Below are 54115 nucleotides of genomic sequence, written 5' to 3'. Positions count from 1 at the left end.
AGCCAGCCGCCAAGCCGTGAGTCGTTAATCCTATGTTCATCCTGACCTTTCAATGTAAGCCGATGCCTGGTCGGCTAGCGAGAACATGAAATGTCTGGATCAGTATTTTCACTTGCAAAAAATCCTTATGTTTTTTATAGGTCAGGACTTGTCGGTTCTGGCCTTGTTTTGTTCGCGGAACAAAGATGTCGGTCGAAGTTTTCGGCGTTTCTTGAACCCTGTCGCTCAACCCTGCTCGTCGTAACGGGAGCTGTATGTCGATACCACGCTTGAAGTCTTATTTATCCATCGTCGCCACGGTATTGGTGCTGGGGCAGGCCGTGCCTGCGCAAGCGGCCGAACTGCCTGACTTCACCCAGTTGGTGGAGCAGGCTTCGCCTGCCGTGGTGAACATCAGCACCACACAGAAGCTGCCGGATCGTAAAGTCTCCAACCAGCAGATGCCCGACCTGGAAGGTCTGCCGCCGATGCTGCGCGAATTCTTCGAGCGTGGCATGCCGCAGCAGCGTGCTCCCCGTAGCGGCGGTGGCAAGCGCGAGGCCCAATCCTTGGGTTCGGGTTTCATCATTTCGTCGGACGGCTACATCCTGACCAACAATCACGTGATCGCTGACGCTGACGAAATCCTCGTGCGTCTGGCTGATCGCAGCGAACTGAAGGCCAAGTTGGTGGGCACCGACCCGCGTTCGGATGTGGCTTTGCTCAAGATCGACGGCAAGGACTTACCGGTATTGAAGCTGGGTAAATCCCAGGACCTGAAGGCCGGCCAGTGGGTAGTGGCGATCGGTTCTCCGTTTGGCTTTGACCATACGGTGACCCAAGGCATTGTGAGTGCCATCGGTCGCAGCCTGCCCAACGAAAACTACGTGCCGTTCATCCAGACCGACGTGCCGATCAACCCGGGTAACTCCGGTGGTCCGCTGTTCAACCTGGCCGGTGAAGTGGTAGGGATCAACTCGCAGATCTACACCCGCTCCGGTGGATTCATGGGCGTGTCCTTCGCCATCCCGATCGATGTGGCCATGGATGTTTCCAATCAGCTGAAAAACGGCGGCAAAGTCAGCCGTGGCTGGCTGGGGGTGGTGATTCAGGAAGTGAACAAAGATCTGGCTGAGTCTTTCGGTCTCGACAAGCCGGCGGGTGCGCTGGTTGCACAGATCCAGGACGATGGCCCGGCTGCCAAGGGTGGCCTGCAGGTGGGTGACGTGATTCTGAGCATGAACGGTCAGCCGATCATCATGTCAGCCGACCTGCCACATTTGGTCGGTGCGCTGAAGGCGGGCAGCAAGGCCAAGCTGGAAGTCATTCGTGAAGGCAAGCGTCAGACTGTTGAGTTGACGGTCGGTGCGATCCCGGAAGAAGGCGCAACGCTGGATGCTTTGGGTAATACCAAACCGGGCGCCGAGCGCAGCAGCAACCGTCTCGGCATTGCAGTTGCGGAACTGACCGATGAGCAGAAGAAAACCTTCGACCTCAAGAGCGGTGTCGTGATCAAGGAAGTTCAGGATGGTCCTGCTGCGCTGATCGGCTTGCAGCCAGGCGACGTGATTACCCACCTGAACAACCAGGCGATCAACTCCACCAAGGAATTTACCGATATCGCCAAGGCGCTGCCGAAGAATCGTACCGTGTCGATGCGGGTTCTGCGTGAAGGGCGTGCCAGCTTCATCACTTTCAAACTGGCCGAATAACCCGCCAGAGCAATAAAAAGCCCCGCTTTCGTTAAACGAAGGCGGGGCTTTTTTGTGGGGGCCTGTTTTAGCTCATCATCCCTTTCACCAGCCGCTCCTGTTCGATCAACTCACGCTGTCGCGCGTCGATGCGTGAAGACAGGGGGAAGTTGCTGCCGGCGCGACGCTTGGCAAAATCCAGTTGCTGGATAGCCTGCTGAAAATCGCCGACCAATGCAAAGTACTCGGCCCGGGCCTGGTGCAAGCCAATGATGTTGCCCGACAAACCACGGGTTTCGGCAACCTGATACCACACATCCGGATCGTCCGGACGGGACTTCAGCAACCCATCCAGTGCTTTTTCCGCATCGGCCGTCCGGTTCTGTTTCAGCAACAGGTCGACCCTCACCTGGTTCAGCGGATAGTTGCCGGGGTATTGGGTCAACATGCGGTCCGTGCGTTGCTGGGCATCGGGCAAGCGGCTGTTGTCCATGTCCAGCTGGATCTGCGCCAGATTGTAGGTAATGTCGTTGGGCGACTTGGCCAGTAACGGTGCCAGGTTTTCCCGAGCCTCCTTGAATTGGCTGCCCTTGATCTGAGCGATGGCCAAGCCATAGCGCGCCACGTCGTTTTTTGGATTTTCATCCAGCTGTGCCTGGAAACGCTTGGCGGCCAGGCCCGGTGTGTCTTCGTATTGGAGTTGCACCCGTGCACGAATCAACTGATAGCGCAGGCTGTCTTCCTTACCGCCAAGTTTGGCCTGTTCGGCACGGTTACGGGTGTCGGCGATCCGTGACTCGGTCACCGGGTGCGTCAACAGGAACTCAGGCGGCTTGGCGTCGAAACGGTATTGGCGCATCAAGCGTTCGAACATGGTCGGCATGGAGCGGGGGTCGTACCCGGCTTTTTCCAGATTGAGGATACCGATGCGGTCGGCTTCCTGTTCGTTCTGGCGAGAAAACCGGCGCTGTTCCTGGATCGCCGCAGCCTGGGAGCCGGCAATCGCAGCAATGCCTGCATCGCCGGCGCCGGCGGCTGCGGCGATAATGCCACCGAGCAGCGCCGCCATCATCGGGATCTGCATGCGTGATTGCGCTTCCACGCCCCGAGCGAAGTGACGCTGGGATAAATGCGCCAGTTCGTGAGCAAGTACCGAGGCGTACTCGCCTTCGGTCTGGGCATTGAGGAACAAACCGCCGTTGACGCCGACAATGCCGCCAGGAGCGGCGAAGGCGTTCAACTGTGGGCTGTTGATCAGGATGAACTCCAGGCGCCGGTCATTGACCTGGCTGGTCTCAACCAGCTTGTATACGCTGGTTTCGACATAGTCCTTGAGCTGCGGGTCGTTGAGTTGCGAGACCTGGCCGCGCAGATAGGCCAGCCACGCCCGGCCCAGCTGGAATTCCTGTTGTGGCGAGACAATGGCAGAACTGGCGTCGCCAAGTGACGGCAGGTCGTCAGCGAAGCCTGGAGAGGCCAGCAGGCAAGCCAGCGTCAGCAGGGTGGGGCGCAAAAAAGTCATGCACAAAGCCTTTCGACAAAGAGGTTACTGTAGCCGGACACTGAGCTTCGGACCAGATATTCTATGCCCCCCACCCGCGTGCCCGGAGTAAACCATGACCGACGCTGTAGCCTTTGATGCCGAGCTCGATGCCAGCGGCCTCAATTGTCCCTTGCCTTTGCTCAAGGCCAAACTGGAACTCAATCGCCTGGCCAGCGGTGCAATCCTCAAGGTGACCGCCACCGACGCGGGTTCCCAGCGTGATTTCCGTACCTTCGCCAAGCTGGCCGGCCACACTCTCTTGCATGAAGAAGACGCTGCCGGTGTGTACCGATACTGGTTGCGCAAAGCCTGAACCGTTCGCCCCTACCACCCGAGGTTGATTGATGTTCAAAGTGTTACGAGACTGGATTCAGCGCTACTTCTCCGATGAGGAAGCCGTGGTGCTGGCGGTCCTGTTGTTTCTGGCCTTTACCGCCGTGCTCACCCTGGGGGGCATGCTCGCGCCGGTGCTGGCGGGCATGGTGCTGGCTTACCTGATGCAAGGCCTGGTCACTACCCTGGAACGCCTTCGCTTGCCGGGCGGGGCGGCCGTGGGGCTGGTGTTCGCCTTGTTCATGGGCTTGTTGGTGGTGTTCATCGTGGTGGTGCTGCCGTTGTTGTGGCACCAGTTGATTACCCTGTTCAACGAATTGCCGGGCATGCTCGCCAAGTGGCAATCCCTGTTGCTGCTGTTGCCGGAGCGCTATCCGCACCTGGTGTCGGATGAGCAGGTGCTGCAGGCCATTGAAGTGGCGCGCGGCGAGATCGGAAAATTCGGGCAATGGGCATTGACCCTCTCCCTGTCCAGCCTGCCACTGTTGGTCAACATCATGATCTACCTGGTGCTGGTGCCGATCCTGGTGTTTTTCTTCCTCAAGGATCGCGCGATGATCGGTCGCTGGGTGCGGGGGTACCTGCCGCGTGAGCGTGCGCTGATCACCCGGGTGGCGGAGGAGATGAATCGGCAGATCGCCAATTACATCCGCGGCAAGGTCATCGAAATCTTCATCTGTGGTGGTGTGACCTACATTGGCTTCGTCGCGCTCGGGCTCAACTATGCCGCGTTGCTGGCCCTGCTGGTGGGGGTGTCGGTAGTGGTGCCCTACGTCGGCGCGGTGGTGGTGACCGTGCCCGTGATGTTGATTGCCTTGTTCCAGTGGGGCTGGAGCGATCAGTTCATTTACCTGATGGCGGTCTACGGCATTATCCAGACGCTTGATGGCAACGTGCTGGTGCCTTTGCTGTTCTCGGAAGCCGTCAACCTGCACCCGGTGGCGATCATCTGCGCGGTACTGTTATTTGGTGGGTTGTGGGGGTTCTGGGGTGTGTTCTTCGCGATTCCCTTGGCGACGCTCTTCAAGGCGGTGCTGGATGCCTGGCCACGGCAGGAGCCAGTCGTCGCCCCTCTGTTGTAGCTGCACGATATGTGTAGTGAGCGGGACAAGCCCGCTCACTACAAAAGCCTGTCAATACAAACCTTGATATCAGGCCTTGTTCAATGCCTGCGCCGCTGCCAAAACCGCCTCCACGTGGCCCGGCACTTTCACGCCGCGCCACTCCTGGCGCAGCACGCCGTTCCGATCGATCAGGAACGTGCTGCGGTCCACGCCCAGGTATTCCTTGCCGTAGAGCTTTTTCAGCTTGATCACATCAAACAACTGGCAAACAGCTTCGTCCTTGTCGCTGATCAGCTCGAAGGGAAACGCCTGCTTGCCCTTGAAGTTTTCGTGGGACTTCACGCTGTCGCGCGATACGCCGAACACTTCGGTGTTGGCCGCCTTGAATGCGCTGTACTGGTCACGAAACCCCTGGCCTTCAGTGGTGCAGCCCGGTGTGCTGTCCTTCGGATAGAAGTAGATCACCACCTGTTTACCCTTCAGCGCGGCAAGGCTGAAGGTCTGGCCGCTGGTGGCCTGGGCTTCGAAATCTGCTACGGATTGGTCGATCACAACCGTCATGAGGGCTTCCTTACATTGGGTTCTGTGGGCGCCACGGTTCGATCAGCGCATCGAGATTCAGCGCATCGGCGAAGTCCAGGAACTGGTCGCGCAGCCAACTGATCTGCACGCCGGCCGGCAAGGTCACGGTGAACGTGGCGTTGAGCATGGTGCCGCCGGTTTGTGGCGCCTGATAGGTATCGCAGGTCAGGTTTTCCAGCTCTACATTGTGGTCAATGAAGAACTGGCACAGTTCGTTGACGATGTCCGAGCGGTAAGCCGAACTGACATACGCCACGTAGGGCAGGGCCTGGGGGCGATTCTCCAGAGCGGCACTGCGCACCACGTTGACGGTGAAAGCGTGCTTTTTGGCCAGACCCGGCAAGCCGGTTTCCAGACGTGCCAGGGCATCCCAGGTGCCGGAAATCTGCAGGACCAGCGCGCTGCACTCGCCATGGCGGGTGAGGCGGGAAGTCACCACGGCGCAGCGGTTCTCATGGCTGGCGCGGCACAGGACGTTGGTCAGCTCCATGGGGTTGGCGCCGAGGGCACTGATAACAAGGAATTGTTCGCGAACTGTGGGGGTGGACATGCAGCCTTCCTAAAGCGATGAGCGGTCGATACTGTGTGGGCCGTATCGATCAAAGGGTGAAGGGTAGCGAAAACCGTCGCCAAGGGCTAGGAGGTGGCGTTTTCATTGCGTGAGCGGTTGGAGGCAACACCGCGTCAAGCCGCGCTTTGGCCCAATGATGGCATTGCCCGTCGTTTAGTTGATCCAGAACGCATCCTCACGCGGTACTTCGCTTGTACAAGCATCTTGGCGCCAGTACCATTACGGCTCTCTTTTTCCGGCAGGAGCGGTTGCATGATTGCGGGCAGTATGGTGGCACTGGTCACACCCATGGATGCACAAGGTCATCTCGACTGGGACAGCCTTGGCAAACTGGTGGACTTCCACCTGCAAGAAGGCACCAACGCCATCGTGGCGGTCGGCACCACCGGTGAGTCGGCCACCCTTGATGTGGATGAGCACATTCAGGTCATCGAATTCGTGGTCAAGCGTGTTGCGGGCCGCATTGCCGTGATCGCCGGTACCGGCGCCAACTCGACACGCGAAGCCATCGAGCTGACCAGCAACGCCAAAAAGGCCGGTGCAGACGCCTGTCTGCTGGTGACCCCGTACTACAACAAGCCGACCCAGGAAGGTTTGTACCAGCACTTCCGTGCCATTGCCGAAGCCGTCGACATCCCGCAGATCCTCTATAACGTTCCAGGCCGTACCGCATGCGACATGCAGGCCGCGACCGTGATCCGCCTGTCCACCGTGCCGAACATCATCGGCATCAAGGAAGCCACCGGCGACCTGCAGCGCGCCAAGGACATCCTGGCCGGCGTGAGCAGCGACTTCCTGGTGTACTCCGGTGACGACGCCACTGCCGTCGAGTTGATCCTGCTGGGTGGCAAGGGCAACATCTCCGTGACCGCCAACGTGGCGCCGCGTGCCATGAGCGAAATGTGCGCCGCCGCCATCGCCGGTGATGCCGCCACCGCCCGCGCGATCCACGAGAAGCTGATGCCGCTCAACAAGACACTGTTTATCGAATCCAACCCTATTCCCGTGAAATGGGCGCTGTTCGAGATGGGCCTGATGCCGGACGGTATCCGTCTGCCGCTCACCCGTCTGAGCGAAACCTGTCACGAACCGCTGCGACAGGCCCTGCGCCAGTCCGGCGTCCTGGTTTAATTGAGGAAGCACTACGCATGAAGCGATTGGCCGGACTGTCCGCACTTGCCTTGATTATCTCCAGCACCAGTGGCTGCGGTTGGATCTGGGGCCCGGAAGGTTACTTCCGTGACCGCGGCAGCGATTACCTGGAAGCACAAGCAACCAAACCGATGCAACTGCCGCCGAACGTCAATGTCGCCAAGCGCCTTGACCCGTTGCTGCCGATTCCGCGCAACGTGGCTGACGACACCACCAAGGGTGAGTACGTGGTGCCACGTCCACAGCCGATCTCGGCCGTGGCGGATGCCAGCGATTACAGCCTGCAGAAGAGTGGCGACTCCCGCTGGATCGTGGCTCAGCGCCCACCTGCCGAAGTCTGGCCAGTGGCGGTGCAATTCTTCCAGGACAACGGTTTCCGTCTTGATGAACAGCGCCCGCAGACCGGTGAATTCACCACCGCCTGGCAGCACAGCAGTGAACTGTCCGCCACCATGGCCAAGCGCCTGCAGGCCGGCGGTGTAGCCGCCGACAGCGAAGCCCGCGTGCGCGTGCGTATCGAGCCGGGTGTGCAGCGCAACACCAGTGAGGTCTACGTGGTCAGCGCCGAGCGTCCAGCCGGCAGCACCGCCAACGTCGACTTCACCAACCGCTCGGTCAATACCGGAGTCGATTCGGCACTGGTTGACGAGATGCTGGCCAGCATGAGCCGTATCTCCGAGAAGGGCGGTTCGGTTTCCCTGCTCGCTGCACGTGATTACGACACGCCGAGCCGGGTCAGCCTCACCGAGGACGGCAGCGGCAACGTGGTGCTGAACCTGGGCGAAGATCTGGACCGTGCTTGGGCCAGTGTCGGCCGCGCATTGGAACAGGGGCCATGGCGCGTCGAAGACATCAACCGCAGCCTGGGTCTCTACTACATCAACGTGGCTGAAAAGGCCGAGCGCAAGGACGACGAGCCTGGTTTCTTCGGCAAATTGTTCGGCAGCCAGCCGACCAAGGAAGAGATCGAGACCCGTGCCGAGCGTTATCAGGTACGTCTGAGCAAAGTTGGCGACAACGTGCAAGTCACCGTCGAGAAGAACATCAATACCGTTGCGCCGGCTGAAACCGCGCGCAAAGTGTTGGGCGTGATTCAGGACAATCTGGGCTGATCCGATGCGTTTTGCCGTTCTCGGCAGCGGTAGTCAAGGGAACGGCACGCTGGTCGCCCACGACGATACGCTCGTGCTGGTGGATTGTGGTTTCTCGCTGAAAGAAACCGAGCGGCGCCTGTTGCGCCTTGGCGTTCATCCCGCGCAGTTGAGCGCGATTCTGGTGACCCACGAACATGCCGATCATGTGCATGGCGTGGGTTTGCTGTCTCGACGCTACAATGTGCCGGTGTACTTGAGCCGCGGTACTTTGCGCGGAATGCGCAAACCTCTGGAGCCCACAGGTTTCCTGACCGGTGGCGAGACGTTACGGATCGGCACGTTGAGCATTGACGTGATTGCGGTGGCGCACGACGCCCAGGAACCGACTCAGTATGTGTTCAGTGACGGAGAGCGGCGTTTTGGCGTTCTCACCGACCTGGGCTCCTACTGCTCCAAGGTGCTGGACGGTTACCGGGATCTCGATGCCCTGATGATCGAGTCCAACCACTGCCGGGATTTATTGGCGCGTGGTCATTACCCGTACTTTCTCAAGCAGCGGGTGGGTGGCGACCTGGGACATTTGAACAACCACCAGGCGGCGTACCTGGTGTATGAGTTGGGCTGGCAAGACCTGCAACACCTGGTCCTGGCCCACCTGAGCAGCAAGAACAACCTGCCGCAGCTGGCCCGGCAATGTTTTGTCGACACCCTCGGGTGCGACCCGGACTGGCTGCAACTGGCCGATCAAGATTCAGGGCTCGACTGGCGACACATCGCCTAGCCCACCCTTTAGCAAGCGGAGCCCATCATGGAAAAACGTGAAGAACTCTACCGCGGTAAAGCCAAGTCGGTGTACAAGACCGACGACGCCAACCGCCTGATCCTGCTGTTTCGCAACGACACCTCGGCGTTCGACGGCAAGCGCATCGAACAGCTCGATCGCAAGGGCATGGTGAACAACAAGTTCAACGCCTTCATCATGCAGAAACTCGAAGCGGCCGGTATCCCGACCCAATTCGACAAGCTGCTGGGCGACAACGAGTGCCTGGTCAAGAAACTGGACATGATCCCGGTGGAATGCGTCGTGCGTAACTACGCCGCGGGCAGCCTGGTCAAGCGTCTTGGCGTGGAAGAGGGGCTCAAGCTCAACCCTTACACCTTCGAACTGTTCCTGAAGGACGACGCCAAGGGCGATCCGTTCATCAACGAATCCCACGTTGTGGCGTTCGGCTGGGGCACCGCTGAGCAACTGGCGCGCATGAAGGAGTTGTCCCTCAAGGTCAACGACGTGCTGAGCAAGCTGTTCGACGACGCCGGCCTGTTGCTGGTGGACTTCAAGCTTGAATTCGGCGTGTTCCACGACGGCTCCATCGTCCTGGGCGACGAATTCAGCCCGGACGGCTGCCGTCTGTGGGACAAGGACACCAAGAAGAAGATGGACAAGGACCGCTTCCGCCAGGGCCTCGGTGACGTCATCGAAGCCTACGAAGAAGTCGCCAACCGTCTGGGCGTACCGCTTTAATCGACGCAAGCATCTGATAGCACGGAAAAAAATCGCTTCGGCGCTTTGCTTTCCTGAGTCACGCTGTTATGATGCGCGCCGTTGGAGAGATGCCAGAGTGGCCGAATGGGACGGATTCGAAATCCGTTGTACCTTCGCGGGTACCTAGGGTTCGAATCCCTATCTCTCCGCCATTATTGAAAATGAAAAACCCCCAATAACTTAATTGTTGTTGGGGGTTTTTTGTTTGGGGCAGAAATTTCAAAATGAATTCTGCTACGGTCATTCATCAGATGACAGGTGAATCGCAGAATGAACGTTGAACCGGTGCTGGCGCATTTATTAGCGGGGCTTCCTGATCTTACGGCTGTCTATGTCTTTGGCAGCCAGGCGACGGGGGAGGCGCATGCTGACAGCGACCTCGACCTGGCCGTACTGTCAGCTGGCCCCGTAGACCCGCTGTTGTTGTGGCAGGTAGCTGGGGAGCTCGCTGACATTGTGAAAGTGCCTGTCGATTTGCTGGACCTGCGGGCAGCCTCCACGGTCATGCAATATCAGGTCATCACAACCGGGCGTCAGCTTTGGAAGAAGGATAGCGAGGCAGGTATCTTCGAAAGCTACATCCTCAGTGAAAAAACTGCTCTGGACACCGCAAGGGCAGGGCTTTTGGCCGATATTCAAAAGGAAGGGAAAGTGCATGGTCGATGATGTGCTCATCAACAAAGCCTCGAGCATCGAGCGTTGTGTCGCTCGTGCCCGCGAGGAGTATGAAAAGGACCCGGCCAGCTTTGCGACTGACTTCACCCGTCAGGATGCGGCGATTTTGAATATTCAACGTGCGTGCGAAGCAGCCTTGGATATGGGGCAGCATCTGATCCGTCGTGAGCGGTTGGGCGTTCCCCAGAGTGCGCGGGACGTGTTCGAATTACTGTCCCGAAGCGCGTGGGTCAGTTCGAGCCTGCTGACCAGCCTGAAGAACATGGTTGGCTTTCGCAATATTGCGGTGCACGAGTATCAAACCCTCCAATTGCCGATCACGGTGGCAATCATCACTCAGCACTTGGATGATTTTCTGGCATTCAGCGCCTTTATCCTTACCAAGGATGCGAGCCAGCCGGCGCCGCCGTAGACACTCCAGGCAACTGATGGCCATAAACTGAAAAAGCCTGCCGAGCTCGACGCTCAGCAGGCTTTTTAGTCATTGCAGTTCACTCAGGCCGGCTGAGCTGCCAGGCTGTTACTCACATTGCGCCCCAGCACCAGCACCGTCACAAACCCACAGCCCACCAGCGCGGTGGCCAGGCTCAACAGTACCGAGCTGCCGAGTTGGTCGACGATGCGGCCGCCGAAGAACGAACCCAGTGCGATGATCACCTGGAACAGGGCGACGAACAGCGGCATGCCGCGCTCGACATCCTTGGGTGCCACGACAAACATCCAGATGCTGGCGCAGGCCGGGAAGGCTCCGAAGGCGAAGCCCCACAGTCCGATCAGCATCGCTGCGCCGGTCATGCCGGTGGCGAAGTAGGGGAACAGCGCGGTGCTGGTGCCGATCATCAGGGCCACCAGCAACAGGGTGTGGCGCACGCTGCGGTTGGCGGCGAAACCGGCAAAGATGTTGCCGAACACCCCGGCTACGCCAAACAGCAGCAACAGCGAACCAATGGTCGGGCCGTCGAAGCCGGAGCTGTATTTGAAGAACGGCGCCACATAGGTGTACGCGGCGAAGTGCGCCAGGCCGATCATCAATACGGCGATCAACCCCACCCGGGCGCGTGGGTTGATGAACAAGGCCGGCAGGTCACTGATCAGGATCGCCTTTTCCGGGTCGAGTCGCGGTAGCAGGAACACCTGTGCCAGCAGTACCGGCACGCCCACCAATGCAGTGACCAGGAAGGTCATGCGCCAGCCCATCAGGCCGCTGAGCCAGGTGCCCACCGGCACGCCCAGCACGGTCGCGAGAGTCACCCCCATCATGATGATCGAGGTGGCCTTGGCCACGTCCACCCCCCTGGGTGCCAGGCGGCCGCTCAGGGCGATTGCCGTCGCCCAGAAACCGCCGATGCTGATGCCCAGCAGCACGCGACCGAACAACAGCAGGCTGAAGTCGCTGGCAAAGGCCACCACGGTGTTGGCGATGATCATGATCAGCGTCAGGCCGATCAGCAGGTAGCGACGGTCCATGGCGCCAATGACCACCGAAAGAAACGGCGCAGCGAGCGCGGCCATGATGCCCGGCAGGGTCACCATCAGGCCGGCATGACCGGCACTGATGTTGAGGTCGCTGGCAACGTCGTTGAGCACGCCCACCGGCAGAAACTCGCTGGTCACCAGGGCGAAGGCCCCCACGGCGACCGAGAGAATCGCCAGCCACTGCTGTTTGACACTCTGTTGATTATGTTCGGGACGGCCACGAGGGGCCTGGCTGGCACTTGGCATGGTGTTGGGTTCCAAGGTGAATGTCGCTTGAAAAGCGATGGAGAGGAAATCAGGAGGCGATTATAGGAATCCATTTTTGAAAAAATGCAGGTGACCGTTTCGATAGTAATCATCAGTGCAATCGATGCGATGCTCTGGTGCAGCCGCTCTGAAGCGGTGCCGAGTCGTGCAGAAGGTGTGCCCAGGACGGGAATAAATCGATTCACCGGGGTGTTTTTCAGGAAGGGGTGTAGCGCACGATCCTCACTCCTATCATCTGAACCACGAGGTGCACACCATGAATAATCATAACGCAGCCTTCAAGGCCAACCCCTTGGTCTACATCAGGGACACCGCCATCAACAGTGTCTCTTTCTTCCAGAAGGATGCGCTGTCGGGTCAGAGAACCACTGTGCTGAACATGATGAAAATGGGCACTTTTGACTTCGTTGGAGGCAATGAAGCGGCGCAGGTGGTGTTAACGCCGGTGGGCAATGTCAGTCACGCTGACGTAGGCATCGGTGCTTACTGGTGTCCTTTCATCCAGGGCATGGGCATGCCCGGATTCGTCGATCTGCCGAAATACAACCCCGAATACCCTTTCATGTTCACCGCCGCCATGAATGGCTGCGCGCTGGTGGTGACGCCAACCCCGGGGGACAACTCCAAGATCCGGGTTTACCACAATCAACATCCCACCCAGGCGACGGTCAACCAGCACATCAGTAATCAGGGGCAGCCGATTCAATCAATGGTTGTGTTCGAAGATTACGGCAGGAACACCGGAACCTTGCCTGCGCCTAACGGGTTTAATTTTCTTTATTACAGAAACGGCGGCTGGAAGATTGTCACCCAGCCCCAAAAGCTCGATCTGGTCACAAGCGAGGTGACGTTGAACCGTGGGCTCGCCAGCCTGATGGTCGATGCCTGAGGTCCGATAAACGCTTGCGCAGGTTGCCGGAGCGGCTGTCAATCACTTCAGCCGCGGCAAAATACTTTCGATGAACACCGTCTCCGCCCGACTCATCTTTTGTTCCCGGTTCCACAGCAGGTGGATATCCACGTCCGCTATCCCTTCATCCGGCGGCAAACGCCAGAGCAGGCCGTTTTTCACATCCTCGTCCACCACATGAATGGGCAGGCAGCCGAGGCCAAATCCGGCAATCACCAGGCGCCGGACCTCTTCGAGGCTGGAGGATGACGCGACGATCCGTCCGCTGAACCCTTGTTGATCCCGGAAGATCGTCAGCGGCGAGAGCATCCCGCCGATCTGGTCGCTGGTGAAACTCACGAAGTTCTCCGACTGCAAATCCCTCTCGGCCAGGCCGCTGCGGCCAAACAGTGGGTGGTGCCGCCCGCAGAAAAATGCATAGCGCTGACGCAGGAACAGGTGCTGTTCCAGGCGTGGCTGTGGTCTGCGATTGAGGCTCAGGCCCAGGGTGGCGGTTTTTTCCAGGAGCGCGGCGACGATGTCCGAGCTGCGCATCACCTCGACTTCCAGGTCGACGCGCGGATGTTCACGGTGAAAGTTCGCCAGGCATTCATCGAAGATGTCCGAGTTGATCCGGCTGATCATCAACAAACGCACCTTACCGATCACTTCGTCACCGGGCTTCTGCAAGGCGTTGCTCATTTGGGAGACCTGGCCATACATCTCGCCGGCGATGGCAAAGATGTGTTCGCCGGCTTCGGTGAGCACAAAGCGTGGGCCACGGCGGGCGATCAGTTGGCAGTCGAGCTGTTCTTCCAGGCGCTTGAGCGCTTGGCTGATGGCGGGCTGGGTCAGGTGCAGGCGCGCGGCGGCGCGGCTGATGCTCAGTTCCTGGCCGATCACACGGAAGGTGCGCAGCAGGTTCCAATCCAGGCGATCGTTGAGCAGGGGGTGAATGTCGCGGCGGGGTTCGGCCATGGATAACCCAATAATAAGCAGGATTTATAATTTGAATAATAAATAGAAAATTGACTAATCATAGCCCCGGGCCGATAAATCACCCCTGACAAGCGCCACCAGAGCGCATGCGTTTGACCTTTCTCCTGCCAGAAAAATAACCAAAGGAGCCCGTCCCATGAAGCCTTCCGCTTCGCCCCAGCCACGCCGTGCTGCGGCCGCCGCCTTTATCGGCACCATGATCGAGTGGTACGACTTTTACATCTACGCCACCGCCGCCGCGCTGGTGTTCGGCCAACTGTTTTTCCCGTCCGAAGACAAATTGTTCAGCACCATGGCTGCCTTCGGCACCTTTGCCGTAGGGTTCTTCGCTCGGCCGTTGGGCGGCATTGTGTTCGGGCATATCGGCGACCGTATTGGTCGCAAGAAGTCCCTGGTAATCACCCTGGTCATGATGGGAGTGGTCACGGTGTGCATCGGCCTGTTGCCGACCTATGCGCAAATCGGCATGGCCGCGCCGGTGCTGTTGATCCTGCTGCGCGTGGTGCAAGGCATCGCGGTCGGCGGAGAGTGGGGTGGGGCGGTGTTGATGGCCGGTGAGCATGCGCCGAAGGGGCGTCGCAACTTCTTTGCCTCATTCGCCCAGTTGGGCAGCCCGGCGGGTTTGATCCTGTCGCTGCTGGCGTTCAGCGCGGTAACCCGTTTGCCCGAAGACGACTTGCTGTCGTGGGGCTGGCGCGTGCCGTTTCTTGCCAGCGCGCTGTTGTTGATCGTCGGCCTGGCGATTCGCCTGGGCGTGAATGAATCGCCGGAGTTCCTCGAAGACCAGGCCTTGGCGGAAAAAGCCCGTGCGATCAAGCAGGACCAGGCCCCGGTGATCGAAGTGCTGCGCAGCGCCTGGCGTCCACTGTTGCTGTGCATCGGCGCCAACACCCTGGGCATCGCCGGTGTGTATTTCACCAACACCTTCATGATTGCCTACAGTACCCAGCAACTGGGCCTGCCGCGTTCGCTGATTCTGGAGTGTCTGTTCTTCGTGGCCATTATCCAGTTCTGCGTCCAGCCCCTGGCGGCGTGGGTGGCGGAGAAGGTCGGCGCCACACGCTTTCTGTGCGCGATGACGGTGCTGGCCATGGCCTCGCCTTATCCGATGTTCGTGCTGGTCAGCAGCGGCCAGGCGCCCTTGATCATCCTCGGCATCGCCTTGGCGGTGGTGTGCATGGCGTCGTTTTACGCAGTGATCGCGGGCTTTGTCAGCGGGCTGTTTGAAACCCGCGTGCGTTACACCGCGATCTCCCTGGCCTATCAGGTGTGCGGTGCGCTGGCCGGTGGTCTGACGCCGTTGATCGGCACCTGGCTGGCCCATGAATATCAGGGCCAGTGGTGGCCAATGGCAGTGTTTTACAGCTTGATCGCGACGGTCTCGCTGGTGTGTGTACTGGCGCTGTCGCGCCGCCACGCCACTGCCCATCGTCACGAAATGGCCCACAGTGTTTGAAGGAGAGTGAGTGATGTTGAAGATCAATGGCGAGCGCCTGTGGGCGAGCCTGATGGCCATGGCCGAGATCGGTGCCACAGCGCGCGGCGGCAGTTGCCGCCTGGCGTTGAGCGCGCAAGACCAGGCCGGACGCGAACTGTTCAGCCACTGGTGTAACACCGCCGGGCTGACCCTGAGCGTGGACGCCATCGGCAACCTGTTTGCCCGCCGGGCCGGCACCGAGCCTGATGCAGCCCCTGTGATGATGGGCAGCCACCTCGACACCCAGCCCGAAGGCGGGCGTTTCGACGGTGTCTACGGTGTGCTGGCCGGTCTGGAGGTGATCCGCAGCCTCAATGATCACGGGATCCGCACGCGAAAGCCGCTGGAAATAGCGGTCTGGACCAACGAAGAAGGTGCTCGTTTTACTCCGGCCATGCTCGGTTCGGCGGTATTCACCGGCACCCTGGCTCTGGACAAGGCGCTGGCCACGGTGGACGTCGACGGCATCAGCGTTGGCCAGGCGTTGCAGGCCACGGGCTACAACGGTTCACGCCCATTGGGTGGTACGGTGGATGCTTACTTCGAAGCCCATATCGAACAGGGTCCGATCCTGGAAGACAACGCCAAGAGCATCGGCGTGGTCACCGGTGGCCAGGCGATTCGCTGGCTCGACGTGCGGGTCGACGGCATGGCGGCCCATGCTGGCACCACACCGATGCCGCTGCGCAAGGATGCCTTGTACGGCGCCGCGCAGATGATCCAGGCGGTGGAACAGCTGGCGACGGATTTTGCCCCGGAGGGCCTGACCACCGTGGGCGAGTTGAGCATCGCCAAATCCTCGCGCAACACCATTCCCGGATTGCTGAGTTTCACGATCGATCTGCGCCACCATCGCGACGCTGAGATCGACGCCATGGAGCAACAGGTACGCCAGCGGTTGCAGGCTATCGCCGAACACCGTGGCCTGAGCGTGACAGTTAGCCCGCACTGGATCAGCCCGGCTACACCCTTCGACGCCGAATGTGTTGCCTGTGTGCAGGACGCGGTGGATACGCTGGGCTACAGCCAGCAACGCATCGTCAGCGGTGCCGGCCACGATGCGATTCACCTGGCCCGCTATTGCCCCACCGCGATGGTCTTCATTCCGTGCGTGGGCGGCTTGAGTCACAACGAAGCCGAAGATGTATTGCCCGAGGACGTACGCCAGGGCACCGATGTGTTGCTCAACGCGGTATTGAAGCGCGCCGGTCAGGTTCAGTAAGGAGAGTGTCATGCGTACGTTTTTCCACCCCGAACAACTGCTGCATCATCCGCGCAGCTATTACTCCCGTGGCCAGATGCGCACGCCCCAGGAAGTCCCCGAGCGTGCCCGCAACCTCTTGCAGGCTGCGCAAACCTTGGGGTTCGAGATTCTTCAACCGCTGGATCATGGCCTCGACCCGCTGTTGGCGGTACACGGTGCGGCCTATCTGACCTTCCTCCAGGAAGCGCACGCACGCTGGAAGGAAATCCCCGAAGACTGGGGCGATGAAGTCATGTCCAATATCTTCGTGCGCGAGCCCAATGCACTGCGCGGTATTCTCGCCCAAGCCGCGCGTTACCTGGCGGATGGCAGTTGTCCGGTCGGCGAACTGACCTGGCGCTCTGCCTATTGGTCGGCCCAGAGCGCCGTCGCCGCCGCCCGGGATATTCTCGATGGCGCACCGGCTGCCTATGCCCTGTGCCGCCCGCCGGGTCACCACGCTCGTTTCGATGCGGCAGGTGGTTTCTGCTACATCAACAACGCCGCCGTCGCGGCGCAGGTTCTACGCGAAGGTTTCCAGCGGGTGGCCGTGCTCGACACCGATATGCATCACGGCCAGGGTATCCAGGAAATTTTCTACGAGCGCGACGATGTGCTGTACGTGTCGATCCATGGCGACCCCACCAACTTCTACCCTGGCGTTGCCGGCTTTGCCGATGAGCGGGGAAGCGCCGCCGGTGAAGGCTTCAACCTGAACTTGCCGATGCCTCACGGTGCAAGCGAAGCGGTGTTCTTCGAACAACTGGAGCGCGCGTTGGCGGCGGTGAAGAATTTTTCGGCGCAGGTGCTGGTGTTGTCTTTGGGTTTCGATATCTATGAGCTGGATCCGCAAAGCAAGGTAGCGGTGACGCGCGAAGGGTTTGCTCGCCTGGGTGAGCGGATCCGCGAGCTTGGCTTGCCCTGTGTGATCGTACAGGAGGGCGGTTATCACCTCGAAACGCTGGACAGCAACGCCCAAGCGTTTTTCAGCCACCCGCAGGCGTGGGTCAAATAAGGCTGCTCGGCGCAACTTGACGGTACGTGAACTTGTAAAAGCCTGCTGGTCCGGATGTTCGGCAGGCTTTTACACTGTGGATGACACGCTCCTCAGGTCACCACCTGTACCTTGTCGGCCTGCAGGCCTTTTTGGCCCTGCACCGCTTCAAACGTGACCTTCTGTCCTTCTTTCAATGTCTTGAACCCACTGCCTTCGATCGCCCTGAAATGGACGAACAGGTCAGCCCCATTCTCCGGTGTGATGAAGCCGTAGCCCTTCTCGTCGTTGAACCACTTCACCGTGCCGTTTTGTCTCTCGCTCATTCTTCGTATCCTCGAAACCTTTGTATCCCGCTGCACGCCGACGAATTGCCGGATGCGGTCACTTTAATGAAAGTCTCGAAGCTTCGACTCGTCAACGCGTCGGGAGACCAGCGGTAGGCCGGCATTCATCAGGGCTGTTCCGAGGGACGCAGTTCCAGCACTCGGTCCCGGCCGCCTTCGGCCAACAGGTAGCTCCCCCGGCCCGTGGGGACAATCGACTGTGGCGCTTTGAGGAACGAAAGAATTGTCTGTTGGTGCCCCTGTTTATCGATGAGCAGCAAGCGCGCGCGGTGTGTGGCATCTTCGTTGACCCATAAGCCACGTTCATCGCACATCAGAAGCGTCGGCTGATTCAACCCGCTCAGCACCACAGGATCGTGACCGTCGTCGGTGAGTTCGCGCACCACGCCTTTTTTCTTCTCGGTGTAGAGCATGCGGCCATCCGTGCAGCGCACGATGGACTCGCCTTCCTCCAGGCGGTCGCGCAGCACGCTCAGGGACTGGTCACTCCAGCGATAACGCAGGATCCGGCCTTCATCCCGGCGGTCTTCGATGGCGTACAGATCATCGCCTTCATCCCACAGGCCCTGCACGTTTTCGCCGCGAAACAGCTCAGTGACCTTGCCGTCCTTGAGAAAGCTGACGGGTGCTCCACCAGACTCCTGGCTGAATACCCAACCGCCCCGGGTCGCGAACATGCCATCGGGCTTGGACAGGTTGCCCACCACCACTTCGCGCGTGCCGTCGAGGCGCAGGCGCACGATGCTGCCTTTGGCGTCATCGAGTTCCTGGCTGACCATCAATGAGCCATCCGGCAACGGCATCAGCGAGGCGACCTTGGGCACGTCGCGATGCACCACCTGCACACTCCAGCCGGCGGCAGCGCTGACCGGGTAGAAGCTCTGCCAGGCGAAAAAGCCGAGGCAGGCGATGCACAGCAGGCTGACGCCCCACAGTGCTCGCTTCAGCATGCGAAAGCCTTGCATTTTTCTGGTTGTTTTCGTCATTGATTACTCTGGTCCGGCTGTGGGGATGCAAGTGCGAAGCTAGCGCGCATCGTCGTGCAACGGTGTCGTGTAATCACGCCCGCCATGAAACACTCCCAGGATCGACACCGTCTGGGTGTGGGTGTCAACTCGGAACGCGATGACCGTGGCGTGTCGAAAATGAGTGACGCGCAGTCCGGGTAGCAGGTCATCGCGACAGGTGCCGCGTAGAGGGAACAGGGAAAGGCTTTCGCAGTAGTCGATGAGGTGGTCGATAAAGCGCGTCGCTACGTGAGGGGAACCGTTTTCGCTGATGTAGTCTTCAAGTGCATCAAGCTGTGCCAGGGCCTCGGGCGAAAAGATGACCGCGTAGCTCACGGCCTGGAAATGCCTTTTCGCTTACGTTTGGCCATCATGTGTTCGCGTACCTGTTCGGTGGTGAGTGCCCGAGCGGGGTTAGCCTCAAGGGCGACTGCGGAGGGGATCACCTCGTCGTGCAGCCATTGCTCCATGGCGCGATCACGGGCCAGCAACACCCGTAGGCCATCGCGTATGACTTCACTTTCGCTGGCGTATTCGCCGGCAGCGACCCTGGCCTTGACCATGGCAGCCATTTCCACAGGCAGGGTAATGCTCATTTGTTGGGTTGAGCGCATCGAGAGGTCCGCCGAGAGTGGGTAGGATTCAATCCTACTCGACCACTGGCGTGATGCAAGGAGCAACTGGTCGATACCGATGTCCGGTGTTTCGTCGTCAGCCCAAAAAGGGCTTGAGTGCTGGCAGGTTTCCATGGGCGGCAATGTCTCTGTGTGGTCGGGTGAAGCTGGAAGTATTGTTCCTTTCCAAAAAATGCGTAGCGCCGGCCAGCGAATAAGTCCCTGATAAGTATGACTTCATATGTGTAGCAGGGTCATTCGACACTACCGGCGCCGCCACGCATGGCGCCGGCCCGCACGCCATATGATAATGCCCATCCCCTCGACCAACCTGGCCATCGCCGTGATCATCAACTTCGACCTCAACGACCTCCAGGCTTTTCGCGCCGTGGTAGACAAGGGCAGTTTTCGCGGCGCCGCCGAAGCCATCCGGATTTCGCAGCCGGCCCTCAGCCGGCGTATCGAAAAGCTTGAGTCCGCCCTCGATGTGAAGTTGTTCGAGCGCACCACGCGGCGGGTCAGCCTGACCATGGTGGGCCGCGCCTTCCTGCCGCAGGTCGAGCGCATGCTCGATGACCTGGATGTCGCGCTGATGGGCATCAGCAACGTCGCCTCGACGCGCATGGGCAATGTCACCATCGCCTGCGTGCCGTCCACGGCGTATTACTTCATGCCCCACGTGATTTCCGAATTCCACAAGCTCTATCCGAAAATTCGCCTGCGGGTGTTGGACGCCAGCGCTGGCGAGGTGTGCAACGCGGTGGAGAGTGGCGAGGCCGATTTCGGCGTCAGCTTCAGCGGCAGCCTGGCCGATGAGGTGGAGTTCGAGTTGCTGTTGCAAGAGCGCTACGTGCTTGCCTGTCGCCGTGATCACCCGTTGGCCGAGCGTGAGAGCGTGAGCTGGGCCGAAGCCTACGAGCATGACTACATCACCGTGGACAAAACCTCAGGCAACCGCTTCCTGCTGGACCAGGCCCTGCGTGGCGTGCGGGTGAAAAAGCCGAGTATCTGCGAGACGCATCACGTGACCACCATGATCGGGCTGGTGGAGGCGGGGCTGGGCGTGGCGATGGTGCCGTCGATTGCCATGCCGGCGGGAGAGCACCCGATTCTGGTCAGCGTGCCGCTGGTGGAACCGCAGGTCATGCGCAATGTGGGCTTGATCAAACGCCGCGGGCGGACACTGCCGCCGGCGGCGCTGGAGTTGGAACGATTGGTGCGGGAAATGCCGTTCCGGTCAGCGTGAAACCGAATCCAGGCCGGTGGATTGCACCACGGGTTGCGCCTCGGGGGAGGCCAGGTAGTGCAGCAGCGCCCTGGCCTGTTCCGGGTGTTCGGCATTCACCGGAATACCTGCCGCAAAACGCGTTACCGATTGCACGTCCTCGGGAATCTTGCCCACATAGGTCACGCCCGGCACCGGCAGCAATTCCGCCACCTGTTGCAAGCCCACTTCGTAATCCCCCTTGGCGACCTGTTCGGCCACCGGGAGGCGTTCGATCATGGTGCCCTTGGCGGGCATGCCGAGTTTTTTGAACAGCTCTTTCTCGACATACACGCCGCTGGCGCTGTCGGAGTACGCCACGGACTTGGCCTGGCTCAGGACGGCCTTGAGTTCGGCGTCGGTGCCAATGGCCGGCTTGGCGGCGCCTTGCTTGACCGCCAGGCCGATGCGCGAATCCGCCAGTTCCACGCGGGACGCCTTGTCGACCTTGCCCTGCTTGATCAAGTCATCCAGGGCATAGCCGACCATGATCACCACATCGGCGTGCTCGCCCCGGGCGAGACGGTTGGGAATCGCTTCCGGCGCCTTGCCCATCGACGGGCCGAGGATCGTGTCCAGCGTGTCGCCACTCTGTTTGGCGTATTGCGGGCCCAGCAGCTTGTAGGCAGCGGTGAAGCCGCCCGAGGTCATCACCTTGAGTTGCTCGGCCTGGGCCGTCAGCGCCAGGGCGCCGAGGGCCAGGGCCGTCAGGGCCTTGAGCAGAGGTTTCATCACGCGGCCCCCTGCATTGCCTGCCCGCGGTTGCTGGCGCGGCGGTACAGCGCAAGGGTCGCGCACAGCGCGCAGGCGGCGGCGAACATCATCCAGTAGGCCGGCGAGGCCTTGTCTTCGGTCACGTGGATGAACCAGGTGGAGATGGCCGGGGTGAAGCCGCCGAAGATTGCGGTCGCCAGGCTGTAGGCCAGCGAGAAACCCGCCACGCGCACTTCCACCGGCATGATTTCGGTGAGGGCCGGAATCATTGCGCCGTTGTACATGCCGTACAGGAACGAGAACCACAGCAGGGTTTCCAGCATGTGGCCGAAGCTCGGCGCATTCACCACGTACGACAGCGCCGGGTAAGCGGTGATGACCGTCAGAGCAGTCATCACCAGCAACACCGGCTTGCGGCCAAAGCGGTCACTCAGGGTGCCGCCGATCGGCAGCCAGACGAAGTTCGACAGGGCCACCAGCAAGGTCACCAGCAGGGCGTCGGAGGTGCTCAATTGCAGCACGGTCTTGCCAAAGGTGGGTGCGTACACGGTGATCAGGTAGAACGCGGTGGTGGTCATGGCCACCATCAACATGCCGCCGATCACCACGCCCCAGTTCTTGGCCAGGGTGGCCAGCACTTCACGCATGGTCGGGCGATGCTTGCGGCTGGCGAACTCTTCGGTTTCCTGCAGGTTGCGACGCAGGATGAAAATGAACGGGATGATCACGCAGCCAATGGCGAACGGAATGCGCCAGCCCCAATCGGCTACCACCGCCGGTGCCATCCATACGTTCAGGCCGTAACCCAGTGCGGCGGCCACCACGATGGAAATCTGTTGGCTGCCCGATTGCCAGGCGGTGTAGAAGCCTTTGCGACCCGGAGTGGCCATTTCAGCCAGGTAGACCGAGACGCCGCCCAGTTCCGCACCGGCCGAGAACCCTTGCAAAAGGCGACCCAGCAGCACCAGCAGCGGCGCCCACAGGCCGATGGTCTGATAACCGGGAACCAACACGATCAACAGCGTACCGCTGGCCATGATCGACAGGGTCACGATCAACCCTTTGCGACGACCGACGTCATCGATATAGGCGCCCAGAATAATCGCGCCCAGTGGGCGCATCAGGAAGCCTGCACCGAACACGGCGAAGGTCATCATTAATGACGCAAACTCATTGGCGGCAGGAAAGAACGCGGCAGCGATGTAGGTGGCGTAGAAACCGAACAGAAAGAAGTCGAACTGTTCGAGGAAATTGCCCGAAGTAACGCGGAATACCGCACCAACTTTCGAGCGGGCAGAGTCGGGCCGGGAAGGGCTAGTCATGGTTTTGTGTCTCCAGCGTTCTTTTTGAAGTGCTTGTTTCGCTTAAGACCTTCGATAGTGGCTGACACATTTAGAAATGTTAAGTGAGTTATTTGGAAGTATTGATGCGTACAGGCTATCAATCGTTCAGGCCGTCCAAAATACAGGCCCTGTTCTATGCTTGAACCTGTGACCCATTCTTACGGACAGGAGGTGGCAATGGCTGATGAACGCAAGCGCGAGGGCGAGCGGGAGCGTGAGCAACCCCGGCATCGTCATGAAGAGGAAAAACCGCAGACCTGGAAGCATCCGGACGACGGCACGGAGCTCTCCGAGCGGGACCAGGAACGCCCGCTGAAGCCATGAATGTTTCAGGAGACTAATAACGAAACAGGAAAGCCCGACGCTAACACCAGAAAGGCCACCACTGCCGCCAGGCACAACCCGACGAACACCCGCAACAACGTGCGGGCGGTGGGGTGGGCGACAAACCGGATAACCCAGAGACAGAACCCCGCCACGAGAGTGGCCAGGGCGAGAATGACCAGCACGGTGGTGTTCCTGCGACCTTCGAGAGCTGATTTATAGTCCCAAAGCCGCGCGATGAACAGTGCGCACATAGACGCGGTCTCACCGGCTTTCTAAACTGCGGCTTGTTCTTGGGGAAGGGGCAGGCGCCGATGAATCGCAACGAATTACGCAAGGCCGACATCAACCTGATGGTGGTCTTCGAAGCACTGATGCTCGAACGCAACGTCACGCGGGTCGCGGAAAAACTGTTCCTCGGCCAACCCACCATCAGCTCGGCCCTCAACCGCTTGCGTACCCTGTTCAACGACCCCCTGTTCATCCGCGTCGGCCATCGCATGGAGCCTACCGCGCGGGCCGAAGAGATTATCCAGCACCTGTCGCCCGCCCTGGATTCGCTGTCCTCGGCCTTGAGCCTGACCCACGATTTCGACCCGTCCATCAGCACCATGACCTTCCGCATCGGCCTGTCCGACGATGTCGAGTTCGGCCTGCTGCCGCCCTTGTTGCGCAGCTTGCGCCGGGAAGCGCCGCAAGTGGTGTTCGTGGTACAGCATGTGGATTACTGGCGCATCCCCGACCTGCTTGCTTCCGGTGATATCACCGTGGGTATCACCCAGACCCGCGGCCTGCCGGCCAATGCCAAGCGCAAGTTGCTGCGCCATATCCATCCGCGAATCCTGCGGGCCGATGCCTCGGACACCCCGTTGACCCTGGATGAATATTGCTCGCGGCCCCATGTGCTGGTGTCCCACACCGCCAACGTGGCCGGGTTTGCCGATGAGTGGCTGGCGGAAATCGGTCGCAAGCGCCATGTGGTGCTGTCGGTGCCGCAATACAGCGCTTTGCCGGCGTTGCTGGCCGGTACCGACCTGATCGCCAGCCTGCCGGACTACACCGCCGAAGCCATGGCACTGTCGGGCAGCCTGTTCTGTGAGCCGTTCCCCTTCCAGACGCCGACCCTGGACCTGTCCATGGTCTGGCTCAGCCATGTGGACACCGACCCCGCCGAACGCTGGGTGCGTTCGCGGCTGGAGGCGTTCATGAGTGATCGCGACTTGGCGAACAAGGTCTGAGGTTTCTTTCCGTGGTATATGTACGCGCTTTCCCACGTAAGCCTCGGAGAATCCCATGCCGCACCTGCACCTGGAATACACCGCCAACCTGACGCAACTGGACACCGACAAGGCCCTGTTGCGTTTGAACCACGCGCTGGTGGCGTCTGGTCAGTTCGGCGCCGAGTTCGATATCAAGAGCCGTTCGGTGAAGGTCGAAAGCTTTCGCGTGGGCACGGGCCTGAACCTCCGTGGGTTCGTTGCGGTTCGCCTGGCCTTGCTCAGTGGACGCTCGCCGCAGGTCAAGAAACAACTGTCGGAAAGCCTGCTGGCCGTGTTGCAGGACCTGGGCCCGTGGCCGGAGGGCATGCAAGTCCAATTGAGCGTGGAACTGCTGGACATCGACCGTGATTCCTACAGCAAGGTCGCCGTCGGCTAAGGGCTACAACAACCCCTGATCGGCACACACCTTCACCACTTGTTCGCGAAACCAGGCGTTGGCGCTGTCCTGCCCGCTGGATTCATTCCACTGCATATCCAGGGTGAAGCCCGGCAGCCCATTGGGCGCCTCGCAATGGCCGAACACCGGCTCCGGCGCCAGCAACCTCTGCACGCGGCGGGGCAGGGTGACGATAAAGTCGGTGCCGGTAATCATCTTCAGCGCCGCACTGTAGCTGTTGGCGCGGGCGATGATCTGGCGCTTGTGCGCCTGGCGCGCCAGCCAGCCGTCGATCATGTTGGTGTCGGATGTCCACGGCGTGGGGAACACATGGCGCCGTTCCACGAAGGATTGCAGGCTGAACGCCGACTCCCGGGGCGCTGCGCGCTTATCGAACACGCACACCAGATCATCCTCCAGCAGCATCCGGGTCTTGAAGTCTTTATGGGCGCGGTGAAAGTGCGGGCCGAAGCAGATCACCAGGTCGAGGCGGCCTTCGCGCAAGTCGTCGGCGGGGATGTCGGTTTCCAGCTTTTGCACATTGATGATTACCGGCAGGTCGTCGCGGTCAAAGTTCTTCAGCAGGCGTGGCAGGATCAACTGCTCGAAGTATTCCGGCGCGCACACATTGAAGGTCACCGCCGTGCGGGTCGGGTCGAACGCCGGGCCACCGGCATGGCACAGGTTGATGCTTTCGAGGATCTTCTGCACGTGGCCATACATGGTGGTGGCCTTGTCGGTCGGCCGCATGCCCGCCCGGGTATTGATAAACAGCTCATCTTCAAAACTGGTGCGCAGCTTCTTGAGGCTGTAGCTCACGGTGGACTGGCTGACAAACAGCGTTTCAGACACGTCGGTAACGCTGCTCTGGTCGTAGACGGCGATAAACACCATCAAGTCCTGCATATCCAGCTTTCTGAGCAAGTTACTGTTTAGCATCGGTTCCGTCCGTCAACGCTTTGTACCGAACTCAGTACAAGCCAGCGCAAAAGCTTAACGGAACGGGCGTGCCAATAGAAAGCGCCGTAGGGCGTTTCTATGTGTGACGTGGGACAAATAATGTTTGCAACACGACGTCAGCGGATGTGCCGTGGGTAATGCGCTGGATTGAAGCGCGTGACGATCAACAGCATCACGACGATCACCGCCGTCAGCGACCACCAGGCGCCTTCGAAACTGCCGGAGCGGTCGCGAATCATCCCCGCGATCAACGGCGAAAGGCCCGCAATCAGGTAGCCGATGCCTTGCACGAAAGCGGTGAGACCACCGGCACGACGCGGGTTGTCCAGATGATCGAGCGACAGGATCAGGCTCATCGGGAACAACCCGCCAATACCCAGGCCCAGCAGGCACGTCCACACCAGGCTCAGGTGCAAGGGGCTCATGATCAGCCCGCAAAACCCGAGGATGATCAGCACTAGCAGTACCGCCACCACTCCGCGTTTATCCCGGCGGCGGTTGGCAAGGGCCGGTGTGACCAGGCCGGACACCACCTCCATGGCCGTCAGAAAACCCAGCAACAGGCCGGCCTGTTGCTCGCTGTAGCCGTGCTCTACGTAGTACGGCGCCAGCCACGCCAGCACGCAGGTGTAGGACGCCGTACCCAGGCCAAAGAAGATCGCCAGCAACCAGGCGCGGGCGTTGCCGAAAAAGCTTTCCTGAGGGCCGGATTCAGCCTGAGGCAGGGGCGGCAAAGCCGAACGTTGTGCCAGCCAGAACACCAGGGCCAGCACTGCCAGCACCGTCCAGATGGCCAGGCCGATGCGCCAGCTGCCGGTCTGCGCCTGCACGAACGGGGCAAACCCGGCGGCCAGCGCCGCGCCGCCCATGATTGCGGTGACGTACAAGCCCATGAACAGTGAAACGTTGTCGCTGAACCGCGACTTGATCAGCGCCGGCATCAACGCCTGGATCAGCGCGATGCCCACCCCGGCGGCGATGGCGCTGACGATCAGCTCCAGCGCCGACCCCAGGAACAGCCGTGACAGCGTGGCCACACCGATCACCAGCAGTGACGCGACAATGCTGCGATGCTCGCCCAAGCGCTTGGCCAGGCCCATGCCGAAAAACATCGCCAGGCCCATGGCCATGACCGGCAGCATGGTCAGCAGGGCGGCGCTGCTGAAACTCAACGGCACATCGCCACGAATCGATGACAACAACGGACCGACGGCGGCCATCGACGGGCGCAGATTGAGTGCGACCAGCACGACGCTGATCATCAGCCAAACGGCGGTGACGGGTTTTGCGTGAACGTTTTCCATGGGCGGGCCTTGAAGGATCAAGGGCGAATCAGGCCACGCCGGGGGAAGGGGGGCAAACGAGAAAATCGCAGGGGCTATCTAAAAATTGCAGCGGCTCATGTTCCCGGTGACAAGCCCGCTCACCACAATGGATCCATGTACCTCACCAGGCCCGCTCACCTCAATAAAAGCCCGATCGCCACAATCACAATCCTCGCTGCCAATGCGCGCGCATCAGACCGCCCGCACCACGTGCTTGATTTCCTGAAACGCCGCCAGCCCCCACGGCCCCAGTTCACGGCCAATGCTGCTCTGCTTGTAACCGCCCCACGCGGTCTGCGGGAAGATCACTTGCGGTGCATTGATCCACACCAACCCGGCCTGCAGGGCGTTGGCCACACGTTCGCTGGTTTGCGCATGGCGGCTGACCACGCTGGCCACCAGGCCGAAGTCGCTGTCGTTGGCCAGGGCGATGGCCTCTTCCTCCGTGGCAAAACGGCGGACGCACAGCACCGGGCCGAAGATTTCTTCGTTCCACAGTGCGCTGTCCAGCGGCACATCGATAAATACCGTCGGGCGGATGAAAAAGCCTTTCTCCAGCTCCGCCGGGCGCTCCCCGCCGCACAACAGGCGTGCGCCATCAGCGATGCCACGCTGGATATGCCCGAGCACGCGCTCATACTGCGCGCGGTTGATCAATGCGCCCATTTCGACGTCATCAGCAAACGGCTCAGCGACGCGAATGCCTTCAGCCCGCGCCTGCAAACGCTCAAGAAATTCATCCGCCAGGCTGTCAGCCACCAGCACACGACTGGTGGCCGAACAGATTTGCCCGGCGTTGAAAAAACCGCCGCCACAGGCCAGTTCAACGGCCAGGTCGAGGTCGGCATCGGCCAGTACCAGCAAAGAGGACTTGCCACCCAATTCCAGGCTCACACCCTTGACGGTTTCGGCGGCGCGCTGCATCACTTGCACACCCACTGCATTGCTGCCGGTGAACGAAATCTTCGCCACGCGAGGGTCCGCCGCCAACGGGGCGCCCACCGCCAGGCCCGTGCCGCAGACCAGGTTGAACACGCCCGCCGGCAGCCCGGCTGCGTTGATGATGTGCGCCAATTGCAACTCTGCCAGCGGCGTCACCTCCGATGGCTTGAGCACCACGCAGCAGCCGGCGGCCAATGCCGGGGCGAGCTTCCAGGCGGTGGTCACCATCGGGAAATTCCACGGCACGATCAGCCCCACCACGCCGCAGGGTTCGCGGCGCAGGCGCGCACTGAATGCGTCGCTGGGCAAGGCCACTGCAGCGTCCTGGCCGTCGTCCATGGCCTCGGCGACACCGGCGTAATAGTCGAACGTGGCGATCACGTCATCCACATCGATACCCGCTTCGAACAACGGCTTGCCGTTGTTGCTCGCCTGCACGTGCATCAGCTGTTCGCGTTGCTCACGCACGCCTTGGGCGATCTTGCGCAGCAGCGCGCCACGATCACGGCCGGTGCTTTTCGACCAGTCGATAAATGCCGCGCTGGCGGCGTCGACTGCCTGGGTCACGGCGTTCGCATCGCCGACGCTGACCTGGGCCAGCGGGGCCTCGGTGGCCGGGTTGATCACGTCCAGTACGGCATGGCCCACGCGCCACTCGCCGCCGATGTACACACCGTTCAACACCGCGTTCATACCGCCACCTCCTTCATCCAATGTCCCTGGTTGATTTCAATCAGCGTCGGCCCCTGGCGATCAGCCGCGGCGCGCAGGGCGCTGCGCAGTTGCGCGAGGCCCTGGATGCTTTCGGCGGCGCAGCCCAGGGCCTTGGCCGCACCGATGAAGTCCGGCGTGTAGATGTCTACACCCACCGGCTCGATGGCGCGGTTGACCATGTATTTCTTGATCTCTTCATACCCGTGGTTATTCCACAGCAGCACGATCACCGGGGTTCGCGCCTCCACGGCGCTGGCCAGTTCCGGCAGGGTGAATTGCAAGCCGCCATCGCCGATCAGGCAGACCACCGCTTGCCCGTCGCCACGCCCCAGCCAGGCGCCGATGGCGGCAGGCAACGCGTAGCCCAGGGTGCCGTAGCCAGTGGAGGAGTTGAACCAGCGACGCGGGTGGTCGAGGTTCAACGTGAGGTTGCCGCTGTAAACCGGCTGGGTGGAGTCACCCACCAGCACGGCGTTGGGCAGTTCCTGCAGGACGGTATGAAGGAACAGGGTTTGCGCACGGGTGGCGGCGTCCCATGACGGGTCCAGTTCGGCCCACAGCCGCGCCACACGCTGGACACCCCAGTCGGCGTTGCGTGGTGCCAGTGGCTTGTTGCCCAGCTCGGTCAGCAAGGCTGCGCTTGCGATCTGCGCATCGGCGACCAGGGCGATATGCGGTGCGTAGTTGCGCACGGTCTGGTCCGGGTCGATATCGATGCGCAGCAGCGCGCCGGGAATCTCGAAACCGCCGGCGAACGTCACGTCGTAGTCGGTTTCCGCCAGTTCGGTGCCGATGGCCAGCACCACATCCGCTTCGGCCACCAGCGCGCGGGTGGCGACCAGGGTCTGGGTCGATCCGATCAACAGCGGGTGCGCGGCGGGCAGCATGCCCTTGGCGTTGATGGTCAGCGCCACCGGCGCGCCGAGGGTTTCGGCCAGGCGGGTCAGCTCGGGCGCGGCATCGATGGCGCCACCGCCGGCCAGGATCAGCGGGCGTCTGGCCGCCGCGAGCAACTGGCCCATCTGCTTGACCGCCGCGGGCGCCGCCCCGGCGCGCGCCACGCTGACCGGCTCGCTGCCGAGCAGGGCGTCGGCGTTTTCCACCAGTACATCCAGCGGGATCTCGATATGCACCGGGCGCGGCCGCCCGGCCTGGAACAAGGCAAACGCCCGTGCCAGCACGCCGGGCAGTTCTGCGGCTGACATCAAGGTGTGCGAGAACGCGGCCACGCCGGCCATCATCGCGCCCTGGTTCGGCAGTTCGTGCAGCTTGCCGCGCCCACCGCCCAACTGGCTGCGTGACTGCACGCTGGAGATCACCAGCATCGGGATCGAATCGGCATAGGCCTGGCCCATGGCGGTGGTGATGTTGGTCATGCCAGGGCCGGTGATGATGAAACACACCCCGGGTTTGCCGCTGGTGCGCGCGTAGCCGTCGGCCATGAAGCCGGCGCCCTGTTCGTGACGCGGGGTGACATGACGGATGCTGGAACGGGCCAGGCCACGATACAGTTCCACGGTGTGTACGCCGGGGATGCCAAACACCTGGTCCACGCCGTAGCCTTCCAGCAGGTTGACCAACACTTCGCCGCAGGTCGCCATAAAGGTCGCTCTTGTTATGGGTTCGAGGCGGTATTGGACCGGCTGCCCCGTAGCGGCAACAATCGATAAAAAGTCATACTAGCCATGTCCTCACGTCATGGCTTAGCCCGATGAAACGCCTGCCTCCCTTGCCTGCGCTGCATACTTTCTGGGTCACGGCCCAGTGCTGCAACTTCACCCATGCCGCCGAGCGCCTGCATATCACCCAGGGTGCCGTGAGCCGGCAGATTGCCGGGCTGGAAAGCCATTTGGGCTACGCCTTGTTCCAGCGTCAGGCACGTGGCTTGAGCCTGACCGAAGAGGGGCGCGAATGGTCTTTGCGTGCGCAACAGGTATTTGGCCTGATCGGTGATGCGGTGGAGCAGATCGGCAGCCGTCGCGCCACCTTGCAGCTCAAGGCCTCCACCTGCGTGATGCGCTGGCTGTTGCCGCGCCTGATGCAGTGGCAGAAGGAGCGCCCGGATGTGCCGGTCGAGCTGACCACCACGGTGGCCTACACGGTGGACTTTCGTCGCGAGCAATTCGACGCGGCGGTGATCTATGCGCCCATCGCCGAGCAATCGGCCGAGGCGCGGCACTTGTTCGATGAACAACTGACCCCGGTTTGCGCGCCGGCGCTGCTGGGCGCCCTGCACACACCTGCGGACCTGCAGCAACAGGTATTGCTGCACCCCACGCGCGACGAGCGAGACTGGGCGCTATGGCTGGCGGCGGCGAACACGCGCTTGAGCAACCTGGCCCAGGGGCATCATTTCGAGACGCTCGACCTGGCGATGACCGTGGCGTCCCAAGGCTCCGGCGTGGCGATGGGCGACAGTGCACTGATCGGCGAGGACGTGAAGGCCGGGCGCCTGGTGATGCCGTTTGAACTGCGGGTGCCGACGGGGATGGGTTATTACCTGGTGTATCCGCCGGGCTCCAAGCCTTCGGCGGGGCTGGAAGCGTTGATGGCGTGGTTGGTCGACCAGGCGCAACAGTCGTAACATCCGAGGTCAAATGTGTGGGGCTGGCCTGCGAAGGCGGCACAGCTGAAAGAGATGTCGCCTGACCCACCGCTTTCGCAGCCTCGCCGTGGCTCGACAACTCCCACAGGGGATTCTGCCAATAGCGCCATCGCGCCAGGCACTTTCTTGCCAACAATAGAGATCAGATGTGGGAGCTGGCTTGCCTGCGAAAGCAATGTGTCAGTTATCGATGTGCTGACTGACTCACTACATTCGCGAGCAAGCTCGCTCCCACCGGCTTCATCGCAATGTGTCAGTAACCGACGGTGAAACGCTGGCGCGAATGCTTCGGTGCTTCCACTTCATCGATCAACGCAATCGCGTAGTCGGCAAAGCTGATCCAGCTGCGACCTTCACCGCTTACCAGCAAATCATCCTGGCCCAGGCGGAATGTGCCGGTGCGCGCAGTTTCGGTGAATTCCGCCGACGGTGAGAGGAAGCTCCAGTCCAGCTCTTTTTGTTCACGCAGCACCGCGAGAAACGCCGCTCCCGCACTGGCTTCGGCCCGGTATTCCTCGGGGAAGCCTTCGCTGTCGATCACACGACCGCCGCCCGGCAACAGCAGCGAACCGGCACCGCCCACCACCAGCAGGCGTTTCACGCCGGCTTTTTTCACCGGGCCGATCACGGACTCGGGCGGCACGGTCGCAAAGTGCGCGGCGCTGATCACCACGTCGCTGCCGCTGATCGCCTGTTGCAGCTCGCCGGCATTCAAGGCGTCGGCTTGCTTGACGGTAACGCCCGGCTTTGCCGCGATGGACTCGACGTGACGTGCGATAGCCACCACGCTGTGCCCGCGGCGCAGTGCTTCTTCCAGCAGTTCGCGACCGGCACGGCCTGTCGCCCCAATGATTGCAATCTTGCTCATGACGTTCTCCAGTACGGTTAAGGTGTAAGACGTTTCACCACTTCATTTCGCCCTTGGCGACTTTGGCGCTCAGCTCCAGCGAGCTTTCGTCGGCCAGGTTCGGGTAACGCTTGTTCATCGCCGCGATGAGCGCGGTGGCGTCCTTGGCCTTGGCGGTTTCGGTGTCGAAGGCCTTGATGTAGTCGGCGGTGAAACCGACTGAGGTTGGCGACGGCGTGCCCAGGAAGTGCCCCGGGATCACTGTGCGCGGGTTCAGTTGCCGGATGCGCGCCAGGATATCCAGCCAGTCTGTGTGGGACTGTGCGCTTTGGGTGTCGGCCATCCACACGTGGATGCCCTGGGCGACCACTACGCCACCGACCACGGCCTTGATCGACGGGATCCATACGAAGCTGCGGTCCGGCTGCGCGCCGTCCAGGCCGATCACCTCCAGCGTCTGGCCTTCAAGGTTCAGGCTGTGGCCTTCCAGCACGTGGGGCACGAGGGTTTTCGCCGGTTTGTCGGCGCCCATTTTCGGGCCCCAGAACTCCAGCTTGGCGGCCACGGTGGCATTGATGTGATCGACCACCGGCTTGGGCGCCAGCACCTTGGCCTCGGGAAAGGCTGCGGTCAGGGTGTCGAGGCCGAAGTAGTAGTCCGGGTCGCCATGGCTGATATAGATGGTGGTCAGGTGCTTACCGCTGGCGCGGATTTTCTGCACCACTTGCTCGGCCTGGCTTTTGCCGAATTGCGCGTCCACCAGGATCGCGTCCCTGGCGCCGCTGACCAGCACCGAAGTGACCGGGAAGATCGCGGCTTCGCCAGGGTTGTAGACGTCGAGGGTCAGGTCCGCCGCGGCGGCATGGGCGGCGAACGCCAGGGCGGCGGTGGCCAGGGTCAAGCGTTTGAAGGTGGACAACATCGGGCAGCTCCAGCCATCGGTTCAAAGGATGGACAGAGCTTAGTTGCACCAAACCCAACTAAAAATGCGATGCTGGAACATAGTTTGTTTCTAAAATCGGGCAAATCATGGACCGTCTTCAAGCAATGCGCGTGTTTGTCACGGTGGTGGACCTGGGTAGCCAGTCCGCCGCCGCCGACCATCTGGACCTGTCGCGTCCGGTGGTTTCACGCTACCTGGCCGAGTTGGAAGACTGGGTTGGCGCGCGCCTGCTGCACCGTACTACGCGCAAGCTGAGCCTCACGGCGGCGGGCAGCGAAACCTTGCCGCGTTGCCGGCAACTGCTGGAGCTGTGCAGTGACATGCAGGCCGCCGTCAGCGAACCCGATGAAGCGCCTCGGGGCCTGCTGCGCCTGAGCGTCAGTACCTCGTTCGGCCAGGCCCAGTTGGCCGGCGCCATTGCCGACTACGTCAAGCGTTATCCGCTGGTGACCGTCGACCTGCAAATGCTCGACCGCACCGTCAACCTGGTGGATGAGCGTATCGACCTGGCCATCCGCACCAGCACCGAGCTGGACCCCAATCTGATCGCTCGGCGCCTGACGGTCTGCCGTTCCGTGGTATGTGCCTCGCCGGCGTATCTGCGGGAACATCCGGCGCCACAGAGCGTACAAGACCTGACGCAGCACAACTGCCTGACCCATTCCTATTTCGGCCGCAGCCTGTGGCATTTCGAGGAGGGCGGTGAGCCGGTGTCGGTGCCGGTGCTCGGCACGATCACGGCCAATGAGGCCAGCACCCTGTTGCACGTGACCCTGGCCGGGGCAGGGGTGGCGATGCTGCCCAGTTACCAGGCGGGAGATTACATTCGTCGCGGCGAACTGGTGCGCCTGTTGCCCGAGGCCGAACCCCGGCAGATGAACATCTATGCGGTGTATGCATCGCGCAAACACATGCCCCAGGCCCTGCGCAGCCTGCTGGATTTTTTGGTGCTGCGCTTTCCCGAGGAGCCGGCGTGGGATATCGGTCTCTGAGCCGACATAAACTGATTGAATGTCGTCCAATAATGGCAACTCGCCCTGGCTGGCCTATGCTTTAAACAGCACCGTGTAGATCCGCTCAGAGGTCTTCGCCATGGGCATCAAAACCAGAAAGTACCTGATGATTTTCACCCTCTGCGCCTTGGCCAGTGCGCTGTATGGCACTGCGGCCTACCGCGTGGAGCAGACCCGCATGCAGCCGACCTTTGCGATCAGCTGTCATCAGGATCACTGCGTTCCGCACACCGGCAGTTTCAGCGCGCTCAGGTAGTCGCCTGTTCCGCTTTCAACTGTTCGCGAAAGGCTTTGGGTGAGAACCCGACGCGTCGGCGGAACAGCCGCGAGAAGTTGGTCGGGTCGGAAAACCCCAGCACTTCCGACATCTCGTTGATGGTCATGCTGGTGTAGGTCAGCAGGCGCTTGGCTTCCAGCAATTGGCGGTCATGCATGATCTGCAACGCGGGCTGCCCGCCCAACTCCCGACACGTACCGTTCAGGTGGGACACCGAGATCCCCAGTTTATGGGCCAGGTCTTCGATCTTCGGGTGCTCGCGATAATGCTGTTCGACCAACTGAGTGAAGCGCTTGAAATACTCGCGCCCACGCGGCGCGCGCGGGTGTCGGCGCTGGATGGCCTGGCGGCTGATCCATACCAGCAGCACGCTGACCAGGGCGTGCATCATCATGTCTCGCGCCGGTTGTTCATCGGCGTATTCGGCCTGCAAACGGGCGAACTGGCTGTTGAGGTAGTCACTGTCCTTGCCCGCCGGGTAGCTGCCCAGCGCTTGCAGGCCGTCCACCGTGGTGCCCAACTGCGCCTGCAAATGGCTGACCAGCGGCGCGGACAACGTCACCACATAGCCTTCGACGTCTTCGGAAAAACGAAAGCCGTGCACGCACAACGGCGGCAGGACTTGCAGCGAGGCTTCGTTCAGGGTGGTGCGCTGGCCTTCGATTTCCAGCTGGGCCTGACCCTTGTGCACGTACAGTAACTGGCACAGATCCGCGTGCCGGTGGGGCTGGATTTCCCACTGGTATTCCCGGCTGCGTCGGGAAATGGTTTCGCAGTGCAACAAATCCGGGGTGGGCCATTGCTGGTTTTCCCCGTACAGCTTGAAGACCGGAATCGCGGAACTGGCAGTTTTGGTCATGGTTTCAATCCGATACTCAGGATAGTGGTTCGGTAATCGCCCCGATTGGCGAAAAGCGCAGGCTTTGTCTCAGTTTTCACCTTCTTATGCCGGCCACTCAAGTGAAAAATGCCAGCAACCAGATCAATGACAACTCTTTCACCCAATCCGTTCGGTGAAGCTTGCGGGCCATAAAAATAATGAAAACGCTGAAAACCCAAGTCGCCATCATTGGCGCCGGTCCTTCCGGACTGCTGCTCGGTCAGTTGTTGCACAACGCCGGTATCCAGACGCTGATCCTCGAACGCCAGAGCGCCGACCATGTGCAGGGCCGTATCCGTGCCGGTGTGCTGGAACAGGGCATGGTCGACCTGCTGCGCGAGGCCGGCGTCAGCCAGCGCATGGACACCGAAGGGCTGGTGCACCACGGCTTCGAGCTGGCGTTGAATGGCCAGCGCATCCACATCGACCTCAAAGGCCTGACCGGCGGCCAGTCCGTCATGATTTACGGCCAGACCGAAGTCACCCGCGACCTGATGGCCGCCCGCGCCGCTGCTGGCGCCACCACGTTTTATCAAGCGTCCAGGGTGCAGCCCCATGATCTGAAGAGCGATCAGCCTTGGCTGACCTTCGAACACCAGGGCGAAGCGTTCCGCCTGGAGTGCGATTACATCGCCGGGTGCGACGGCTTTCACGGCGTGGCGCGTCAGTCGATTCCAAGCGAAGCGCTGCAAGTATTCGAACGGGTCTACCCCTTTGGCTGGCTCGGTCTGCTCGCGGACACGCCGCCGGTGCACGACGAGCTGGTATACGCGCGGCACCCGCGCGGGTTTGCCCTCTGCAGCATGCGTTCGCCGACCCGCAGCCGCTATTACCTGCAAGTGCCGGTCGAAGAAGCGCTGGATGAGTGGACCGACCAGCGTTTCTGGGACGAACTGAAAACCCGCCTGCCCGAGGAACTGGCTGCCGGGCTGGTCACCGGGCCGTCAATCGAAAAAAGCATCGCGCCCCTGCGCAGCTTCGTGGTGGAACCGATGCAGTACGGGCGTCTGTTCCTGCTGGGGGATGCCGCGCATATCGTGCCGCCCACCGGGGCCAAGGGCCTGAACCTGGCGGCAAGTGATGTGAGTACGCTGTACCGGATCCTGCTCAAGGTGTATGGCGAGGGGCGGGTGGAGCTGTTGGAAAAATACTCGTCGATCTGCCTGCGACGCGTGTGGAAGGCCGAACGGTTTTCCTGGTGGATGACCTCGATGCTGCATCGCTTTCCTGAGGCGGATGGTTTTAGCCAGCGGATTGCCGAGAGCGAGCTGGATTACTTCGTCCACTCGCAGGCGGGTCGCAAAACCATTGCAGAAAATTACGTCGGGCTTCCTTACGAGGCTATCGAGTAGCCAGCTATCGAGTAAGATAGCGAGCATTCCCGCGGGCCTTTCCTTTCCCGCGGGCTCTGCTCGAAGGTTCTGCCGTGACCAACCTCAATCAGCCTGCCCAGCCTCTTCCCGCCGTACGCAGCGTGCTTGCTGCCCTGATGATGGCCATTTTCCTGGGGGCCCTGGACCAGACCATCGTCGCCGTGTCCATGCCGGCCATCTCCGCGCAATTCCATGACGTCAACCTGCTGGCCTGGGTGATCTCCGGCTATATGGTGGCGATGACGGTGGCGGTGCCGATCTACGGCAAGCTCGGCGACCTGTACGGACGGCGCCCGATGATGCTCATCGGCCTGGGCGTGTTCACCCTGGCGTCGCTGTTCTGCGGCCTGGCGCAAAGCATGGAACAACTGGTACTGGCGCGGGTCCTCCAGGGCATCGGGGCCGGCGGCATGGTCTCGGTGAGCCAGGCGATCATCGGCGACATCATCCCGCCCCGCGAGCGCGGGCGTTACCAGGGCTATTTCAGCAGCATGTACGCGGTGGCGAGCGTGGCCGGGCCGGTACTGGGCGGTTATATGACCGAATACCTGTCCTGGCGCTGGGTGTTCCTGATCAACCTGCCGCTGGGCGCCGGTGCCTGGTATGTGGCCCATCGCACCCTGGTGGGGCTGCCGATGCCGCAACGCAAGCCGATCATCGATTACCTCGGTACGGTGCTGATGATCATCGGTTTGACTGCGTTGCTGCTGGGCATTACCGAAATTGGCCAGGGCCATGCCTGGCGCGATGATGAGGTGCTGGGTTTGCTGGCGTGTGCGCTGGTGGCCCTGAGTGTGTTTGTGTGGCACGAACGTCGTGCCCGCGAGCCGTTGCTGCCGATGCACCTGTTCGCCAACCGCAGTGCGGTGTTGTGCTGGTGCACGATTTTCTTCACCAGCTTCCAGGCGATTTCCCTGACCGTGCTGATGCCCCTGCGCTTTCAGACCGTGACCGGGGCGGGGGCCGACAGCGCCGCCTTGCACCTGTTGCCTTTGGCGATGGGCCTGCCGATCGGCGCGTATACCGCCGGGCGCCTGACCTCCGTGACCGGGCGTTATAAACCGATGATTCTCGGCGGCGCGCTGTTGAGCCCGCTGGCGATTGTCGGCATGGCCTTCAGTGCTCCGCAGGACGTGTGGCTGACCGGCGTGTTCATGCTGTTGTGCGGGATCGCCGCCGGCATGCAGTTTCCGACCTCGCTGGTGGGTTCGCAGAATTCGGTGGAGCAACGTGATATCGGTGTGGCCACCAGCACCACCAACCTGTTCAGGTCGTTGGGCGGGGCAGTGGGGGTGGCGTGCATGTCGGCGTTGTTGCTGGCGCTGTTGCAGGACTCCAGTTTTGCCCACCTGGCCGGGGATTCGCTTATGGTCGAGGGCGGCTCTGGCAATGTGCTGCTCGATGGCCTCAACGCTGCACCGGGACCGGCCCGGGATGCCCTGCGGGGGGAGTTGGCGGTGACGTTTCGGCATTTGTTGTGGGTGAGTGCGGGGGTGTCTTTACTGGGGTTGGCGGCGGCGGTTGCCATGCCCAATCGGGTGTTGCGGGGGCGTGAGGATAAGGTGCGCTGAGTGGGGGCATATCCGTTATTTGGGTGATGGCGGCTTATGGTTCCGCTCTTACAGCGGGTCACTTTTGGAAAAGAGCCCCAAAAGTAACCAAAGGGCTCTTGCCCCAACACTCGGCACCTCGCCTGGGCTCGGTGTACCCGTAATCCGACGGAAATTCGGGGGGCCGCCGCCACGCGCCATCCATGGCGCGGGGCGGCTAAACCGGCGTCCTGCCGGTTTACCCCCCAAATTCCCGTCAGATTCCGGCCAGCGTGTTTGATGGGGCGCTTCAGATCAAAAGCAAGATCAAAAGCCAGAGCCAGAGCGGATTTGATTTGATTGTTCCCACGCGCCGCGTGGGAATGCCGCCCTGGACGCTCCGCGTCCGCTTTTTAAGTCGTGACGCGGAGTTTCACAGGATGCGTTTCCACGCAGAGCGTGGGAACGATCGGTCATCTGCCTGATAGAGGAGATCTAAATTGTGGGAGCTAGACCGGCTTCCAGAAACCGGTCGGCTACCAGGCCGCCGCGCTTTTGCTTTTGATCTTGCTTTTGATCTGAGGCGCCCCGTCAAACACGCTGGCCGAACGCAGGCTTGAATCCGTGGGCAACCCGGCAGGACGCCGGGTTAGCCGTCCTGGGCCAAGGATGGCCCATGACGGCGGCCCACGGATTCAAGCCGGAGTGAGGGCACACCGAGCCACAGCGAGGTGCCGAGTGTTGGGGCAAGAGCCCTTTGGTTACTTTGGGCTGGGCCGGCATTCCGGCTTTTCCAAAGTGACCCGCTGTAAGAGCGGAACCCTAAGCAGCCGTTACCTAAATAACGGATATACACCCCACCTCATCCTACCCCCCAGAAAAAACCTCAGGGACTGTAATACCCCACCGCCACCATCCAATCCCCAGCCTTGCGCAAATAAGCGTGCTTGTTCTCGACCTTCCCGGTCACCGGGTTTTTCCAGCGGTACTTGTATTCCCCCTGATCCTGCTCGGCCATGATCTTGAGCATCGGCTCACCCACCGGCTTGCCGTCAGGGTCCTTGATCCTGGCAAAATCAGTGTTCACCAAGCGCAAATTGGTCCCATGCGCCACGTAGCGCCCCGTTTTCAGGTCCACCACGAACACATACAGATCATCCTGCAGAAACCCGCCCTGCAATGAGTTGATCGCCTTCAGCGTGCCGGCTTCATCCTTGAGCAATGCATTCACCGCCTTGTTGCGCAAGGCGCGCGCCTGTTCGGGCGTGGCCCGTGGCAGGTAGTAGCCTACCGCGAGGATGCGCTTGCCGACCCGTTGGTAAAACACATGCTTGTGTTCGACCTTGCCATCGTTCCAGTTCTGCCAACGGTAGTCGGCCTGCTGGATGCCCTGGCCCTCGGGTACCTTGAGCGCGTCCTTGAACGACTGGCGCAAGTCCGGGCCCAGCACTTCGTTGATATTGCGACCGATCAGGGCCGAGGAGGGCCCGCCACTGGCCAGCAGTACGCCTTGGGTATCGACGACGAACACGTAGCGGTCGGCGTCGACGAACTTGCCCTGGCGGCTGAACGCGGCAAAGGCCTTGTCGCCATTGCTCTGGTAATACGCCAGGGCTTTTTCCAGCAATGCCTTGGCGGCCTGGGCTTCCTCATCCTGAGTGGTTGCGGCATGCACTTGGCTGAAACACAACAGCAGCAGCCAGGTGATCCGGAGCATTCCCTTCATGTTCCGTCCCTCGTTCTTATTGATGTGACAACAGCGTAGACGCCCTCGGCTCAGGGCGCCGCCAGCCACTGGTTGACGATGCCGTCGTACACCCCGGTGGCCACGCTCAGGTGCAACCACTGGTCGACGTAGCTTTTCCAGGCCACGTCGTCGCGGGGCAGCAGGAAGGCTTTTTCGCTGTACTGCATTTGCCGTTCAGGGTTGACCGCGCACAGTCCGGGCTTGAGCTTCTGCTGGTAACGCGCCTCGCTGGCGTCGGTGATCATCACGTCGGCCTTGCCGGCCAGCAGTTCATCGAAAATGGTCACATTGTCGTGCAGGCGAATCTGCGCCTGGCCCAAGTGGGCCCGGGCAAACACTTCGTTGGTGCCGCCCGCCGGCTCGATGACCCGCACCTGGGGCTGGTTGATCTGCTCCACGCTCTGGTAACGCTGCACGTCGGCGCAGCGCACCAGCGGGATCTTGCCGTCGACTCCCAGGGGCTGGCTGAAGAATGCCTTCTTCTGACGCTCCAGCGACACCGAAATCCCGCCCACGGCGATGTCGCAGTGTTGCGCGAGGAAGTCCGGCATAAGGGTTTTCCAGGTGGTGGGCACCCAGTTGATCGTCGCGTTGAGGCTTTTGGCCAGGGACTCGGCCATAGCAATGTCGATGCCTTCATAGCGGCCATCGGCGCGCAGCGAGGTGTAGGGCTTGTAGTCGCCGGTGGTGCACACGGTGAGAGTGCCGCGCTGGAGCACGTCGTCGAGACGCGATGGCGTATTGTCGGCCAGGGCCGAGGCGGCCACGCTTGCCAGTACACACAGGGCCAGAAGAGCTTTCATGCGGTCGAGTCCTTGGGAGGCATGATCGAGGGCGATCATTATTGATAGCGGCGGGCAGGGTGGCAAGGCACGGGAATGTTTAGTCAAACCGCAACCAAACTCCGTCAACCCTGAATTTACCCACCTATCCAGGCGTGTGACGCTGCAAGGCATCTCCCTCACTGTGATCCCCATGGACGGCTACCCCGACACTCACCCCGCGACACTGCCGTCCGCGCTTGCGTTCTGGGCGTTGTTCCACTGCCGCCACGCCCGCCCGCCAGATACCCCATTCCTGCGTTGATCTGCCCTTTGGAAGGTGTGCACCCGTGCGCCTGCCCGAACCTAACGTATGAGAATGCCCATGAGTGTTTTTGCCTGCCTGCACGAAGCCCGATCCTTCCTTGAACAACATCCTGACATCGAGATGTTCGAGCTGTTTATCCTCGACAACAATGGCGTGCCGCGGGGCAAGCTGCTGCACCGTGATGAGCTGTTGGCGGTATACGAAAGCGGGCGCCCGTTGCCCAGCACCATTCTGGGCCTGACCCTTAATGGCGATGACGTGGAAAACTCCGGGCTGGTGTGGGACGTCGGCGATATCGACTGCCGCGCCTACCCGATCAGCGGCAGTTTGCAGCGCATGCCCTGGCGCCTGATGCCGACGGCGGCGGTGCAGGTCAGCATGCACCCCACCGAGGGTTTGCCCGCCACCGTGGCCGACCCGCGTCATTTGCTGGCCAAGGTGATCGACGGCCTTAAAGCCGACGGTTATTACCCGGTAATGGCGGCGGAGCTGGAGTTCTACCTGCTCGATCAGAAGCCCGACAGCAACGGTCGTCCGCAACCGGCGCTGGACAAGGACGGCGGTCGGCCCCGTTCGACCCAGGTCTATGGCTTGCGCGAGCTGGAACAGATCGAGCCGTTTCTGGCTGACCTCTACAGTGCCTGCAAACTACAAGGCATCCCGGCGCGCACGGCGATTTCCGAATACGCGCCCGGCCAGGTGGAAATCACCCTGGAGCACCGCTTCGACGCCTTGCAGGCCATGGACGAGGCCGTGCGCTACAAGCGTCTGGTCAAGGGTGTAGCGCACAAGCACGGGATGACGGCCTGCTTCATGGCCAAGCCGTTCGATGACCTGGCCGGTACCGGCATGCACATGCATGTCAGCCTGGCGGATGCCGACGGCAACAACCTGTTCGCCAGCGAAGCGGCCGACGGCACTCCGCTGCTGCGGCACGCCGTGGGCGGCATGCTCAGCACCTTGCTCGATTCGCTGCTGATGTTCTGCCCCAACGCCAACTCCTACCGACGTTTCCAGAGCAACAGCTATGCGCCGCTGGCCGCCACCTGGGGGGTGGACAACCGCACCGTCAGCCTGCGCGTGCCCGGCGGGCCGGCCAACTCGCGCCACATCGAACACCGCATCTGCGGCGCCGACGCCAACCCGTACCTGGCCGCGGCGGCGATCCTCGCCGGTATTCACCGGGGCATCCGCGAACAGCGCGACCCCGGTGCGCCGGTCGAAGGCAACGGCTACGCCCAGGCCAAGGAACTGCTGCCCACCGACTGGCTGACCACCCTGCGCGCACTGGAAGGTTCGAGTTGGGCAAGAGAGGCCTTTGGCAGCGAGTTTCTCGGCGTATACTTGGCGGTCAAACGCGCCGAATACCGCCAGTTCATGGGCGAAGTGGGCGAGCAGGATTGGCGCTGGTACCTGCATCAGGCCTGATGCAGGCCGGCGGCTTCAGGCTTCGACCTTTTTTTCACGTGGCGCTGGTTAAGCTGCGGCTCAAGGTCGAATTATTTTCATGAGCCCGTGATGTCGCCACAACCTCCATCCCCCATCGAGATCGAATACGCCGAGCGTTGCGACCGCGAGCACGCCAAGGTCTGCGGTGATACGCGCCCGCCCGGCCTGCGGCGGCGTCTGGCGTCGTGGCGCGACGAGTGGTTGGTGCGCCAGGCGTTGAAAGTGGCGGGCGAACCGGGGCTGATCCTCGACCTGGCCTGTGGCTCGGGGCGCTTTTGGCCGGTACTGGCCGAACACGTCAACCGGGTGATCCTGGCTTCGGACAACTCCCAGGCCATGCTCGACCACGCCCGCACCCATCACCCGGCGGCGCTGCTCAAGCGGGTCAGGACGTTCCAGGGATCGGCATTTTCCATCGGCCTCTCGGCCAACGCGGTGGACTGTATTTTCTGCCTGGAGCTGTTTCGTCATGTGCCCGGCAGCGAGGGGCGCCTGGCGCTGTTGCGCGAGTTTCACCGGGTGAGCCGGGATACGGTGATTGTGTCGGTGAACTCGCGCACGTCCGTGGAGGGCGAGTTCCGCCAGGCGGGCTTCAACGTCATGAGCCAGCAGGAGTTCATACCGGGCACCGCGTTGTGGCGGGTCTACGTTCTGCGTAAGACAGGCTAAGTTCTTTTTGTACGACTATTCTTTATTTTCTGTCTGAGTTTTCATGGCTGCGTGTGCACCGCGGGTGCTCGAAAGTCCCTTTCGCGATATATACTGCGCGCCATTCTTCAAGGGAGAGCCGTGTGGCCATCGATATTCACTGGATCTGCGACAACGATAGCCTCGGCCAGCACTGCGCCGAATGGCAGCAGTTGCCATTCGTCGCCCTCGACACCGAATTCATGCGGGTCGACACTTTTTATCCCATTGCCGGGCTGATCCAGATCGGTGATGGCGTCCGCGCTTACCTGATCGACCCCCTGACCATCGACAACTGGCAACCGTTGGCCGCGCTGCTGGAGAACCCGGCGGTGATCAAGGTGCTGCACGCCTGCAGCGAAGACCTCGAAGTGCTGTTGCGCCTGACCGGCAGCCTGCCGGTGCCGCTGTTCGACACGCAACTGGCCGCGGCTTACCTGAACCTCGGGTTTTCCATGGGCTATTCGCGACTGGTGCAAGCCGTACTGGATATCGAGCTGCCCAAGGGCGAGACCCGTTCGGACTGGTTGCAGCGGCCATTGTCCGAGACCCAGGTGAGCTACGCCGCCGAAGACGCGGTGCACCTGGCCGAGGTCTACACCCGGCTGCGCCCGCAGTTGTCCGAAGACAAATACGCCTGGGTGCTGGAGGACGGTGCCGAGCTGGTGGCCAACCTGCGCCGCGAGACCGACCCGTACGAGGTGTACCGCGACGCCAAGCTGGCGTGGAAACTGTCTCGGGCCCAACTCGCCGTGCTGCGGGAGCTCTGTGCCTGGCGCGAGCAGCAAGCCCGTGCCCGCGACCTGCCGCGCAACCGCATCATTCGCGAACACTCCCTGTGGCCCCTGGCCAAATCCCAGCCGGACAACCTCACGGCCCTGGGCAAGATCGAAGACATGCACCCGCGCACCGTGCGTCAGGACGGCCAGTTCCTGCTGGACCTGATCCAGCGTGCCGGCAGCGTGCCCGTGGACCAATGGCCGCCCGCCGTGGCTGAGCCACTGCCGGTGGACGCCGCCGCGCTGATCAAGCAATTGCGCGCCTTGGGCCAGGCTGAGGCCGAGCGCCTGGAAATGGCGCCGGAACTGATGCTGCGCAAGAAAACCCTCGAAGCCCTGGTCAAAAGTGGCTACCCCGATGGACCTTACCAACTGCCCGATTCGCTGCGTGGCTGGCGCCGCGAGTTGATGGGCCAGGCGCTGCTCGACAGCCTGGCCACTGCCGGAGAACAGCCTTGAAACGTATTTGCTCCATTTACCGCAGCCCCAAACGCGCCGGCATGTACCTGTACGTCCTGAAAAGCGACGCCCTGGAGCGTGTGCCCGAAGGCCTGGTCGCCGTGTTCGGCAAGCCGGTGCATGCGTTCGATCTGGTGCTGACGCCCGAGCGCAAGCTGCAACAGGAAGACATCACGCAGGTGCTGGAAAACCTCGACAAGCAGGGTTATCACCTGCAAATGCCGCCCGCCGAGGACGAGTACATCGAACACTTGCCCGAGGAATTGCTACGGCGCAACGACCCGGTGTGAAGGACCGGTGCCCTGTTCAGGGCACATTCATCCATGGACTCGTATCATCGGGCGCTGGCCGCAGGGAGGCAGTGAACTGCCCCGGCGGTCGCCTGCATTGTTTTTGAAAGGTTTTAAGCATGCGTGTTCTGATTGCTGAACAGGATCACCCTCTCTATGCCCAACTGCTGGGCGAGTTGGCACCGGAACTTGAGGTGCTGACCAGCGGCGACTCGGCCGAGCTGTCGCGCCTGGCCGCCGATTGCCCGGTATGGCTGGGCCAACCGGACCTGCTGGCGACCCTGCTGCGCCAGGGTCATCAACCTCAATGGCTGCAATCGACCTGGGCCGGCATCACACCGCTGCTGGCCGAGGGCTTGCGCCGCGACTATCGCCTGACCCGCGCGGTTGGCATCTACGGTCAGGTCATGGCCGAATTCGTGCTCACCTATATGCTCGGCCACGAACGCGAAGTACTCGCGCGGCTGGTCAGCCAGGTCGAGCGCAAATGGGACAACCGCATGGGCCAGAGCCTGGCGGGGCGCAAGGTCTTGATCGTGGGCACTGGCGATATCGGCCAGGGCGTCGCCGAGTTTCTGGTGCCGTTTGGCGTGAAGCTGTACGGCATCGCCAGCGTCGCGCGGGAGCAGGCGCCTTTCATCGAAGTGGCCGGGCTCGACCAGTTGAGCCGTCTGGTGGGCGAGGTGGACTACGTCATCAACCTGCTGCCCAACACGCCCAATACCCACGACCTGTACGACGCGGCGCTGTTCAAGCAATTCAAGCCGACCGGTCTGTTCATCAACGTCGGGCGCGGCGTGTCGGTGGTCGACGCCGACCTGGTGGCGGCCTTGAAAGACGGGCACCTGGCCGGTGCGGTGATCGATGTGTGCCGCCAGGAACCCTTGCCGCAACGGCACCCGTTCTGGACGGCGTGGGGCCTGCTGTTGACCGGGCACAGCTCTGCGCCGACGTCGCCGCCAATGATGGTGGCGCTGTTCCTGGAGAATCTGCGGGCGTACCAGGCCAATACCGCGTTGCGCGGTGAGGTCGATTTCGAACGCGGTTACTGACTGCCCAGCTCATAGACACACCACCTGACAACCAGGCTGGAACCACCTCACCGGGTATTCACACCCAGTGACCGCCGCAGGTGCTGAAAGGCGCCTTCGGTCGGATGATTCCCCACGCGATGGACAGGTACCTTTATGACTGGCATCACTTCCGTCTTTTCCCCTTCTCCAACCTCCACGTTATCCGCAGCCTCCGGCGTGGCTCCCGAAAACGATGAGTCACTTGACCCGCTCACCGGTTTTGATCTGACTCACGCCCGGTTTCGCGGCAAACCCGCGTCTGCCGTCATCGACGGGCTGACTCGTCACCTCATCGACACCGGCCAAGCCACCCCGTCCACCGCCAATCTGGCGGCCAGCCGGTTGCTGGCCAGGACCGCACCGGCGTTTTTGCTCAGGGATATTCCTCCGAGTATCACCTTTGGCAGTATCGGCTGGGTGCAACTGGCGATCGCCACGGCCAGGGTCGAGGCCGATGCGCCCGGCAGTTCGTCGACGATGAGTTATGCCGAAGTCATGGCCGCGGCCCAAGGAAAGGGCAGCACGGCTGACGTTCAGCTCGCCCAGCGTGCAGCGCTGGCACAGTGGGGCGTGCTCAACGGTTGGCTGAAAACCACCGATGGCCCGCCGGGCGAAGCCGAGATGGACCATGTGCGTAACCTCTACAACGACCAGGTGCGCGCATTGACCGCAGCCGGCGATGGATTGGATGTGCAGTTGCCCAGTCGGCGGGATATGGCGCTGACCATGCTTCAGCAAGCATTTCCTGCGATGGAACCCCGCCTGTTCGAAGCCAAGGCCTTGCAGAAAGTCTGGCTGAACCCCGGGCGACCCGGGGTGTTCCCGGGTCTGTATTCCATGCTGGATATTGTGATGGACGGTGCCGCTCTGAAAAACCTGGAACACTGGGTTTCCAGGGATACGCGGATCCCGGCGAAACAATTCTGCACGCTCTATGAGGCCGGCAAACTCAACGCGGCAGCAGAGTTCAAAGCGGCGTACGACCAGGCGATCACGTCGCTGGAAAAAGGCCACGCGGGGTTGGCCAAGTACCTCATCTCCACCTTGGCGCCCGAGGACAGGGCTGACTTCGAGTTCGGCGAACTCGAGTTTTTCCACACCAACGACTACACGATCGCCCTCGACTTCTTCACCCCGCCAGCCTTGCGCGCCCGGGGCGAAACCTTGCGTATCAAGACCACGCGGGGTGGCAAGGTCAACGTCTACGAACTCGACACTCGCAGTGGCACGCTCAAGAAACAGAACTTTCTGATCTCCAGGTATACGCCGCCCTATACCCAAAAGAACCTGGAGTCGCGCAACGCCAATATCCTGAGCAGAACGGTGCTGATCGATCCGCTCAAGGATGAGCAACCGAGCCAGAATCAGGAGCGGCTGCAACCCAAGGGGGCGTTGCCAGGGGATCTGAGCGGGCGTATCGACTACATCGGGAAGGTGTTCGCCAAGTCCCTGGACCTACGCAACGACGATTTGCTTGCGCAAGCCCGAGGGGCGAGCGGCTTCGATGATGACCGCGCGACCGACAAGGCCATCGGCGAGTTTTTCCTGAATCTGATTCCGCTGCGTTCGGCCATCGTCAACTTTTCCGAAGGCCGTTACGCCGAGGGCGCGTTTGACCTGGCGCTGGACGTGGTGGGCCTGGTCACGTTCGGTGCAGGCAAGGCGGCGCAGGCGGGTCGGGCGTTTTCCAAGGGGGTCGGCAGTCTCGGAGGACTGGCCCGTGTGGCCCGGTTTGTGGGGGCCAGTACCATTGAGGCGTTCAACCCGTTGAGCGGTCTGGGAGATACGCTGGCGAGCGGCGTAAGCCTGTTGCACAAGAGCGTGCGCAAGGGGCTGTCAGCAGGTCTGGACAATGCCGTGCATGGCGCCTACAAGGTCAGCGAATCGAACATCTCCGGGCTTACCCGCAACAGTCAGGGTATCTATCTCTCGGCGGATGGGCAGGTGTCCCACATTCGCAACACCGACAGCACTGGCCGCAGCGCGGTGTATGAGGTTCGGCAGGTCTCCCGTACCGAGGACGGGGCGGTGCAGGCACGGGTTTATCACAACAATCGGCAGACTGAATTGCTGGTGCAGCATGTGCAGGGCGATCAATGGCAGCGGGTGGTGGCACGGGGTGGCAACCCTCCGTCGGTGCTGGCGGACCTGGGCGAGAAAATCGGCGGCGGCGCCGAGGGGACGATCTACGCCAGCCTGGATGGGAAGAGCGTCTACAAAGATTTCGGGACCAAGGCCGCGACCTCCGTGCCCGATTACGTCACCTCGGAAACCCGCTGCCTGAACCTCTATTACGGCGAAGGCTTTGCTGAAGCGATCGTCGAAGAGGGGCGCGCCTATATCAGGATGAAACGGCTGGACGGCGTCAGCCTGGAGAGCGTGTCCGAGCGCAGTTTGCCGTCAGAGGTGCAAATCCTGCTGGATGAGGCACTGGCGGGCATGGAGGCGAAAGGGATCTATCACAGCGACATGCACCTGAATAACTTCCTCTATTCGGCCAGGGATAAAAAAGTCTACCCGGTGGATATCCAGGCCATGGACCCCGAGGTCCTGGCAGGTGACCCGTTTCTGCGGCAGATGGCAGTGGGTGACTATCAGCGCAGCAAGGCGCGCTTGCAGGCTGAAGTCAGGGCGCTGATCGTTCGTCAGTGATGCAGTGGAAGCTGCACCCTGCCGGGTGCAGCTTGAGGGCGTTACAGGCTGAAATCACCTTCCGACACCAACTCGCTCAACGGACGACGCGGGCTTGGCGCCTCGCGGCCCTGCAGGTATTCGGGCAGGGTCGATTTGTCGCCCAGCTTGCCGATCGCGACGGCGGCGTGCAGTGCATAACCCTCCGGCACCTTCAGCTCTTTGCGGGTCAGTTCCTGATCGAAGCCGGCCATGCCGTGGGTATGCCAGCCGCTGAGGCTGGCTTGCAGCGCCAGGTGGCCCCAGGCCGAACCGGTGTCGAAGGTGTGCCACAGGGCCGGGGTTTCTTCGCTGGCGCCGGGGGCGGTGAAGTCGGTTTTTGACGCGATGATCACCAGGGCCGACGCATGCTGGGCCCAGCCTCGGTTGAACTCGTTCAGCAGACTCAGGAAGCGCTCCCAGTCCGGCGTGTCGCGGCGTGCGTAGAGAAAGCGCCACGGCTGCGAGTTATAGGCCGACGGTGCCCAGCGGGCGGCTTCGAAGAAACTCAGCAGGGTTTCCTTGGGGATGCTTTCACCGGTGAAGGCGCGGGGCGACCAGCGTTCGGTGAACTGGGTATGGATCGGGTAATCGGCAACGCGTGGGTTAGTGCTCATGGGCAGTTCCTGAGGGTCGATTCAGCCTTCAAAACTACTTGGCGCACACTAGACTGACAAGTGTTGTTACACCGCCAGTCGCAAGCGCTTGGCCCCGGACGGCTTGGGCACTAGACTGGCGGCCTTTTCACCTACCGATACTGATGTAGAGCCATGGCCGCCAAAGTCGAACCTTTCTGGATACGCAAAACCCTTGAACACCTCGACCAGGAGGAGTGGGAGTCGTTGTGCGACGGGTGTGGCCTGTGCTGCCTGCAAAAGCTGGAAGATGAAGACGACAACAGCGTTTATTACACGCGGATCGCCTGCAAGCTGCTCGACCTGAATACCTGCCAGTGCACCGACTATCCCAACCGCCGCGCCTCGGTGCCCGACTGCATCCAGCTCACCCCGGGCCAGGCCGACCAGTTCAAATGGCTGCCGCCCACCTGCGGTTACCGCCTGGTCAGCGAGCGCAAGGACCTGCCGTTGTGGCATCACCTGGTGTGTGGCGACCGCGACGCCGTGCACCACGAACGCATTTCCCAGTCCGGGCGCATGCTCAGCGAAGGCAGCGTGCCCGAGGACGACTGGGAGGACTACCTGATTTTCCGCGCGGGCTGAACAAGGAGTGTGTATGAGGGCGGGAGTCAAGCTGGCGGCGAGCCTGGTGTTGCTGGCCCTGAGCATGCCGGCGTGGTGCGCCAGGAAGGTCGACCTGGACTATCACGTCAAACTGTTGCCCCAGGGCGAGCAGGCCGAAGTGCGTGTGAGTCTGTCCCAGGGCTCGGCCGTGCGCAGCCTGGACTTCGACCTGGGGCACGATGGCGAGTACAGCGACTTCAAGGCCGATGGCCAATGGAAAGTCACTGGCACCCGTGGGCTCTGGCAGCCGGGTGCCGACAAGGCCAGCCTGACCTACCGTGTACGCCTCACCCAGGCGCGCAAGCCCGGCATTTATGAAGCACGAATGACCCCGGCCTGGGCACTGTTTCGCGGTGAAGACCTGGTACCGGCTGCGCGTCTGGACCAGCAGGATGGCGTCGAGTTGGTCGCGCGGCTGGTGTTCGAACTGCCGCCCGGCTGGAAAAGCGTCGAGACGGCCTGGCCGCGCATCGGCAACAAGAAGTTCCGTATCGACAACGTTTCACGCCTGTTCGACCGTCCCACCGGCTGGATGCTCGCCGGCAACCTCGGTAGCCGTCGCGTGCGCCTGGGCGAGACGGAAGTCACCGTGGCTTCGCCCAAGGGCCAGGCCATGCGCCGCATGGATGTACTGACGTTGCTGACGTTCGTCTGGCCCCAGGTGGAGGCCGCGTTCCCGCGCCATCCGGCCAAGCTGCTGGTGGTGGGCGCCAGCGACCCGATGCGCCGTGGCGCGTTTTCGTCGCGGGACTCGATCTACCTCAACAGCCGCACGCCTCTGATCAGTGAGAACGGCAGCAGCCCGTTGATTCGCGAAGTGGTGCAGGCCATCGGGCGATTCAATGACCACGACAGCAGCGACTGGATCAGTGAAGGGCTGGCGGAGTACTACGGGATCGAGTTGGTGCGCCGGGCCGGTGGTATCACGGATGAACGCTACGTGGCCATTCAGGCGCGTTTGACCCGGGACAGCAAGGGCGTCAGCAGCCTGCGCGGCGAGCACGTCAGTGGCGCAACGGTGTCGCGGGCGGTGCTGTTGTTGCAGGAACTGGACCGCGAGATTCGCGTGAAAACCCACAACAAGCGTTCGCTGGATGATCTGGCGCAGGCGGTGATGCGCGCCAATAGCGTGACCACCGCCGAGTTTGTGAAGCTCGCCGAAAGTATCCTCGGCGAGCCGTCGGTGGTGCTGGATAGCAAATTACTGCACTGACGCAAAACCAAATGTGGGAGCAGGCAAGCCAGCTCCCACATTTGGTTTGGTGTTCAGGCCGTAGTTTTAGTGGTTTTTTCAGCGGCCACTTCGGCCTTGGTCTTCAGGTTTTTCAGCTCTTCGGCGGCGCGCTCGATCTTCGTGCGCACGCTGTTCATTTCCTGGCGGCCTTGTTCCAGCTTGTCCTTGAGCGAGCTGTGCCCGGTAAAACCACGGGCCAGTGCCACGCCGCCGATTGCCACCTGGATCAACCCGAACAGGCCGCCCCGGCGCAGGCCTTTGCCGACCATCATCACGCCGCCGGCCACCGAGCCGATGCGCTCCCAGCCATGCACGTTCTGTTCAGGGTGGACGTCGAGAGGGGTGTGCCTGATGACGGGGCGCAGGGTTTTGCTGTCGCTCATGATCGTTCTCCAACAAGGACAAGGGTTATGCAGCTGACTGCCCGCAGGCGCCGGATGTTCCCGAAAAATCAGTATTTGGGGCCCGAACGGGTGTTGTTGCCCTTGGCCAGACGGTCATAGAGCACCACGTTGACGGTGGCGGCCAGGTTCATGCAGCCGGTGGTCGGGATGTAGACCACGTCCTCGCACCAGTCGCGGATGTCCTTGTCGAGGGAGCCGTCTTCCGGGCCGAAAATGTACAGCGCACGGTCGGGGTGGGTGTACTCGGGCAGCGGGCGGGCGCCTTCTACCAGTTCCACGGCAACCGGCACGCAGCCCAGCGGCAGGATCTTCTTCAAGTCATCGATGCCGATCAGCGGAATGTCGTGGTGGACCTTCTTGGTGTCGGTGACGAAGTCCCGGGCGCGCTCGTAACGCACGCCGGTGTAGAACACCGAAGCCACGCCGTAGCAACCGGCGGCGCGCATCACCGAGCCGACGTTTTCGGGGGATTTGGGGTTATACAGACCGATGCAACTGTAGCGTTTATTGCCCACGGGGAAGGGTGCCTTGGCGGAAAAAGCGCGATTATACGGTGCTGAGGACTGTAGTGCTTGGGGGATCGCTATCGCGGGCAAGTCGAATCGTCGCACCGCCGCTCCCACATTGGACTGGGCTCACAGCTATCTATTTGTGAATACAGTCAAATGTGGGAGCTGGCTTGCCTGCGATGAGGCCGGCACAGGCAACACCGATCTTCAATCGTCTTTTTTCATCAGTCCAGCCAACGCCGCGAACGGGTTGTGCGTGGCCTTGGCAATCGTCGGGCTGCTGGTGGAGCCTTCGCCGAAGTACTGCTGGTCGGTGTAGCGCGAATGTTCGTTGTCGTGGCAATACAGGCACAGCAACTCCCAGTTGGAACCGTCCTGCGGATTGTCATCATGGTTATGGTTGCGGTGGTGTACGGTCAGTTCGCTCAGGCGCTTGCCGGAGAACTCACGGGCACAGCGGCCACACACGTGGGGGTACATCTTCAAGGCTTTGTCGCGGTAGCCCATTTCCCGGTCGCGCTGCGCATCGGCGAGGATGCGATCCAGCTTGGCGGTGTGGGAGGGCGGGTTGGTCGAGCTCATCATGGCTCCTGGTTTTCAGGGGGTTCACGGACAGGCTTGATTCTAGCCGCTCGCGTTGTAAATAACCGCTTCACTTTATCGATAAGGATTCGAAACTCATGCGTTTGTCTTCATGGACCGTTGCACTGCTACTGGGTGTGGTGACCGCCCAGGCTCAGGCCTTCTCTACCCCGAAACCCGGGCAGGTGATCGAGGTGGCCCTCGAACAATTGCACCCGACCCAGGCCGTGGTGGGCTTCGACCAGATTGGTTACAGCCTTGAGCTGTTTGCCGACAAACCCGCCAACGTCTTCGATGAATACTGCGAAACCAATGGCCAAGGCGAGGCCGATAGGGTGCCCAAGGGCGCCGACCTGCACAAACCGGCCAGTTTCACCTGCCAGGACCCGGTGGGCACCCATCCCGAGGACATGAAAACCGTGGTGGTCGGCCCGGCTGGTCAGTTGTACCTGACCGACGGTCACCACAGCTTCACCACCCTGTGGGAAGTACCCGGCGGCGGCCCGCAGTTGAAAATGTGGGTCAAAGTGACGGACGACTTCAGCGACAGCCCGGATATGAAGCGTTTCTGGCAGCGCATGGAGGCCGCGCGCAAAGTCTGGCTCAAGGACAACCAGGGCCAGACGCTGCCGCCCGAGCAACTGCCCGCGCACCTGGGTTTCAAGAACTTGCAGGACGATACCTTGCGCAGCCTGGTGTATTTCAGCCGCAAGGCTGCCTATGGCAAGCCGGATGACGGCGAGGTCGCGCCGGAATTCCTCGAGTTCTATTGGGGCAACTGGCTGCGCAGCCAGATCGACCTGGGCGCGTTCAACCTGAACAAAAAGGGCGGCTACAAAGACGCCATCGAGGCCGTCGCCAAGCGCATGGTCAGCCTGGCGCCGGGTTCACAGGTGGGCGACAGTGGCTTTACTGCCCATCAGTTGGGCGGCATGAGCCAGCTGGACCGCAATGCGCTGGAGAAGACCTTCGACAAGAAGGTCCCGTATGTGATCGATTTCCGTAAATCCCGGCACTAAAGCGCAGGACAAAACTGCCTGGTTTGTGTGGGAGCGGGCTTGTGGTGTTTGGTGAATCGTGTTCAGCCCTTGAGCTTCTCGGCAATCCAGATGGTGTGCCGCGTGCCTTTGTTGCCGTGGGCAAACACCTGCACTTCTTCAGCCTTGAACCCGGCCTTGCGCAGTTTGTCGCTGAACAGCCTGTCGGCGCTGGCCGACCACACGGCCAGTACGCCCTTGGGGCGCAGGGCCTTGGCGCACGCGGCCAGGCCACCGGCGGAGTAAAGCCAGCTGTTGGCCTTTTGCGTCAGGCCTTCGGGGCCGTTGTCCACATCGAGCATGATCGCGTCAAAACCCTGGGGCTCGGCCTGCAGTACCTTGGCCACGTCTTCCAGGCGGATCACCGTGCGCGGGTCCAGCAGCGGGCGGCCGGATTTTTCGCCCAGTGGCCCACGGTTCCACTCCACGACGCCGGGCACCAACTCTGCGACCACCACTTCGGCGGTCTTGCCCAGGTGCTTGAGGGCCGAGGCCAGGGTAAAGCCCATGCCCAGCCCGCCGATCAACACCCGTGAATCCGGGCGTCCGGCGACCTTGCGGCAGGGGATTTCGGCCAGCGCGTCCTCGGAACCGTGCATGCGCGTGTTCATCAATT

The 54115-nt window shown here is 61.6% G+C and carries 58 protein-coding genes and 1 tRNA gene (2 of these 59 running past the window's edge); 33 read left to right on the top strand and 26 right to left on the bottom strand.

Annotation, left to right across the window (positions count from 1 at the left end):
• Positions 1-20, top strand: partial view of a MucB/RseB C-terminal domain-containing protein gene (locus ACW9IN_RS04190; RefSeq protein WP_457364684.1) — the final stretch only. Its footprint begins 943 nt before the window's first position; the window shows 20 of its 963 coding nt (coding positions 944-963); the start codon falls outside the window, past its left edge; the stop codon is at positions 18-20.
• Between the two features lie 234 nt (positions 21-254).
• Positions 255-1691, top strand: a complete 1437-nt coding sequence (locus tag ACW9IN_RS04185; protein ID WP_457364683.1) for a DegQ family serine endoprotease — start codon at positions 255-257, stop codon at positions 1689-1691.
• A gap of 67 nt (positions 1692-1758) precedes the next feature.
• Here ACW9IN_RS04185 and ACW9IN_RS04180 read toward each other — a convergent pair whose 3' ends face one another.
• Positions 1759-3192 (bottom strand): M48 family metalloprotease, encoded by a 1434-nt coding sequence (locus ACW9IN_RS04180; protein WP_457364682.1) that lies wholly within the window; start codon positions 3190-3192, stop codon positions 1759-1761.
• 94 nt (positions 3193-3286) lie between these two features.
• On the opposite strand from ACW9IN_RS04180, the gene ACW9IN_RS04175 reads away from it, so the two are divergent.
• Both ACW9IN_RS04175 and ACW9IN_RS04170 read left to right on the top strand, forming a co-directional pair.
• Positions 3287-3526 (top strand): sulfurtransferase TusA family protein, encoded by a 240-nt coding sequence (locus tag ACW9IN_RS04175; protein ID WP_457364681.1) that lies wholly within the window; start codon positions 3287-3289, stop codon positions 3524-3526.
• A gap of 31 nt (positions 3527-3557) precedes the next feature.
• Positions 3558-4628: an AI-2E family transporter gene (locus ACW9IN_RS04170; protein ID WP_457364680.1), complete on the top strand. Its 1071-nt coding sequence runs from the start codon at positions 3558-3560 to the stop codon at positions 4626-4628.
• Between the two features lie 69 nt (positions 4629-4697).
• Here the strand turns inward: ACW9IN_RS04170 and ACW9IN_RS04165 are convergent, their stop codons facing one another.
• Complete coding sequence (locus tag ACW9IN_RS04165) at positions 4698-5171, bottom strand: peroxiredoxin (protein ID WP_457364679.1); 474 nt, start codon at positions 5169-5171, stop codon at positions 4698-4700.
• A gap of 10 nt (positions 5172-5181) precedes the next feature.
• Positions 5182-5742 carry a glycine cleavage system protein R gene (locus tag ACW9IN_RS04160; protein WP_457364678.1) on the bottom strand — a complete coding sequence of 187 codons (561 nt, stop codon included), beginning with the start codon at positions 5740-5742 and terminating at the stop codon, positions 5182-5184.
• Between the two features lie 273 nt (positions 5743-6015).
• Between ACW9IN_RS04160 and dapA the strand changes: the two genes are divergently transcribed.
• The 7 genes from dapA to hepT all read left to right on the top strand — a co-directional run bounded on the left by dapA (position 6016) and on the right by hepT (position 10639).
• Positions 6016-6894 (top strand): 4-hydroxy-tetrahydrodipicolinate synthase, encoded by an 879-nt coding sequence (gene dapA, locus ACW9IN_RS04155; RefSeq protein ID WP_457364677.1) that lies wholly within the window; start codon positions 6016-6018, stop codon positions 6892-6894.
• A 17-nt stretch (positions 6895-6911) separates the two neighbouring features.
• Entirely contained in the window at positions 6912-8027 is a 1116-nt protein-coding gene (gene bamC / locus ACW9IN_RS04150) for an outer membrane protein assembly factor BamC (RefSeq protein WP_457364676.1), read from the top strand.
• 4 nt (positions 8028-8031) lie between these two features.
• A complete protein-coding gene (locus tag ACW9IN_RS04145) occupies positions 8032-8790 on the top strand; it encodes an MBL fold metallo-hydrolase (RefSeq protein ID WP_457364675.1) in 759 nt (252 codons plus the stop codon).
• Positions 8791-8817: 27 nt separating this feature from the next.
• A complete protein-coding gene (gene purC / locus ACW9IN_RS04140; RefSeq protein ID WP_010212191.1) occupies positions 8818-9531 on the top strand; it encodes a phosphoribosylaminoimidazolesuccinocarboxamide synthase in 714 nt (237 codons plus the stop codon).
• Positions 9532-9614: 83 nt separating this feature from the next.
• Positions 9615-9704 (top strand) — tRNA-Ser (locus ACW9IN_RS04135).
• Positions 9705-9822: 118 nt separating this feature from the next.
• Positions 9823-10218, top strand: a complete 396-nt coding sequence (gene mntA, locus ACW9IN_RS04130; protein WP_457364674.1) for a type VII toxin-antitoxin system MntA family adenylyltransferase antitoxin — start codon at positions 9823-9825, stop codon at positions 10216-10218.
• Positions 10208-10639 carry a type VII toxin-antitoxin system HepT family RNase toxin gene (hepT, locus tag ACW9IN_RS04125; RefSeq protein WP_457364673.1) on the top strand — a complete coding sequence of 144 codons (432 nt, stop codon included), beginning with the start codon at positions 10208-10210 and terminating at the stop codon, positions 10637-10639. The genes mntA and hepT overlap by 11 nt, the downstream gene beginning before the upstream one ends.
• An 83-nt stretch (positions 10640-10722) precedes the next feature.
• Here the strand turns inward: hepT and ACW9IN_RS04120 are convergent, their stop codons facing one another.
• On the bottom strand, positions 10723-11949 hold the full coding sequence (locus tag ACW9IN_RS04120; protein ID WP_457364672.1) for an MFS transporter: 1227 nt from the start codon (positions 11947-11949) through the stop codon (positions 10723-10725).
• A 277-nt stretch (positions 11950-12226) separates the two neighbouring features.
• Between ACW9IN_RS04120 and ACW9IN_RS04115 the strand changes: the two genes are divergently transcribed.
• Positions 12227-12859: a hypothetical protein gene (locus ACW9IN_RS04115; protein ID WP_457364671.1), complete on the top strand. Its 633-nt coding sequence runs from the start codon at positions 12227-12229 to the stop codon at positions 12857-12859.
• A gap of 42 nt (positions 12860-12901) precedes the next feature.
• On the opposite strand, the gene ACW9IN_RS04110 is transcribed toward ACW9IN_RS04115, so the two are convergent.
• Positions 12902-13837 (bottom strand): LysR family transcriptional regulator, encoded by a 936-nt coding sequence (locus tag ACW9IN_RS04110; RefSeq protein WP_457364670.1) that lies wholly within the window; start codon positions 13835-13837, stop codon positions 12902-12904.
• Positions 13838-13994: 157 nt separating this feature from the next.
• On the opposite strand from ACW9IN_RS04110, the gene ACW9IN_RS04105 reads away from it, so the two are divergent.
• From ACW9IN_RS04105 to ACW9IN_RS04095, 3 genes are read left to right on the top strand one after another with little or no spacing between them, the layout of a single operon-like run.
• A complete protein-coding gene (locus ACW9IN_RS04105) occupies positions 13995-15314 on the top strand; it encodes an MFS transporter (protein WP_457364669.1) in 1320 nt (439 codons plus the stop codon).
• Positions 15315-15327: 13 nt separating this feature from the next.
• Positions 15328-16557, top strand: a complete 1230-nt coding sequence (locus ACW9IN_RS04100; RefSeq protein WP_457364668.1) for a Zn-dependent hydrolase — start codon at positions 15328-15330, stop codon at positions 16555-16557.
• A gap of 10 nt (positions 16558-16567) precedes the next feature.
• The gene (locus ACW9IN_RS04095; protein WP_457364667.1) at positions 16568-17593 is read left to right on the top strand and encodes a histone deacetylase family protein; all 1026 of its coding nucleotides are present in this window, start codon (positions 16568-16570) and stop codon (positions 17591-17593) included.
• Positions 17594-17685: 92 nt separating this feature from the next.
• Here the strand turns inward: ACW9IN_RS04095 and ACW9IN_RS04090 are convergent, their stop codons facing one another.
• The 4 genes from ACW9IN_RS04090 to ACW9IN_RS04075 all read right to left on the bottom strand — a co-directional run bounded on the left by ACW9IN_RS04090 (position 17686) and on the right by ACW9IN_RS04075 (position 19540).
• Complete coding sequence (locus ACW9IN_RS04090) at positions 17686-17898, bottom strand: cold-shock protein (RefSeq protein ID WP_457364666.1); 213 nt, start codon at positions 17896-17898, stop codon at positions 17686-17688.
• Positions 17899-18026: 128 nt separating this feature from the next.
• A complete protein-coding gene (locus ACW9IN_RS04085) occupies positions 18027-18869 on the bottom strand; it encodes a hypothetical protein (protein ID WP_457364665.1) in 843 nt (280 codons plus the stop codon).
• Between the two features lie 75 nt (positions 18870-18944).
• On the bottom strand, positions 18945-19262 hold the full coding sequence (locus tag ACW9IN_RS04080) for a type II toxin-antitoxin system RelE/ParE family toxin (RefSeq protein ID WP_457364664.1): 318 nt from the start codon (positions 19260-19262) through the stop codon (positions 18945-18947).
• A complete protein-coding gene (locus ACW9IN_RS04075; protein WP_457364663.1) occupies positions 19259-19540 on the bottom strand; it encodes a ribbon-helix-helix domain-containing protein in 282 nt (93 codons plus the stop codon). The genes ACW9IN_RS04080 and ACW9IN_RS04075 overlap by 4 nt, the downstream gene beginning before the upstream one ends.
• A 343-nt stretch (positions 19541-19883) precedes the next feature.
• On the opposite strand from ACW9IN_RS04075, the gene ACW9IN_RS04070 reads away from it, so the two are divergent.
• On the top strand, positions 19884-20786 hold the full coding sequence (locus tag ACW9IN_RS04070; RefSeq protein ID WP_457364748.1) for a LysR family transcriptional regulator: 903 nt from the start codon (positions 19884-19886) through the stop codon (positions 20784-20786).
• Here ACW9IN_RS04070 and ACW9IN_RS04065 read toward each other — a convergent pair.
• Together ACW9IN_RS04065 and tcuC are read right to left on the bottom strand one after the other, a co-directional pair.
• Positions 20778-21536, bottom strand: coding sequence for a substrate-binding domain-containing protein (locus tag ACW9IN_RS04065; RefSeq protein WP_457364662.1), 759 nt, complete (start codon positions 21534-21536; stop codon positions 20778-20780). The genes ACW9IN_RS04070 and ACW9IN_RS04065 overlap by 9 nt on opposite strands.
• The gene (gene tcuC, locus ACW9IN_RS04060; RefSeq protein WP_457364661.1) at positions 21536-22840 is read right to left on the bottom strand and encodes a tricarballylate/proton symporter TcuC; all 1305 of its coding nucleotides are present in this window, start codon (positions 22838-22840) and stop codon (positions 21536-21538) included. Before tcuC ends, ACW9IN_RS04065 begins: the two co-directional genes overlap by 1 nt.
• A gap of 198 nt (positions 22841-23038) precedes the next feature.
• Between tcuC and ACW9IN_RS04055 the strand changes: the two genes are divergently transcribed.
• A complete protein-coding gene (locus tag ACW9IN_RS04055; protein ID WP_457364660.1) occupies positions 23039-23185 on the top strand; it encodes a hypothetical protein in 147 nt (48 codons plus the stop codon).
• 5 nt (positions 23186-23190) lie between these two features.
• On the opposite strand, the gene ACW9IN_RS04050 is transcribed toward ACW9IN_RS04055, so the two are convergent.
• Positions 23191-23370: a hypothetical protein gene (locus tag ACW9IN_RS04050; RefSeq protein ID WP_457364659.1), complete on the bottom strand. Its 180-nt coding sequence runs from the start codon at positions 23368-23370 to the stop codon at positions 23191-23193.
• Between the two features lie 129 nt (positions 23371-23499).
• Between ACW9IN_RS04050 and ACW9IN_RS04045 the strand changes: the two genes are divergently transcribed.
• Positions 23500-24423: a LysR substrate-binding domain-containing protein gene (locus tag ACW9IN_RS04045; RefSeq protein WP_457364658.1), complete on the top strand. Its 924-nt coding sequence runs from the start codon at positions 23500-23502 to the stop codon at positions 24421-24423.
• Between the two features lie 55 nt (positions 24424-24478).
• Complete coding sequence (locus ACW9IN_RS04040; RefSeq protein ID WP_457364657.1) at positions 24479-24841, top strand: 5-carboxymethyl-2-hydroxymuconate Delta-isomerase; 363 nt, start codon at positions 24479-24481, stop codon at positions 24839-24841.
• Between the two features lie 3 nt (positions 24842-24844).
• Here ACW9IN_RS04040 and ACW9IN_RS04035 read toward each other — a convergent pair whose 3' ends face one another.
• From ACW9IN_RS04035 to ACW9IN_RS04020, 4 genes are all read right to left on the bottom strand, one after another.
• Entirely contained in the window at positions 24845-25780 is a 936-nt protein-coding gene (locus ACW9IN_RS04035; protein WP_457364656.1) for a LysR family transcriptional regulator, read from the bottom strand.
• A gap of 137 nt (positions 25781-25917) precedes the next feature.
• Positions 25918-27105 carry a cyanate transporter gene (locus tag ACW9IN_RS04030; RefSeq protein ID WP_457364655.1) on the bottom strand — a complete coding sequence of 396 codons (1188 nt, stop codon included), beginning with the start codon at positions 27103-27105 and terminating at the stop codon, positions 25918-25920.
• A 213-nt stretch (positions 27106-27318) separates the two neighbouring features.
• Positions 27319-28761, bottom strand: coding sequence for an aldehyde dehydrogenase family protein (locus ACW9IN_RS04025; RefSeq protein WP_457364654.1), 1443 nt, complete (start codon positions 28759-28761; stop codon positions 27319-27321).
• Positions 28758-30383 carry a 5-guanidino-2-oxopentanoate decarboxylase gene (locus tag ACW9IN_RS04020; RefSeq protein WP_457364653.1) on the bottom strand — a complete coding sequence of 542 codons (1626 nt, stop codon included), beginning with the start codon at positions 30381-30383 and terminating at the stop codon, positions 28758-28760. Before ACW9IN_RS04020 ends, ACW9IN_RS04025 begins: the two co-directional genes overlap by 4 nt.
• A gap of 110 nt (positions 30384-30493) precedes the next feature.
• On the opposite strand from ACW9IN_RS04020, the gene ACW9IN_RS04015 reads away from it, so the two are divergent.
• Entirely contained in the window at positions 30494-31366 is an 873-nt protein-coding gene (locus ACW9IN_RS04015) for a LysR substrate-binding domain-containing protein (protein WP_457364652.1), read from the top strand.
• A gap of 274 nt (positions 31367-31640) precedes the next feature.
• On the opposite strand, the gene ACW9IN_RS04010 is transcribed toward ACW9IN_RS04015, so the two are convergent.
• Both ACW9IN_RS04010 and ACW9IN_RS04005 read right to left on the bottom strand, forming a co-directional pair.
• Positions 31641-32255, bottom strand: coding sequence for an NAD(P)-dependent oxidoreductase (locus ACW9IN_RS04010; RefSeq protein ID WP_457364651.1), 615 nt, complete (start codon positions 32253-32255; stop codon positions 31641-31643).
• Positions 32256-32289: 34 nt separating this feature from the next.
• Complete coding sequence (locus tag ACW9IN_RS04005) at positions 32290-33156, bottom strand: MBL fold metallo-hydrolase (RefSeq protein ID WP_457364650.1); 867 nt, start codon at positions 33154-33156, stop codon at positions 32290-32292.
• A 107-nt stretch (positions 33157-33263) separates the two neighbouring features.
• On the opposite strand from ACW9IN_RS04005, the gene ACW9IN_RS04000 reads away from it, so the two are divergent.
• Positions 33264-34169, top strand: a complete 906-nt coding sequence (locus ACW9IN_RS04000) for a LysR family transcriptional regulator (protein ID WP_457364649.1) — start codon at positions 33264-33266, stop codon at positions 34167-34169.
• A gap of 100 nt (positions 34170-34269) precedes the next feature.
• Positions 34270-34446 carry a hypothetical protein gene (locus ACW9IN_RS03995; protein ID WP_457364648.1) on the top strand — a complete coding sequence of 59 codons (177 nt, stop codon included), beginning with the start codon at positions 34270-34272 and terminating at the stop codon, positions 34444-34446.
• Here ACW9IN_RS03995 and ACW9IN_RS03990 read toward each other — a convergent pair.
• Positions 34439-35326 carry a helix-turn-helix domain-containing protein gene (locus ACW9IN_RS03990; protein ID WP_457364647.1) on the bottom strand — a complete coding sequence of 296 codons (888 nt, stop codon included), beginning with the start codon at positions 35324-35326 and terminating at the stop codon, positions 34439-34441. The genes ACW9IN_RS03995 and ACW9IN_RS03990 overlap by 8 nt on opposite strands.
• A gap of 188 nt (positions 35327-35514) precedes the next feature.
• Between ACW9IN_RS03990 and pobA the strand changes: the two genes are divergently transcribed.
• On the top strand, positions 35515-36699 hold the full coding sequence (gene pobA, locus ACW9IN_RS03985) for a 4-hydroxybenzoate 3-monooxygenase (RefSeq protein ID WP_457364747.1): 1185 nt from the start codon (positions 35515-35517) through the stop codon (positions 36697-36699).
• Positions 36700-36773: 74 nt separating this feature from the next.
• Positions 36774-38291, top strand: a complete 1518-nt coding sequence (locus ACW9IN_RS03980; RefSeq protein WP_457364646.1) for an MDR family MFS transporter — start codon at positions 36774-36776, stop codon at positions 38289-38291.
• 844 nt (positions 38292-39135) lie between these two features.
• Here the strand turns inward: ACW9IN_RS03980 and ACW9IN_RS03975 are convergent.
• Together ACW9IN_RS03975 and ACW9IN_RS03970 are read right to left on the bottom strand one after the other, a co-directional pair.
• Positions 39136-39975, bottom strand: coding sequence for a cache domain-containing protein (locus tag ACW9IN_RS03975; protein WP_457364645.1), 840 nt, complete (start codon positions 39973-39975; stop codon positions 39136-39138).
• A gap of 50 nt (positions 39976-40025) precedes the next feature.
• Complete coding sequence (locus ACW9IN_RS03970; protein ID WP_457364644.1) at positions 40026-40799, bottom strand: transporter substrate-binding domain-containing protein; 774 nt, start codon at positions 40797-40799, stop codon at positions 40026-40028.
• 343 nt (positions 40800-41142) lie between these two features.
• Between ACW9IN_RS03970 and ACW9IN_RS03965 the strand changes: the two genes are divergently transcribed.
• The 6 genes from ACW9IN_RS03965 (at position 41143) to ACW9IN_RS03940 (ending at position 48474) form a co-directional block, all read left to right on the top strand.
• Positions 41143-42513 (top strand): glutamine synthetase family protein, encoded by a 1371-nt coding sequence (locus tag ACW9IN_RS03965; RefSeq protein ID WP_457364643.1) that lies wholly within the window; start codon positions 41143-41145, stop codon positions 42511-42513.
• Between the two features lie 90 nt (positions 42514-42603).
• A complete protein-coding gene (locus ACW9IN_RS03960) occupies positions 42604-43203 on the top strand; it encodes a class I SAM-dependent methyltransferase (RefSeq protein WP_457364642.1) in 600 nt (199 codons plus the stop codon).
• Between the two features lie 122 nt (positions 43204-43325).
• Complete coding sequence (gene rnd / locus ACW9IN_RS03955; protein ID WP_457364641.1) at positions 43326-44459, top strand: ribonuclease D; 1134 nt, start codon at positions 43326-43328, stop codon at positions 44457-44459.
• Positions 44456-44749, top strand: coding sequence for a YcgL domain-containing protein (locus ACW9IN_RS03950; RefSeq protein WP_457364640.1), 294 nt, complete (start codon positions 44456-44458; stop codon positions 44747-44749). The genes rnd and ACW9IN_RS03950 overlap by 4 nt, the downstream gene beginning before the upstream one ends.
• Before the next feature lie 119 nt (positions 44750-44868).
• Complete coding sequence (locus ACW9IN_RS03945) at positions 44869-45801, top strand: D-2-hydroxyacid dehydrogenase (RefSeq protein WP_457364639.1); 933 nt, start codon at positions 44869-44871, stop codon at positions 45799-45801.
• 135 nt (positions 45802-45936) lie between these two features.
• Positions 45937-48474 (top strand): OspG family effector kinase, encoded by a 2538-nt coding sequence (locus ACW9IN_RS03940; RefSeq protein ID WP_457364638.1) that lies wholly within the window; start codon positions 45937-45939, stop codon positions 48472-48474.
• A gap of 41 nt (positions 48475-48515) precedes the next feature.
• On the opposite strand, the gene ACW9IN_RS03935 is transcribed toward ACW9IN_RS03940, so the two are convergent.
• On the bottom strand, positions 48516-49109 hold the full coding sequence (locus ACW9IN_RS03935; protein ID WP_457364637.1) for a nitroreductase family protein: 594 nt from the start codon (positions 49107-49109) through the stop codon (positions 48516-48518).
• A gap of 153 nt (positions 49110-49262) precedes the next feature.
• Here ACW9IN_RS03935 and ACW9IN_RS03930 point away from each other — a divergent pair, with 153 nt between their 5' ends.
• Together ACW9IN_RS03930 and ACW9IN_RS03925 are read left to right on the top strand one after the other, a co-directional pair.
• Positions 49263-49712, top strand: coding sequence for a YcgN family cysteine cluster protein (locus tag ACW9IN_RS03930; RefSeq protein WP_209990028.1), 450 nt, complete (start codon positions 49263-49265; stop codon positions 49710-49712).
• A gap of 13 nt (positions 49713-49725) precedes the next feature.
• On the top strand, positions 49726-50946 hold the full coding sequence (locus tag ACW9IN_RS03925; protein ID WP_457364636.1) for a hypothetical protein: 1221 nt from the start codon (positions 49726-49728) through the stop codon (positions 50944-50946).
• A gap of 53 nt (positions 50947-50999) precedes the next feature.
• Here the strand turns inward: ACW9IN_RS03925 and ACW9IN_RS03920 are convergent, their stop codons facing one another.
• From ACW9IN_RS03920 to ACW9IN_RS03910, 3 genes are all read right to left on the bottom strand, one after another.
• Entirely contained in the window at positions 51000-51350 is a 351-nt protein-coding gene (locus ACW9IN_RS03920) for a YgaP family membrane protein (protein WP_457364635.1), read from the bottom strand.
• Positions 51351-51418: 68 nt separating this feature from the next.
• Positions 51419-51886, bottom strand: a complete 468-nt coding sequence (locus ACW9IN_RS03915) for an RNA methyltransferase (protein WP_457364634.1) — start codon at positions 51884-51886, stop codon at positions 51419-51421.
• 201 nt (positions 51887-52087) lie between these two features.
• Positions 52088-52462, bottom strand: coding sequence for a YajD family HNH nuclease (locus ACW9IN_RS03910; RefSeq protein ID WP_025858458.1), 375 nt, complete (start codon positions 52460-52462; stop codon positions 52088-52090).
• A gap of 98 nt (positions 52463-52560) precedes the next feature.
• On the opposite strand from ACW9IN_RS03910, the gene ACW9IN_RS03905 reads away from it, so the two are divergent.
• Positions 52561-53481 carry a ParB/Srx family N-terminal domain-containing protein gene (locus ACW9IN_RS03905; RefSeq protein WP_457364633.1) on the top strand — a complete coding sequence of 307 codons (921 nt, stop codon included), beginning with the start codon at positions 52561-52563 and terminating at the stop codon, positions 53479-53481.
• Positions 53482-53543: 62 nt separating this feature from the next.
• On the opposite strand, the gene ACW9IN_RS03900 is transcribed toward ACW9IN_RS03905, so the two are convergent.
• Positions 53544-54115, bottom strand: the 3' portion of a protein-coding gene (locus ACW9IN_RS03900) for a spermidine synthase (protein WP_076950258.1). It continues 115 nt past the right edge of the window; 572 of the gene's 687 nt are visible here — the last part of the coding sequence; its start codon lies off the right edge, out of view — the gene reads right to left on this strand; the stop codon is at positions 53544-53546.

It is taken from the genome of Pseudomonas sp. SDO5271_S396 (assembly GCF_054071795.1).
This window is presented reverse-complemented; position numbering and strand designations above follow the sequence as displayed.

What these genes read in the sequence shown, in the direction of transcription:
- ACW9IN_RS03925 (WP_457364636.1), top strand. Translation starts at nt 49,726, where the DNA reads ATGAGGGCGGGAGTCAAGCTGGCGGCGAGCCTGGTGTTGCTGGCCCTG.
- ACW9IN_RS04010 (WP_457364651.1), bottom strand. Translation starts at nt 32,255, where the DNA reads ATGAGCAAGATTGCAATCATTGGGGCGACAGGCCGTGCCGGTCGCGAA.
- ACW9IN_RS04040 (WP_457364657.1), top strand. Translation starts at nt 24,479, where the DNA reads ATGCCGCACCTGCACCTGGAATACACCGCCAACCTGACGCAACTGGAC.
- ACW9IN_RS04100 (WP_457364668.1), top strand. Translation starts at nt 15,328, where the DNA reads ATGTTGAAGATCAATGGCGAGCGCCTGTGGGCGAGCCTGATGGCCATG.
- ACW9IN_RS04035 (WP_457364656.1), bottom strand. Translation starts at nt 25,780, where the DNA reads ATGCTAAACAGTAACTTGCTCAGAAAGCTGGATATGCAGGACTTGATG.
- ACW9IN_RS04145 (WP_457364675.1), top strand. Translation starts at nt 8,032, where the DNA reads ATGCGTTTTGCCGTTCTCGGCAGCGGTAGTCAAGGGAACGGCACGCTG.
- ACW9IN_RS03940 (WP_457364638.1), top strand. Translation starts at nt 45,937, where the DNA reads ATGACTGGCATCACTTCCGTCTTTTCCCCTTCTCCAACCTCCACGTTA.
- ACW9IN_RS03965 (WP_457364643.1), top strand. Translation starts at nt 41,143, where the DNA reads ATGAGTGTTTTTGCCTGCCTGCACGAAGCCCGATCCTTCCTTGAACAA.
- ACW9IN_RS04025 (WP_457364654.1), bottom strand. Translation starts at nt 28,761, where the DNA reads ATGAACGCGGTGTTGAACGGTGTGTACATCGGCGGCGAGTGGCGCGTG.
- ACW9IN_RS04120 (WP_457364672.1), bottom strand. Translation starts at nt 11,949, where the DNA reads ATGCCAAGTGCCAGCCAGGCCCCTCGTGGCCGTCCCGAACATAATCAA.
- ACW9IN_RS03935 (WP_457364637.1), bottom strand. Translation starts at nt 49,109, where the DNA reads ATGAGCACTAACCCACGCGTTGCCGATTACCCGATCCATACCCAGTTC.
- ACW9IN_RS03995 (WP_457364648.1), top strand. Translation starts at nt 34,270, where the DNA reads ATGGGCATCAAAACCAGAAAGTACCTGATGATTTTCACCCTCTGCGCC.
- ACW9IN_RS04000 (WP_457364649.1), top strand. Translation starts at nt 33,264, where the DNA reads ATGGACCGTCTTCAAGCAATGCGCGTGTTTGTCACGGTGGTGGACCTG.
- ACW9IN_RS04030 (WP_457364655.1), bottom strand. Translation starts at nt 27,105, where the DNA reads ATGGAAAACGTTCACGCAAAACCCGTCACCGCCGTTTGGCTGATGATC.
- bamC (WP_457364676.1), top strand. Translation starts at nt 6,912, where the DNA reads ATGAAGCGATTGGCCGGACTGTCCGCACTTGCCTTGATTATCTCCAGC.
- ACW9IN_RS04165 (WP_457364679.1), bottom strand. Translation starts at nt 5,171, where the DNA reads ATGACGGTTGTGATCGACCAATCCGTAGCAGATTTCGAAGCCCAGGCC.
- ACW9IN_RS04015 (WP_457364652.1), top strand. Translation starts at nt 30,494, where the DNA reads ATGAAACGCCTGCCTCCCTTGCCTGCGCTGCATACTTTCTGGGTCACG.
- ACW9IN_RS04110 (WP_457364670.1), bottom strand. Translation starts at nt 13,837, where the DNA reads ATGGCCGAACCCCGCCGCGACATTCACCCCCTGCTCAACGATCGCCTG.
- ACW9IN_RS04090 (WP_457364666.1), bottom strand. Translation starts at nt 17,898, where the DNA reads ATGAGCGAGAGACAAAACGGCACGGTGAAGTGGTTCAACGACGAGAAG.
- ACW9IN_RS04185 (WP_457364683.1), top strand. Translation starts at nt 255, where the DNA reads ATGTCGATACCACGCTTGAAGTCTTATTTATCCATCGTCGCCACGGTA.
- ACW9IN_RS04175 (WP_457364681.1), top strand. Translation starts at nt 3,287, where the DNA reads ATGACCGACGCTGTAGCCTTTGATGCCGAGCTCGATGCCAGCGGCCTC.
- ACW9IN_RS04085 (WP_457364665.1), bottom strand. Translation starts at nt 18,869, where the DNA reads ATGCTGAAGCGAGCACTGTGGGGCGTCAGCCTGCTGTGCATCGCCTGC.
- ACW9IN_RS03960 (WP_457364642.1), top strand. Translation starts at nt 42,604, where the DNA reads ATGTCGCCACAACCTCCATCCCCCATCGAGATCGAATACGCCGAGCGT.
- ACW9IN_RS04045 (WP_457364658.1), top strand. Translation starts at nt 23,500, where the DNA reads ATGAATCGCAACGAATTACGCAAGGCCGACATCAACCTGATGGTGGTC.
- ACW9IN_RS03945 (WP_457364639.1), top strand. Translation starts at nt 44,869, where the DNA reads ATGCGTGTTCTGATTGCTGAACAGGATCACCCTCTCTATGCCCAACTG.
- ACW9IN_RS04055 (WP_457364660.1), top strand. Translation starts at nt 23,039, where the DNA reads ATGGCTGATGAACGCAAGCGCGAGGGCGAGCGGGAGCGTGAGCAACCC.
- ACW9IN_RS04115 (WP_457364671.1), top strand. Translation starts at nt 12,227, where the DNA reads ATGAATAATCATAACGCAGCCTTCAAGGCCAACCCCTTGGTCTACATC.
- mntA (WP_457364674.1), top strand. Translation starts at nt 9,823, where the DNA reads ATGAACGTTGAACCGGTGCTGGCGCATTTATTAGCGGGGCTTCCTGAT.
- hepT (WP_457364673.1), top strand. Translation starts at nt 10,208, where the DNA reads ATGGTCGATGATGTGCTCATCAACAAAGCCTCGAGCATCGAGCGTTGT.
- dapA (WP_457364677.1), top strand. Translation starts at nt 6,016, where the DNA reads ATGATTGCGGGCAGTATGGTGGCACTGGTCACACCCATGGATGCACAA.
- ACW9IN_RS04180 (WP_457364682.1), bottom strand. Translation starts at nt 3,192, where the DNA reads ATGACTTTTTTGCGCCCCACCCTGCTGACGCTGGCTTGCCTGCTGGCC.
- ACW9IN_RS03920 (WP_457364635.1), bottom strand. Translation starts at nt 51,350, where the DNA reads ATGAGCGACAGCAAAACCCTGCGCCCCGTCATCAGGCACACCCCTCTC.
- tcuC (WP_457364661.1), bottom strand. Translation starts at nt 22,840, where the DNA reads ATGACTAGCCCTTCCCGGCCCGACTCTGCCCGCTCGAAAGTTGGTGCG.
- purC (WP_010212191.1), top strand. Translation starts at nt 8,818, where the DNA reads ATGGAAAAACGTGAAGAACTCTACCGCGGTAAAGCCAAGTCGGTGTAC.
- ACW9IN_RS03970 (WP_457364644.1), bottom strand. Translation starts at nt 40,799, where the DNA reads ATGAAAGCTCTTCTGGCCCTGTGTGTACTGGCAAGCGTGGCCGCCTCG.
- ACW9IN_RS04005 (WP_457364650.1), bottom strand. Translation starts at nt 33,156, where the DNA reads ATGTTGTCCACCTTCAAACGCTTGACCCTGGCCACCGCCGCCCTGGCG.
- ACW9IN_RS04105 (WP_457364669.1), top strand. Translation starts at nt 13,995, where the DNA reads ATGAAGCCTTCCGCTTCGCCCCAGCCACGCCGTGCTGCGGCCGCCGCC.
- ACW9IN_RS04020 (WP_457364653.1), bottom strand. Translation starts at nt 30,383, where the DNA reads ATGGCGACCTGCGGCGAAGTGTTGGTCAACCTGCTGGAAGGCTACGGC.
- ACW9IN_RS04095 (WP_457364667.1), top strand. Translation starts at nt 16,568, where the DNA reads ATGCGTACGTTTTTCCACCCCGAACAACTGCTGCATCATCCGCGCAGC.
- ACW9IN_RS04170 (WP_457364680.1), top strand. Translation starts at nt 3,558, where the DNA reads ATGTTCAAAGTGTTACGAGACTGGATTCAGCGCTACTTCTCCGATGAG.
- ACW9IN_RS03905 (WP_457364633.1), top strand. Translation starts at nt 52,561, where the DNA reads ATGCGTTTGTCTTCATGGACCGTTGCACTGCTACTGGGTGTGGTGACC.
- ACW9IN_RS04075 (WP_457364663.1), bottom strand. Translation starts at nt 19,540, where the DNA reads ATGCGCTCAACCCAACAAATGAGCATTACCCTGCCTGTGGAAATGGCT.
- ACW9IN_RS03910 (WP_025858458.1), bottom strand. Translation starts at nt 52,462, where the DNA reads ATGAGCTCGACCAACCCGCCCTCCCACACCGCCAAGCTGGATCGCATC.
- ACW9IN_RS03975 (WP_457364645.1), bottom strand. Translation starts at nt 39,975, where the DNA reads ATGAAGGGAATGCTCCGGATCACCTGGCTGCTGCTGTTGTGTTTCAGC.
- ACW9IN_RS04065 (WP_457364662.1), bottom strand. Translation starts at nt 21,536, where the DNA reads ATGAAACCTCTGCTCAAGGCCCTGACGGCCCTGGCCCTCGGCGCCCTG.
- ACW9IN_RS03990 (WP_457364647.1), bottom strand. Translation starts at nt 35,326, where the DNA reads ATGACCAAAACTGCCAGTTCCGCGATTCCGGTCTTCAAGCTGTACGGG.
- ACW9IN_RS04160 (WP_457364678.1), bottom strand. Translation starts at nt 5,742, where the DNA reads ATGTCCACCCCCACAGTTCGCGAACAATTCCTTGTTATCAGTGCCCTC.
- ACW9IN_RS03930 (WP_209990028.1), top strand. Translation starts at nt 49,263, where the DNA reads ATGGCCGCCAAAGTCGAACCTTTCTGGATACGCAAAACCCTTGAACAC.